This is a genomic window from SAR202 cluster bacterium (genome assembly GCA_009392515.1).
Lineage (GTDB): Bacteria > Chloroflexota > Dehalococcoidia > Lucifugimonadales > UBA6952 > UBA6952.
In genome coordinates this window covers 1-57,351 of the sequence record VFGE01000025.1, presented here as the reverse complement: position 1 = coordinate 57,351, position 57,351 = coordinate 1, and the positions used below count along the sequence as shown (strand labels likewise).

The following is a 57,351-nucleotide window of genomic DNA, read 5'->3' as shown; positions in this document are numbered from 1 at the left end:
GCAGTGGACTGAAAATCCTCGTGTCGGTGGTTCAAATCCGCCCCTCGGCATAATTAACACCTTAATTGCGGAAGTGGCTCAGTGGTAGAGCATCTCCTTGCCAAGGAGAGGGTCGCGGGTTCGAATCCCGTCTTCCGCTCCATTAATTTAAACCTAAAAAAGACGTGCCAATAATACTGTTAGTGCTATAAAAATAAAAACATATATAAGTATTTGATTATTACTTCTTTTCATACTTTAACCATTTTCTATATCCGTCGTTGATTCTTAGGTTTCCAGGGACCTTGATAGCTCTCATCAAGAGGTTTACAAACCTTACAAGCTCTGTATCCAGATGTTTCTGCATCTTCAGCGCTATAAAACATTACTCTGTTTTCTGGTTTTGTACGCCTTCCTGGAGGGCAATTTACGCGGCAATATATTTTAGTTGTCTTACATGCATTCAACATGTCGAAATTTTAACACGAGCTACATTGTTTTCAAATTTGATTAAAAACCAAATGAATTAGCATAAATATCATTTATACCTAGTGTGCTATAATCCTTCGCAAAGCCTTATGAGAACTAAGTTAATTTAATTATGAAAAATCCAGAATATATATTATCAATTGATCAGGGAACTACAGGAACAAGAGCAGGAATTGTAAATCAGGATGGTAAATTGCTTGCTTCAAGATACCAAGAGATAAAACAATTTTATCCTAAGCCTGGTTGGGTAGAACAAGATCCAATAGAAATTTTTGAAAGTGTCTCAAACACAGTAAGTAAATTATTAGATGAATGTAACATACAATTTTCTTCGATTATATCTGTTGGTATTACCAATCAGAGAGAAACAATTATTGTGTGGGATAAAACTACTGGTAAACCTATCTATAACGCAATAGTTTGGCAATGTAGGAGAACTACTGATTACTGTAATACACTTATAGATAAAGGATTATCCCAAAGTATAAAAAATACTACCGGGTTAACAATAGATCCATATTTTTCCGCAACTAAGATTTGTTGGATTTTGGATAATGTAGCTGGAGCTCGTAAATTAGCTGAGAATGACTCTTTGGCTTTCGGTACTGTAGATTCATGGTTAGTTTGGAACTTCTCAAATGGATCAAGTCACATTATTGATATAACTAATGCAAGTCGAACAATGCTTTTTGATATTAATAAATTAGAATGGTCAGATGAGCTTCTCAATATCATGAATATTCCTAAATCAATGCTACCTGAGGTTGTACCATCAAGTGGTGAATTATCTCATGTATCCTTTGGATTAAATAACCCTTCTATAACTTTATCTGGAATAGCTGGTGATCAACAAAGTGCTTTGTTTGGGCAAGGTTGTTTTGAACCAGGAATGGTTAAAGTCACCTATGGAACAGGGGCCTTTTTATTAATTAATACAGGTACTGAATTGATTTCTACAGGAAAAGAACTTTTAACCACAATCGCATGGAGCTTAAATGGGCAGGTTTCTTATGCTCTTGAAGGTGCAGTATTTTCGGCAGGTTCCACAATACAATGGTTGAGAGATCAAATGAAGATTATTAATAATTCTTCAGACGTTGAGGATTTAGCTTTAAGTGTGGAAGATAATGGTGGAGTATTTTTTGTACCTGCATTTTCTGGATTAGGGAGCCCCTACTGGGATCCTGAAGCCCGAGCCACTATACAAGGTATTACAGGGGGTAGTAACCGAGGACATATTGCTAGAGCTGCGATAGAGTCTATTGCTTACCAATGCGATGATGTAATTAATTTGATGATTGATCAATCAAATATTTCACTTAAGGAATTTAAAGCTGATGGAGGAGCTTCAGTTAACGATACTCTAATGCAATTTCAATCTGATATATCTAACTTTAATATCCAACGTTCTGCCACGTCTGAATCTACACTATTAGGAGCCGCTTATTTATCAGGTATTGGCAGTGGTTTCTGGTCTAATATGAAAGAGCTTTCAGATAAATGGGAAAATGGAGGCTCTTTTTCTCCTACAATGCCAGCTAAAAAAAGAGAGCTATTAAAATCAGGTTGGAGTAAAGCAGTTGAGAGATCTCTAAGATGGAACTCATCCGAAGAATAAAAGATTAGTCAGGTACAAAATCAAGTCCTTCCAAGACTCTGTATAACTTAAAGAAGGACTAATTGATTATAACAAACCTTCAACACCAACACTAAAATACAGAGATGCTCATGTGGAAATTATTGGTTTGTTGCAATTAGTATAGCAAATATTCTAATTTCTAGACTTAAACAGTATTAGCATTTTTCATTTGTTTAATTAATTCAGCTATCAATTTATTTGCTGGTAATACACGTATCTTTTTATATTCTTGCCCCGCCCAAAGACTTTGATATTCTATATCATTGTTAGTTTCAGCAAATGATCTTAATGAACCTGTAATTAAATTTTGAAAAGGAAATGGTAAAACAAATTGTTTATCCATTAATTTAATGAATTCATTCTTAATACCTTGTGCCCATCTACCTGAAAATCCATTTGTATATGCTGTATCTCTTTCTTTTTGGGCGCGGATAGCATCTCTATATAAAGAACTTTTACCGGCCTCATCGCAGCATAGAAATGCTGTACCCATTTGAACAGCCAGTGCACCATTATTTAGAGCATTATTAATATCTTTTCCTTCCATTATCCCGCCGGCAGAAATAATCGGTATTCTACAATGAGAAGTCAAAGATTTTAGTAAATCTATGGTACTCAATTTTGTATCATTTTCACCAGTTGCATCAAAAGTACCTCTATGCCCTCCAGCTTCAATTCCTTGTGCTACTATAAAATCGACACCAGAATTTTCAATTGCTTGTGCTTCATCTAAACAAGTAGCTGTTACTCCAACCTGCATACCTAGTAAATGCGCTTTCTTAATTACATGTTTTGGTGGTATACCAAAATGGAATGTTAATAACTCAGGTTTATATTCCCATATAGGTTCAAGTTGTTCCTCTAATTCAGGAAAAAATGGAGGCGAAGGTATAGAGTATTCAATAGAATTAGTTATAGGTAAGCTCTGTAAGATTTCTATAGCTTGTTTGTAATCGCTTTCAGTTGGAGTTTGTAATTCTTTAAAAATAAAAAAATTAGTATTGATTGGTTGTTTTGTAAGGTTTCTTACTTCCTTTAAATCTGAATAAATCTTTTCTACAGTACTATATGCAAATCCAAAACTACCCATAGCACCAGAATTTGAAACTGCAGCTACTAATTTAGGATTAGTAACACCAGCCATTGGTGCTTGAATTATAGGTGTGATGCTTTTAAATAAATCAACAATACTTTTATTCAAATTTTTCCTTAAAAACTCATGATAGAAAATTAAAGGTTCTTTATTTACGATTACGATAGGTGTTGTATGTTTTAAGCATTAATCGAACTATAATTTAGTTTCCAACTTTTACTTAACAGCAGTGATTTTACCACTCAGTTTATAAATTTCATACCAATTTATCTATTTCTAATCCATCAATAGCAATAAGCTTAATTGCTAAAATAATAAGAACTATCCTGAATAATATTAAAAAGTACTTTTCATTAAGTTTACTTAAACCTATACGTCCTATATAAGTCCCTAATATCCCTGAAGGAATTACGCAAATTATTGCTAATGAATATTTCATAAAACTGAAACCAACTATTGTAAATCCAATAATTTTTAGTAGATTCCCTATAAAGCCAAAAAATCCTAAGGTTCCAACAATAGATTCTTTAGATAATTCTTTTCTAATCACTAACACGCCTAAAATAGGAGCAATTACACCTACTAACATATTTAAAGCTCCTGTAATTAATCCCAATGGATAAAATCCCCAAAGAGGAAAGTCTTTATTTCTATTTTTAGCTAACTGTTGTATCGCAAGAGAAAATAAAATAAAAGATCCGATGAGTATTTGAATAATTTCTACTGGTAATCCTTGAAAAACTTTCAACCCCATCCAAACTCCTATAGGCATTAATAGTGAGAATCGAAGAATAATAGGCCATGACATCTGTTTCCAAAATAATATAACCCTAGTTGTATTCGAACTTAGTTGCTGGATTCCATGAATTGGGATAGCAACGGATGGATGCATAATCTGTAGCATAATCGCGATCAATGCAGTTCCTCCCCCTGCGCCCACTACTGCAGTTAATGCAGAGGTGACAAATGATGATACAGATAGTATTCCTATGTCTAAATAAGTTATAACTAACTCCTTAAGTCAATGGAGAAGAATGATGAACTTTAATTTTCAAACTTTCATTAATCTTATCCAGAATAAATGTAAATGCTATTTTAGTTTGATTATTAGAATTTAATGACTTCAAGTATAGTACTCCATGAACTGCACATAAACCATCTTCAATTAAAAAACTAATGTTTGAAACATTGATATCTTCCCAGGGTTTTATGGCAAAACCAGAATCTTCAGAAATATTGCCAGCAATAAAGTATGATAAAGCAGATTCAAGATTATTTCTGAAAACGACTTCAGTTGTATAGGTTGGTTTGAATAAAACATCGCCATCTTCAAAAGCATAATGTGTCTGGATAAAAGATTTGGCTACCTCTTTATAATTTTTGTCTTCTCGATAAGCTCTCGCAATCCCAAGCACACCATCTTTCCATGATCTAAGGAAATCTTCTACTTCATTTTGATCGATTAATTTCTCCATATTGGTCCTTATAAATTATTTTCAAATTGATTGAGTTAAATTGGTATCTTTTTTAAATCTGTTCCTACAATTATTGATCCTTCAAAGTTTTCACCTACACCAGCTAACCAAATTTCTTCTTTGTCCAATACTGGCGACCCTGTCGGCACAAAATGATTGAGAACCAAAGTTTTTACCTCTGCTTTCCTTGCAACCTCACCTACTTCTGCCATCGAGGTATGTCCCTCAATTATATGATTCCTAAATGCTTCATTACCAGGGTAGGTATTTTTGACAATTGCATCTACACCTTGGAGATTTATGACTTCATGTACAAGTATGTCCGCTTGTGAAGAAAAATTTATTAGTTCTTCGCTTTTTGAGGTGTCTCCTGAAAAGACTATTACCTTATTGTCAATTTCAAAACGATATGCGAAAGAAGGATCAGCCTCTCCATGAGGCACTTTTAAACAATCCACCTTTACATTTGAGTCTTGATAAACTGTAGTATTGTCTCTAATTTCAGACACATTCAGCATAGATCTGAAATCAGGTCTACCTTCATGTTGAATTCTCAGATTAATATCCCAATCCATATAGTCTATGTATGCATTAGTCATTTTTTTGAGTGGCGGAGGTCCAAAACAATTTATAGGTCCTTTATGGCCACTCTGCCAGGTTCGTAAGAGTAGAGTCCCATAATCAGCAACATGATCTGAATGATTATGTGTTATGAATACTGATTTTATTGCATTGGTGTCTATTCCAGCTTTTGCCAGCTGAACAGTTACACCATTTCCTGCATCAACAATATAGACAATACCGTCTACAATTATCGCACTAGCAGGCTGAGAACGGGCTGCCCATATTCTAGGACCACCTCCTGTACCAAGTAAGACCAATTCAGCGTATTTTGCCTGTGACATCTACATCTCCCTTAATTCATAATACTTTGGGATTATAGCATAAGCTTATTCTCAGGCTATACTACTTCGAAAGGGAACAATAATTATAATTTTAATGAGTATTTTACAGTGTTTCCTATGTCACTAGTTGTTGGAATAATTTCTACGCCTGCAGAAGAAAGAGCCTTAACTTTTTCTGATGCTCTAGCAGATTTTCCCGTTATTATTGCACCAGCATGCCCCATACGTTTACCTCTAGGAGCACTAGCTCCTACAATTAAACCAAAAATGGGTTTGTGAAAATTAGTTTTAATATATTCAGCTGCTTCTTGTTCTTTTGTTCCACCTATTTCCCCAATTAAAACTACAGCATCAGTATCATCATCTTTTTCAAACATTTCTAACATATCAATAAATGATGTTCCAGTAATTGAATCACCACCAATTCCTACACATGTCGATTGACCAATTCCCAAATTACTTAATTGCCCTACTGCTTCATAGGTTAAAGTTCCACTTCTTGATACAACACCTATTCTTCCAGGCAAATGAATACTTCCAGGCATAATTCCAACTTTACAATGGTCATTAGGAGAAATCATTCCAGGACAATTAGGACCAACCAAAATAGATGGTGAGTTTTGTAAATAATTATAAATTTTTAAGGAATCTAAAGCTGGTACACCTTCTGTAATGCAAGCAATTACCTCAATTCCTGAATCTATAGACTCCGATATTGCTTCAATTGCAAATGGTGGAGGCACAAATATCAAAGAAGTATTTGCCCCAGTCATACGAACTGCTTCTTCCACAGTATCAAAAATTGGTACGGTCTCGTCAAACTTATTACCACCTTGACCTGGAGTTACTCCTGCTACTAAGTTTGTTCCATAGTTTTTACACCTTAAGGCGTGGAAACTACCTTCCCTACCAGTAATTCCCTGTACAACCAATTTAGTTTTATTATTTACTAAAATACTCATGATTTTAAAAACTCTTTCCTAGCATCATGTAAATCATGAATTAATTTAACCTCTAATGATGAATCTAATAATATTTGTGCCCCTTCATCAGCATTTGTCCCCAGCATTCTTACAATAATTGGTGGTATTGTTGTTTCTTTACTAGCTTGAACAATTCCTCGGGCTGCTACATCACACCGCAGGATACCTCCAAAAAGATTTACGAATATTTTATCAACATCAGTATCTGAACAAATTATTTTCATAGCTTCAGCAACTTTATCTTCATCTGATCCGCCACCTATATCTAAAAAGTTAGCGGGTTGTGAACCAGATTCTGAAATTACATCCATTGTGGCCATTGCAAGCCCTGCTCCATTAACTAAGCAGCCAACATTACCATCTAATTTCACATAATTAATATTGCTTTTATCCGCGCGAGTTTCTCTCTCGTCCTCTTGATTAATATCTCTTAAGTGTACTAATTCTGGATGTCTAAATAATGCATCATCATCAATATTTACTTTCGCATCCAAAGCAAGAAGTAATCTGTCATTTGTTATTACCAAAGGATTTATCTCAACCATAGAACAATCATTCTCAACAAAAAGGTTGTAAGCACTCGTGGCTAACCCGGAAAAAGACCGAATAAGGTCACTAGTAATATTTAATTTTTTAGCCAATAGTCTTAATTTATATGGTTGCAATCCTAATATTGGGTCTGCAACAACTGTAAATATTTTATCTGGATTGCTCTCCGCAACTTCTTCAATATTGACCCCACCAAATTCACTAGCAACACAAATTATCGATTTTGTCACAGCATCAATAATTATTGCTAGATAAATCTCACGATGAATATCATAAATCTTTTCTACTAATAGTTTATTGACTGGAACCCCTGATTTACCAGTTTGGGCAGTAATTAAATTAGATCCTAATAAATTAGCTGAAAAGGATTCAATTTCTTTTGAATCAGAAAATAATTTTACGCCGCCAGCCTTACCTCTTCCACCTGCATGAATTTGTGCTTTAACAACGACTTTATTATTATAGATACCCGAAATTTCAATTGCTTCTTGAGGAGTTGTAGCGACAGAACCTTCTGGAACAGGTATAGAGTAATCTGCAAAGAGTTTTTTTGCTTGAAATTCATGGATATTCATAATTCAACCAATCCTTAATTATTTGGCCACCCAAACATCCACAATTATTTTAAATATTTCTCTATATAATGATATAGATTTTATCTATTTAATGCAATGATTTTATCAATAACCAAGATTGTTATAGAAAAAGAAGAATTGTTTAATGTGGTATATTATGATTAGAAATTTAGACTAGACTTCTAAACTAATTTTCAAGTAAGGAATGATGAATCAAAATTCTATCTTCCTCTGAACTTTTTATTGCTATGAAACGATTATCATAATGTACAAAATACAACTAGCTTCTATTGACGATATAACACAACTATCACAATTTGCAGGTAAAACATTTAGTGATACTTTCAGACATTACAAACAAGAAGATCTACAAAACCATCTTGAGAAAACCTGTTCAGAAAAATACTTCACGAACCAAATAAACAACTCCAACAATAAAACTATAATTATAAAAGAAGATAATATAATTATTGCATATGCTAAGTACGGGAAACTAGAATTACCAGTTAATAATCCTGTATATCCAGGTAATGAATTGCATAGACTATATGTTGATCCTAATAAAAAACATTCTGGTATTGGAAGCCAACTAATTAAATACGTTTTTGATAAATCGATTGAAGAAAAAAATAAATCGATTTATCTAGGAGTTTATAACGATAATAAAATTGCAATCCAATTTTATCAAAAACATGGCTTTCAAAAAATAGGAGAGTATAATTATTTTGTAGGACCACATATTGATCGAGAACACATCATGCAAAAAATACTATAGGCTCTAATATGCAAAATCCACAATATAGTTACTACCGATGGGTAATTCAGTCCATTTTATTCCTAATACAAATTGGACTTGGTTTAAATTTTATGGCACCTTCCCCCTTATTTCTTTCAATTATGGAAAATTATGACATTAATAAAGGAATAGTTGGTTTATTAATATCTTCTGTGACTTTTGTAATGGCTTTATTTCTATTACCAGGGGGTTTTTTAATTTCCAAAATAAGTTCCAAAAATGCAATGATCTTAAGTGGAAGTTTAATGTCTTCAGGTCTGTTACTTCCATTTGTAGACTCCTTCATAATAATAATCTTATTAAGAATTTTATTTGGTATTGGGGCTGCTATTTCTATACCAACTACTAGTGCAATTACTATGGAATGGTTCAAACCCAAAGAATTATCAATTATGAATGGAATCAATGAATCAGGTCGAGCTTTGGGTGTTTCATTGGGGGTATTATTAGCGATACCTATCGCTAATGGTGTAGGATGGAATACGACCTTGTTTTTTTATAGCATGATACCTGCTTTTGCTACTCTTTGTTGGACAATCGGTGGTCGTACTTCAAAAAACAAAGTAAATAAAACTCATTTTTCTATGCGTGAAAATTTACCGTTCATTTTTAACCGTAATGTATTATTACTTGCATTAGGAACTATTGGGCCCCTTACACTTTTTGTTGGATATAGTGCATGGTTACCAACGTACTATAATGAATTTAAAGATATGACTTTAGCTGAAGCAGGGTCAATAGTATCAATCATCCCTTTAATCAATGCAATATCAAATCCAATAAGTGGAGTGATTTTATCTAAATTTTATAGTCGTAAATTACTATTGATATCATCAGGAACAGTTTTACCTTTATTTGCTTTTGGATCAGTATTTGGTGCAAGTGAAATACTTCTAATAATAAGTGTTGCAGGTATTGGAATGTTTATGTCGATATTTATCGTAAGTATCATTACGATACCTATGGAACTTCCATATGTCGATGCCTCAAAAGTTGGAATAGTTACAGCGGCAATACTCACAACAGGTAATTTTGCCTCAGTGGTATCTCCAATTTTTATAGGAACTTTCACCGATTATACTGGATCATATATTCCTGCTCTGATAATAATAGCTTTAATGCCACTAACCTTAGTAATACCTGGATGTTTTTTAAAAATATCTAAATCTCAATAATTTACTATCAACTAGATTTAAAAAATTGACTTATGTGACAATTTCTGTAGTATTGATTCATCTTATTTAGATAATATGTAGCATTTATTAAATTAAATTACTGATTACTTAATAGGTCTTTAAATTAAATACGAATAGAGCAATTTAGGCTATGAAAAAATCTTTAACAGTATTAGAAGATCTCCAAACTGGAAAAAAAATATTTTTTAATCTAGAGGAATTGCATAACTTTTTTATTTCACTTGGATTTAAAATCGGGAAACCTCAAAATAACCCTACCGAGCTTACTTTAGGCTTGCAAAAAGATTTTTTGTTTGGATATGTTATATTTTTTGGATTTGGTCAACAATCTATTGATATTTGGAATGATTGTAGCTATAGAATACCTCCTTTAGAGAAAAAAGACGCAAAAGAAATGGTAGCTCAACCAATTGCATCAAAAATATTGTTAGATCAATACAAAAATCTTACTCCTCCAAATGTTGAAACACTTTATAAGGCTATAGATGTTTTATCAAAATTATCCACCCAACAAGAGTGTATTGAAAAGTTGTTATTAGAAGAAATTTATACTGATAACAATGATTTGTATATAAATAATGGAAGTCTAGAATTAGTTTCAAAAGGAAGTTCAAATGGATAGTTTAGATAGAGTACTAGAACCACAAAGTATTGCAGTTGTTGGTTCAAAATCAGTTGACAACCATATGTGGCTTAGAACAATACAGCCATTTGAAGGTAAAAAATACCATGTAAATGTAGATCGAAATGAATGGGCAAGCGCAAAAGAGTTAGGTTTTGATAGTTTCCCATCAATATTAGATGTCCCAGAAAGTATAGATTTGGTAATAGTATCAGTACCAGCTCAAATTGTACCTAGGATATTGAAAGATTGTGCAACAAAAAAAGTTATAGGCGTTCATTTATACACCGCGGGATTCAGTGAAACAGGCACACCTGAAGGTATTGAGCTTGAAAAAGAAATCGAACGTATCGCAATAGAAGGAAATTTGAAAATTGTTGGACCAAATTGTATGGGAATATTTAATCCGAAATTAGGTATTGGAGTTAACCTAGGTAGATACCATGGAGAATATGGAAATTTGGCATTTATATCACAAAGTGGCTCACAATCCGTAGCATTTGCACAAGGTAGTGCATTTCATGACCTCAAAGTAAGTAAATTAGTTAGTATGGGGAATGGCATCATTTTAGATAGTCACGACTATCTAAAATATTTAGCAAATGATGATGACACCAAAGTCATCGGAATGTATCTCGAAGGAATAAGAAGTGGAAAAGATTTTTTCAAACAATTAAAAGAAATTTCAAAAATAAAACCAACAATGATCTGGAAAGTAGGAGAAACTGATGACGCTGAACGTGCCGTTGCTTCCCACTCCACTTCAAAAACATCTAACCCTAAAATCTGGGATGATATGTTGATTCAATGTAATGCTATAAAAATAGACAATATGGATGAAATGTTTGAAACAGCAAAACTCTTAGCTAAATTAGATCCTCCCAAGCAATCTGGTTATAACCTTGGGGTTTTAGCCCTTTCTGGGGGACATGCAACTGAAATGGCAAATGTTTTTTCTAAAGCAGGTTTCTCTATTCCTCGGTTAAGTGAAAAATCATATAATCAAATATTAACTAAGTTTAATTTAGTCGGCAGTACTTATACAAATCCTATTGAGGGAAGAACACTAGCTAATGAAGATCATTTAAACAATGTACTAGATGTCCTCAATGAGGATTCTAATGTAGATATAATTGTCCATGAAATTCATATATCTAATCGTAACGATAAATTAAGTGTTTATAGGGGGCATACACCAGAAATATTTTGCGAATTTAAAAAACGCGCAAAAAAACCCTATGTAGTTCTTATATCAACAACATATCCTCATCCATCTCCTGAGGATAGATCCATGGTGTATAAACAATTAACAGATGCTGGGATCCCTGCAGTATTTGGAATGGAAAATACAGCTAATTCTTTAAGAAAATATGTGGAATATTATCAAAGAAAATAATATTTAGCACCCCATTATTCAGATGGAGGAATGGTATTACATTTCGGGATAAAATATCGGCTTTCGAAAACTCAAACTTTAGGCTTCTTTGGGCAGGTAGAGTAACATCAAATATGGCCCGACAAATGCGCGTGTTTCTAAGGGCTTGGATTGTTTGGGAAATCAGTAAATCTCCATTTTTATTAGGATTTGTCACATCGTCTTTAGCCTGGCCTATGTTATTTATGCCATTTGTTGGTGGATTTCTAGCAGATAAAGTCGATAGAAAAAAGCTATTAAAGTATACGGAAGTTTCTTTAACAATACTATGGGCAATTGTTGCATCATTAGTTTATTTTGAAATTATTGAGTGGTGGCACTTTGTAGTCTCTTCTGTAATGAGCGGAATTATTCAATCAATTGGAAGACCAGGACACCAAGCAATACTTGGAAGTATCGTAACAAAAAAACAATTACCAAATGCAGTTGCACTGGATAACATAGCTGAGACATGGCCAAGGGTAGCAGGTCCTGCTTTAGGAGGACTTCTTATTGCGATTATAGGTACAGGTTGGTTGTTTATACTTACATCTATAGGCCAACTCTTTACTGCAATCACAATATTTTTGCTTAAATGGGACCCAGAAGAACAAAAACTAAAGCAAGATTCAAAAAAAACAAAATATCCTTTCTTCGAAGGATTCAAACATGTTTGGCGTGAAAAAGTATTATTAGGATTGATTGCTATTGGATTTGCCTTCGCCATGGTTGGTAGTGCTGCTATGTTTTTATTACCTATCTTTGCAGACGCAATTTTAGGAGTTGGAGCTTCTGGACTTGGATATATCATGACTGCATCAACTATAGGTACATCTATAGGGGCTCTTATAGTTGTTATGTTAAGTGAATTTAAATACAGAGGATATTTGCTATTTTTTGTTGCAATGGCAAATACAATAGTCATACTAGCTTTTTCACGTTCTGAGATATTTATGCTCTCTCTAATACTCGTATTTTTCATGGGAATGTCACAAATGATGTTTAGGAGTATGAGGATGATTGCAATGCAGATATTAACACCAAATGAATTAAGAGGACGTGTGCTGAGTTTTGAAACTACAGTTCAAGGTACGACATGGATCGGGACATTAATTATGGGTTCCATAGCAGAATATCTAACACATAATAAAATTTATGTAGGTACTATAACCTTAGGTGGGAATGCAATGAATGGAGCAGCAGATGCTGTACTAATCGGAGGTGTTTTATACGGCGCTATTAGTATAATCTTCTTTGGTATTTTTGGATCTATGAGACGATTCCGGTAGCTTATTATTTTAAAAACACAATGAACCGTTTATTTCTTTTTGGGAGCATTAGTAAATAATATTAGTATACCTGATATTATATAAAGCATAATAAAGACTGAAAAAATCATATCATATGAACCAAGTTCATCATAAAAATAACCAGCTAATACAGGTCCAGTTGACAATGATATGATATTAAACGGTGTTGTAAGCCCTCTAATTGCTCCCAGATGTGTTCTCCCATAATAATCAGCCCAGATAATTATTGACATCAAAACAATAGCTCCTCGAAATATTCCGTAAATAATTGCAAAGCAATATAACAATTCTAAAGAATTTCCAATAAGCAAAAAATAAGTGCCTAATGCACTACCGATCATCACAATAAATGATAAATATCTTACAGAAATCTTTTCTAAAATAAATCCAAATAGAACTCTTGCGAAACCAGCAAAAATAGCCCATAAAGATATAATTAAAGCAGCTTGTGTGGAAGAGAAACCTTTATGGACAATATGATTGATTTGATGAGATAGAATTGCCATAACAGAAATATTACTTAATCCAAAGGCCAGAATAATAATCCAGAACTGATATGTTTTAATTGCCTCTTTCGCAGTCCATACCTCTTTATTGGAATTTATATCACTATTATTTAAGCCATTTTCAACATTGGCTTCATTATCAGGTAATAATCCATAATCTTCTGGCTGTCTTTTCATTAAAAACGATACTGGTGTCATAATAATTAAATGTAACACTCCTAAAAATACCCAAGCCATTTCCCAAGAATGGCTTGTGATAATAATATTTATAACCGGTATTAATATTATGACTCCAACTGAACTTCCTAGATCAGAGAAACCTAATGCTCTTCCTCGTGATTTTACAAACCATTTTGATATTACGGTCCCAGTAACTAAATTACTTATTCCAGTAATTGCAATTGCACCAATTACACCGTAAAGCATATAAAAGATCCATACGTTTGTTATGAATCCTAATACGATGGTTGAAAAACCTGTGATAATGGTTGATAGAAAAAAAAGATTTCTAGGTTCAGTTTTATCAACTCTAGGACCAATAATTGGTCCAATAATTGTTCCAGCAATTTGCCTTAAAGCAATGCCTAGAGAGATACTAGCAACAGACCAACCTAATGAAGAAGACATTGGTTCTATAAATAATCCTATTGCTACAAGCCCTGTCACTGAATACATTGCATTGGATAAAAAAGATCCAAAAACAACCCACCATCCAAGAAATATAGATTTATTCCCAAATAATAACTTTTTCATTAGAAACTATTGATCTATATAATACGGAAAATTTAAATCGCTAGGTAATTCAATTTCAACAACTACAGGAGCATCCATGTCTAATGCTGCTTCTATAGCTTTAGAACTTTCATCTAATGAATTAACTTTTATTCCTTTTACCCCAAAACTTTCAGCTAATTGAACAAAATCTGGATTATGCAATTCAGTACCTACTGTTCTTCCTTTAAAACGAAGATTTTGATCTTTATTTGATGCTCCATATCGATGATTATTAAAAACAACAGTAACTACATTAATCCCGTATTGTACTGCTGTAGCTAATTCACCAATACCGTACATAAATCCTCCATCACCACATAATGAAATTACTGGTTTAGAAGGATTGCCTACTTTAACACCCAATGATGTAGGAAATGCGTATCCTAAGGTACCCATATAAGAAGAAGTAATAAAAGTTCGAGGTTCAAACATATCAAGTGCAATACTACTCCATGAGCCCATATTGGTTACTCCACTGACTACAAATGTTTCTTTAGGTAATACATTTCTAATACTTTGAAGTAATTCAACTTGTCTTGGTGCTATATCCAAAAGATGAGATCGATAACCTTTTTTTGTTTCTGCTAAATATGACGAATCCCAATTTGAGTTATAATTTTTTGATTTCAATATATCTAAAATTGCCTGGATGCCAGTTTTAGCATCACTGACTATTCCTACATCAGCATTATACGTTTTACCTATTTCAGTAGGATCTATATTTATATTAATCAATTTCATATTCTCATGAGGTACAGATCCAGTCTCAGGACGATAACTACCTAATCGACTACCTATAACTATCAATACGTCAGATTCTGGGATAATGTTTTTGCTAGGGCCAAATCCATATGACGAAGTTCCCATGTTTAATGCATGCGATTCAGGTATTGCTCCTTTACCTTCAGGAGTAGTAATAACAGGTGCATTCAGAGATTCCGCCAATTCAACTAACACTCCCGAAGAGTCCGATAAATTTGCACCTCCACCAACCCAAATTACTGGTTTCTTTGATTTCATAATAATATCAATAGCATTAACAATTTCATTTATATCTGGTTCTAATGGCGTAAAAATTTCTTTTTCCACAAATTCAATATTTTGTTCATTTGCTAATAAATCAGGTGGGATTTCTATTTCTACAGGTCTTGGTCTACCAGTAGAAACTTCTTGTATTGCTCTATGGATTATTTCAGGTATTGCTTCCGTTTTGTTAACCATGTCGTTCCATTTTACTACTGGCGCCATAAACCCTAATTGGTTTTCAATTTCGTGTAACGCCCCAAAATCTTTTCCTATTGCATTAGAATCGATTTGCCCAGAAATTAAAATTACTGGAGATGATGTTGCATACGCCGTAGACATAGCTGCCCCCGCATTATACGCTCCTGGGCCAGGAACAACTAAGGCTACGCCAATTTTACCGGTTGAACGTGCATATCCATCAGCCATATAAACTGTAGTTTGTTCATGGCGACAACTAATTACTTCTATATCTGATTGATTAAAAAAACCATCGTAAATATGCATTATTTGAACACCAGGAACACCAAATACTACATCAATCCCTTCATTCATTAAAGCTTTAACGACAGCTTGTCCTCCACTCATAATAGCCATGTTATACTCCTTTGCTGTAAGTAATTATGGAAATTTATCGCACTTAAATAAATCTCTAACCCACTATTTGTTTTCAAAAAATCTCCTCACATTATCTTCATTTAATGCATTAACATCTTTTTCCGAAACACCCAGTTCTAGAAGTCTTGGAAGAACCTTATGTTTTATAAAAAGATATCCATCAGGATTTCTTTCCCAACGTGCAATTTGGTCATTTAAATTGGCATTATGCTTACCTAAATTAAAATCATGTGAAAGCATAATCTTTTCTCCATATCCCAAATCTATGAGTTCTTTAATAATCAGAGTTCTAGTATCCCAATCAGGATTTGTACCAGGAAAATGATCTAATCCTAGCCATGCGCCTTTATCCATTAAGCCCTTGAGATAGTCAATATTTGTTGTATCGTTGCTGTGACCTACACATACTCTATTTAAATCAACTCCCTCTTCTTCCAAAATTCTTACCTGCTCGTTACCTACGAATGCTGGAGAATATGTATGTGTTAAAACAGGCACCCCAGTTAACAAATGAGCCCTTGCTACTGCACGACTTACAGAATCAAATCGTTGAGTAATACCTTCTCGATCTGTGGATATTTTAATAACCCCGGCTTTAATTCCAGTGCCTTGAATACCTTCAGTTATTTCACGAACGTATAAAGGAGCAATAAGATCAGGATCAGTTCCAACAAATTCCCTTGGAGGCGCAATCCAACTACCAGTTGTTGTAATAATATTGATGTTCGTTTTCTTTGAAATTTCCTCGAGAAGTAAAACGTCTCTTCCTAAATCAAAAGGTGCCATATCTATTACTGTAGTGATTCCTTCATTTTTGCATTTTTCTAAATGACTTGTTGCTGTGTTTATTGTAGTTTCTTTATCAATAAATTCTGGATACACTTCTTTTATGCCTGCAGAAGTACTCAAAATATGTTCGTGAACTAATGTATATCCTAATTCTGAACTATCGATTGTCCCGGTTACTGTGTTTATTGTGGTCATTTCTGCCTCACTTAATCATTTATGCTTGATAAAGTATAAGAGGGATATATATTCTGGCCTGTTAAAGTATCGTTTTTTGTCAGACCAGAATGTACTAATACTGAATCTATTCCAAAATTATTTGCACCTACTATATCGGTTTGTAATTGATCCCCTACCATTACCATATTCATGGTTTTAGTTCTACGAAAAGCCTCTTGGTAAATTTCTTTAAATGGCTTTCCTAATCTTGTAATTTGTAATTTTGACTGACCTGGATACCGAACTTCGACGAATGATTCCAACCACAGAAGTATACTACCTGCACCAATACCGTAATAGTCTGTAGATTTTGGATATAATAAATCAGGATTAAGTAATACCACTGAAACTTTTTCTTTTACATCAAGCATCCTAAATAAATTGTTAACAAGATCTTCAATAGAACTAAAAGTATAATTATCTGGAGATGCACCAATAATTAATACATCAAAATCATCATCACTAACTATTCCTCCAGCATCTGCAACATATAAAAAACAATCATCAGTTCCAATAACTCTACATTTTGAACCTTTTAGATTATTCTCTTGAAAGTATGGATATATCAAAGAACCTGCTGTAATTATTTTTTCTTCAGGAATTTCCAGACCAAAGCTTTTATAAAAATTAGAAGAAGTTGGCACAGAACGTGATGCATCATTTGTCAAAATAAAATAAGGTTTATTAGTGTTGTTTAATTTATCGATTAAGTTTATGGCACCAGGTAAAACACCAAATTCATTTAGAAGAACACCGTAAGCATCAAATAATAGAGCTTCATAATTTTCAATTAAATAAATAATATTTGTATTTGGTATATTAGATACTTTCATTAATAGCCTTATATCATTCTTGGCCTTGAATAAAAGCAGAGTGGAAAGAATCAACTCCCCCTCTTACAGTCCCATCTTCATCTTTCGTTATAACTACTGGACTTGCAAAACTAGGAAAACCACTGTCTAATGAGTGGTCTCCAATACTTTGAAATCTATGTCCTCTTGGTTCTAATTTTGATAATACTTCAGCCGGGATTCTAGGATCTGTACTTATTATTTTGGCACTACAGTCTATTCGAGGTGAATCAATAGCCTCTTGAGGACTCATACCATAATCTATACATTTAATAATCAATTGAGTTACACAATTAGTTATTCGACGACCACCTGAGGCTCCAACTGACATTTCGACCCCATTATCTCCTAGCACTAATGCTGGAGTCATATTATTTAAGGGAAATTTACCAGGTTTAATAGAATTCACCCTATCAGGAATAGGATCAAACCACATCATTCCATTATTCATTATTACTCCAGTGTTTTTAGGAACAACTCCTGATCCAAATCCAGACATCAACGTATTAGTCAATGAAACTGCATTACCAAACTTATCTATAACACCTAAATGGGTTGTACCTTTATCTTCAGAAGGAACGCTTGCTGGAAGAACCTCTTTAGGTTTCCTTTTTTCTTCAATCCATGGATTTCCAGGTCGATAGTTGATTTCTTTACCATCTGAATATTGTGATATACCGCTCATCTCTTGAAAACGTGTTTTTATGTAGCCATCTGAAACCAGCCCTTCCCAAGGAACATCAACAAAATTTGGATCGGCCAAATACTCAAACCTATCAACATAAGCCATTCGAGCACTTAGTATATAAGCGTTTAACATCTCAATAGAATTGTGTTCAATTTTACTTAAATTGAAGTTATTTAATAATTTTAAAGTCATAGCACTCGTCGTACCTGCACATGCATAAGGAGGCACTCGGACAGTTTTACCTCTGTATGCAAATTCTAATCCTTGATCCCAAACAAAAGGAGTATATTGTGCAAAATCTTCCGTTGTCAGAATTCCTCCATTATCTTGTATGCCTTTTACTAAAGCCTCAGCAACATCACCTTCATAAAATCCTTTCGCGCCATACTTGCTAATTTGTTCTAATACATCAGCTAAGTGTGGTTGTTTGAATTTATTCATATCATTTATGTCACTTGTGGGCATAACTCCTGAAGGCATTAAAACACGTCGCAATTCATCATATTGAAAAATTAACCCCATAAGTTTTCCAACATCAAATAAAAGATGCCAATGTGGTGTAATTCCTTCTCTCGCTAATTTTATCGAAGGTTCTACTAATTCAGACCAAGGCATAGATCCATACAATTCATGAGCTTTATATAAGCCAGCAACTGCTCCTGGTATAGCTATAGATTTGTATCCATGAATATTTTCATCATTTTTAACACTAGCCCATCCAAAACTACCGACTCCTTGCTGACTGATGATTGAATACATGTCAGAGTTTGCACTCAAAGATGCTTGCATTGGAAATCCAATAACACCACCTTTATCACCAACTTGAAAATTAAGATAGCCACCTCCACCTATCCCACTGGATGTTGGTTCTACAACGCCAATAGCAAGACATGAAGCTACAGCAGCATCAATAGCGTTTCCTCCATTATCCAGAACTGCTTTTCCTATTTCCGTTGCATATCGATCTTTTGTCCCAATCATACCTGTAGTTGATATGGCTTCAGATTTTAATAAACTCACATTATTTAGCTTAGTCATATTTCCATCCCTTTTTACTTACACCTTCTAATTTATTAATGTATATAAAGTATCAATAAAATAATCAATATCATTTTTTGTTAGTCCGTAATGTGGAACCAGCCTCCATCTTTTATCACTATGATATGGTCCAGCATTTATTCTTTTTTGTTTTAATTTTTCAGAAATCTTAAAAGGGTCATCAACATCTAATTCTAGGTAAACTAAATTGGTTTCAACAGGTTCAACTCGTACTTTTTCTAGCTCTAATAACCTTTTTTCGAGATATTTTGCTAATTGGTGATCATTTCTAATACTAGTTTCATAATTCTTAAGTGCAACTATTCCAGCTGCAGCAATTACACCGGCTTGCTTCATAGATCCACTTAATATTTTTTTCCATTCCTTAACTTCACTGATAAAATCTCGAGAACCAACAACTAACGATCCAACAGGTGCTCCCAAGCCTTTTGAAAGACAAAATAGAACTGAATCAGTTTTTTCGGTTAATTTCTCAGGAGAAATATCCAATGCTATAGATGCATTAAATATTCTTGCCCCATCCAAATGTATGGGAATATTACTTTTTGTCACAACGTTGTGCAAAGTATCCATATCATTAATATTAAGAACTTTACCTCCAGCAAGGTTGTGAGTGTTTTCTACAATCATTACTCTTGGTTTACGATCTGATATTACATGGGTTATAAAACCATTAATTTCTTCAATATCTAACATCCCTCTTCTATCTGTTTTTACTGCTTGGGGTTGTATACCAAGAATTTGTGGTAAGCTTTGTTTTTGTGATTGATCTCTATTAAATTCACGATTGTATGTATGAGAATTGTTTCCAATAATGGCACTATCACTTTCTTTACAATAAGCCAATAATGATATTAAGTTCCCCATAGAGCCACTAGAAACAAATGTTGCTGATTCTTTTTGAAAAATCTCTGCACTCATTTCTTCTAATTGATTTACTGAAGGATCTTCCCCAAAGCCGTCATTACCCACTTCGGCTCTGTACATAGCATCTCTCATTTCTGGTGATGGCAGACTAAAGCCATCTGCTCGTAATTCAATATATTTTTGGGACTCAAACGAAAATTCTTGCGAGACTGTCATAGCTACCTCTCAAGTAAAGAGATTAAATTTGATGGGTATAATAACAGAGATACATTCAGATTTACATAGATAAATACCATGAAAACATAGCTAAACATATTTGGATTATCAAACAATTCCTATAATGGTGAAATTATGCATATGATGAAACCTTTCTCCATATAAATGAGATTGAGAATCATTCTCATTTATGATATCATGGTTTTCCATGGAGGTATTATGGAAAACTATGTATTCAAACAAGAACTAGAAATTTATGATGTTGTTATTGTAGGCGCAGGTGCTTCAGGAATAGGAATTGCTGCTATGCTCAAAGACTTTGGGGTAGAAAAAATGGTTGTTCTTGAAAGAAATGAAGTTGGAGCTACTTTCGATAAATGGCCAAATGAAATGCGATTTATAACTCCTTCATTTACAACTAACTTTTGGGGTCACATTGACCTCAATTCTGTTGCCTCTGGTACTTCTCCAGCATATTCCCTAGAAACTGAACATCCCACTGGTAAAGAATATGCAAAATATTTAAAGTTAATAGCAGAATATTTTGAACTACCAATTAAAGAACATACAAATGTTGAAAAAGTAACCTATTCACAAGATCGTTTTACTATTCAGGTTAATGGAGAACAAATAATTGAGTCTCGTTTTGTGATTTGGGCAGCTGGAGAATTTCAATACCCAAATACAAATTCATTTCCAGGATCTGAATTATGTATACATAACAGCAAAGTAGAAACTTGGGAACAAATTGACGGTGATGAAATTTATATTATCGGCGGAAATGAGAGTGGAATTGATGCAGCGATACATCTAAGTAGACTAGGTAAAAAAGTAGCTGTTTTAGAAGAAAATCCAGATTGGAGTACCAAGAGGACAACTGATCCTAGTGAAAACTTATCTCCATACACCGTAGATAGAATACGTGAAGAAATACCAAATGAAAGAATTAGACTTGTAGGTAAATCCAAAGTCAAAGACATCAAGTTTGAAAATAACAAATACTTGATATATGTAAAGGGTAAAAAATCGTATAAATACCAAACTGATACCCCACCTATATTGGCAACAGGATTTGAAAGTAGTTTAACTATGGTGAAAGACTTGTTTGAATGGGACGAAAATAATTCTTACGTATTATTAAATGAACATGATGAATCAAGAAAAACTCCTGGTTTATTTCTTGTAGGGCCTCAAGTTCGTCATGAAAATCTTATATTATGTTTTATTTACAAGTATAGACAAAGATTTGGCGTTGTCGCTAATGCAATTGGTGAACGATTAGACATGGATACGTCACTTTTAGAAGAATATCGCAAAGAAGGTCTCTATTTAGATGACCTAGGAGCTTGTGGAGAGGAGTGCCCATGTTAATTAGAAATAATAGACAATTGAAATCTAATTTAAGTCTGTTATGGGTATGTCAACTAATCGCTAGTACTTCTTGGATGGCTTCAGTTTTCGTTTATGGATCATTTGCCCCTGGTGATATTTTACAATTGGTAGCTGCATCTTCATGGACACTTTCAAATATAATTAGCTTGTTTAAAATTTAATCACAGGGTAAATAGCTGAGCTTACATGGTATAGCAAAAAATGTTACCATTAATAAGTGTTAGAATTACAAACTACTTAGAATATGAAATTACCTTTAGCCCTTCAAAATCCCAGTTTTCGTGCTTTTTGGGGAGGAACCTTGATCTCAGTTACAGGGTTCCAGATGTTAAGATTTACGCAATTTTGGCTCATTTTTGATATTACTGATTCTTCTCTTTATATTGGATATCTAGCATTAGCGAGTGGAATTCCAACTATTGTGTTCAATATAATCGGTGGCGTGTATGCGGATCGTTTAAATCAAAAAATGTTAGTATTCACTACTCAATTTTTATTAGCACTATTTATATTTATATTATGTTTTTTGACATTTATTGGAATTGTTAATGAATGGCATATTTTACTTCTGGCCCTATTATCAGGATCAGTTGAAGCTTTTGATCAGCCAGCCAGAAGAGCTCTCTATCCAAGCCTTATTGATAGAGAAGCTATTCCAAGTGGAGTGGCTTTATTATCTGGAATATGGCCTGGTACAAGAATTATTTCTCCCGCTATAGCTGGTTTTCTTATAGTTTGGACATCAGTAGCATTTGCCATACTGATATCAGCTTTAGGATTTTTAATAATGGCAATTATCGCATTAACCCTTAAAGTAAATTTTTCTCCCCAACAAAAAAACACATCTCCATTAGAGGATTTACTTGAAGGTTTTAGTTATATAAATAGTCATTCTATATTTAAATTCATCATTAGCATTACATTTTTTCAAAGCTTCTTTGCCTTAGCATATATTCCGATGATGCCAGTAATCGCAAAAGAAGTTTTAACTTTGGGACCAGAAGCACAAGGTATACTTCTAGGAGCAAGTGGATTAGGAGCCCTATCAACAACAATAGTAATTGCCATAAAACCAAATCTTGGTTCTAAATTTTTCCACGTAGTAATTGGAAGCTTTTTAAGTGGGATATCTGTTATTATTTTTGCTCTTTCATCAGTATTAAGCGGGTCGTATTATTTGGCTATAATTTGTATGTTTATTGTTGGGATATTTGGAACTCTACCTGCTATTTCAGCACAAAGTTCTTTACAACTTTCTGTTCCGAATAATTTAAGAGGAAGAATTATGGGATTATATGGATTAACATTTAGCCTGAGGCCACTAAGTGGTTTTCAAGCTGGATTAATATCAGGATTTACTAATCCTACATTTGCTATAGCATTTGGTGGAGCAGCTCTAAGTATATTCACAGTTACAAGCTTTATCACAAATAAAAATGTACGAAAATTTAATCAAATTATTGATAAGCAATAATTCCATTTCTTTTTCAATATAAAAATGATACTATTATATAGGTGTTTTTTACGAAATATATAAACCTTATTTATCTAAATGAAGACTATTTTAGTAACATCATTAAACCCAAAAGATGGTAAAACTTCTTGTGCGCTAGGCCTCACAGAATCCCTAAATAATAAGGGATACAACTCAACGTGCATAGAATTATTTAGTTCAAATAAAGAATCCCTAGAAACAAACTTTATAAAAGAATTACATCCAAATGAAATTGGATTATTCCCCTATCCTTTAAACCCTTTAAAAAACAAAAAAGAAATTGTTGAAAATATACGTAAATTTGACGATTTAACTGATTATTTAATGATCGACACCCCAAGCTTAAATAATATTCCTGAAGAGGCACTTAAATTTTTATTAGAAATTCCAGAAACTAGTATGGTTTTAATTCTAAAATTAGAAACAAACGATAGTCTTACTACCATTCAAGAAAAAATAAATAATGCCAAAGCATTAACAGATAATAGTATTAGTGGAATAATTTTTAATTCTGTCCCAAAATATTCAAAGCATAAACTAGAATCAAATATAGAAAAAATCTCTGAAGATTCCTCTATTCCGATTTTAGGAATTATACCCCAAACCAGAACAATGAGGGGCATTACCAGCAGTAATATTTTGAATATTACTGAAGGGACATTAACTGCAGAGCATCCTATAGAGTATTACGAATCCAAAATCATAGAAAGAATTATGATTGGGGGTATGGTATTAGGTTCTGGTAAAGATTATTTTAACCGATTTAATAATAAGGCTGTATTAGTAAGAGGCAATAGACCAGATATTCAAATGGCAGCAATAAACAATAATACAAGCTGCTTAATATTAACTGGGGAACACACTATTACAGACTACATAAAATATCATGCGAATGAAGAAGAAATTCCTATAATTTCTGTAAATACTTCAACGCATGAAACATTGAATCTTATTTCCACGCAATTTATTGAACTTGATGTACTTCATCAATCCAAGGTAAATCATCTTTCAAAAATCATCGATCAACAGTTGTTTCTTGACAGCTTATATTAAGGATCAAAATTGAAAGTACTAGGAAAGCATTTATTAATAGAAGCTAACAAATGCAATGCTAAACTAATTGATGATATGGATTTTATAAAATCCGTTATGATTACTGCCGCAAAGATATCTGGTGCTTCAATTATTGGTGAAAAGTTTCATAAATTCTCACCATTTGGGGTAACTGGAATTCTATCAATCGCCGAATCCCATATAACTATTCATACTTGGCCTGAATATTATTATGCTGCTATAGATATCTTCACCTGTAGCGCCCTGTTTGAACCTAACAAAGCAGCAAATTTTTTAATAAAAAGCCTAGAATCAAAAAACTTTGATATACAAGAAATAGAGCGCGGTACACGTAATGACATCATTATAGAGCCTAATACTAATAATATTCACCATGAACAAAAAATCTAACAATTGGTACACAGAACATAATAGTAAAGATTTTTCATATTCTTTGAGACTAAAAAATGCTATATATTCTGGACAATCTAATTACCAAAAAATCGATATAATTGAAACACATTCATTTGGTCGAACTCTTATTTTAGATGATAAAACCCAATCTTCAGAGGCAGATGAATATATTTATCATGAATTACTTGTACAACCTGCTCTACATTCTTTAAATAATGTCAAAAATGTGTTTATAGCAGGTGGAGGAGAAGGAGCAACAGCTCGAGAAGTTTTATATCACAATGATATTGAATCAGTAACAATGGTAGATTTAGATGAAGAAGTAATTAGGTTATGTAAAAAATATTTACCAAATCATCATAAAGGAAGTTTTGACGATAAACGAATGACTCTAATTTATGAAGATGCATTCCAATATTTGGAATCTACCAAAGCCATATATGATCTAATAATTATTGATATATCAGATCCTTTAGAATCTGGGCCTGCATACAAACTATTCACTCAAGAATTTTATCAACTAATATTAAATCACCTGGGAAATGAAGGTATAATGGCTATACAAGCTGGTCCCTGTGGACCCCTAGATCATCGGGACGTATTTACTGCCATCTATAATACAATTCAACGGATTTTCCCTATAACACAAGGATATAATGGATTCATTCCTAGTTACAATTCTGTATGGGGATTTATCATTGGGTCTAAAACAATAAATCCTACAGAAATATCCGAAGAGGAAATTGATAACAAAATACAGTCGGGATTAAACACTATCTTAAAATATTATGATGGTAAATTACACAAGAAACTATTTGATCTATCAAAAGAAATTCGTTTATCAATCAAAAACGAAAATAGAATAATTACGCTTAATAATCCAATTTATATTGCCTAATTAAACTTCAGGAATAGTTACCTGAGCTGAAGCAATTAATTGTCCTAACTGATTTGTTCCTATAAGTTCAACTTCGAGTTCAATCTTACCTGTCTCTTCGTTTACATATTTATTATTAACTTTGCCGGAATATGTTACTTTATCACCAGGTCTAAATGGCTCTAAGGCCCGCATGCTGAATTTACTGCGTGATAAATTTTCATACGGGAAAGATAACTCCAATGCTTCCATCATATGTCCACAAGTTGCTACGCCCATGTTAACTGTTCCTGCAAAAATTCCTGTTTTAGCATATTCAGGATCCGTGTGTAGATTCTTACGAACCTCATCTGTTTCTGTAGGCGTTGCTCTATTATTAACTTTAGCGTACATATCAATAGTTTCTTGAGTTTCAGTTTTGTTTAACTCAATCAATTCATCTCCTATAGATATATCATTGAAATTTGTTTGACTGGTATTAATAGACATAATATGTCCTCCTTATGACAATTATGAACGAGATTTTTGTCCTGCAGATCTTTCCCAAATAATATTGTAAAGATATTCTGCTACTAATTCGTTTCTTTGGTTTTTAGCTTGTATTTTAAAGCTAACAAATTTATTTCCACTTTTGGTTTCCCACCTATTTGATATCTCTGTGGTACTAGTAATAATATCTCCCGCAACCACAGGGATGCCGAAAAATTTGGTCTCTGTTCCTGCAAATGGTGTACTTCGAGGAGCTTTAGAATATTTCTCAGGACCTACGTATCCATAATTTTCAAAAATATCATGCCTTCTCATAGGAGCAAAACTATATATCATTGATAATGGAGCTACAAGTTGCTGAAACCCTTGCGACTGAGCTACTGAAGGGTCATGATGTTGTTGATTAGTATTTTGAATCGAATTTGAGTATGAAGAAATATAATCTTCTGTAATTTCTATAGTTAATGGAGGTGCTGTATGCCCAATTTCCATAACATCCCAAGTGTATACTATTTCGTCTTCTGTATTGCTCATAATTGTCCCCTTTTATCAGTTTCTTGGATTGTAGATTGCTGTTAAAACTGAGTCAAGTATAAAACCAACAGTTACATTTAAAAATTAATATGTGATATTATTTGACCATCCGAAGATTAAGATAATCAAACAGGAGGAATAGGAAATGCAATTTGGAGTATTTTTACTTTTACAATCCCCTGATGTCCAACCCTCACCTACTGTATATGATAATGCTATAGAACAAGCAGAATTAGCAGATAAATTGGGATTTAATACTGTATGGTTGGCTGAACACCATTTTTCAAGCTATGGTTATTTACCTTACCCGCTTATGATGGCTATAAAAATCGCAGAACGAACAAAAAATATAAGAGTTGGGACTGCAGTATTGGTTTTACCTTTACATCATCCTGTAAAATTAGCCGAGGAAATTGCTATGGCCGATCAATTAACCAATGGTCGAATTGAAATTGGTTTTGGCCGAGGGTATCAAGAGTATGAGTTTGATAGATTAGGTGTGGATATTAATGAAAACCGAGAAATGTTTGATGAAAGTCTAGAAATTATATCCAAAGCATTACAAGAAGATACCATAACATACGATGGGAAGTATTATAAAATCCCAGAGACTGCAATTTTCCCAAGAACAATACAAAATCCACACCCTCCTTTTTGGATAGCAGCGCAAAGCCCAGAGAGTATTAAAAAAGTAGTCCAAAAAGGCTACAAATGTATAACTGGCGGTTCAAGTGCTCCTTCAGGAGCTGTAAAAGAAAATTGGGAAGTTTTTCAAAATGCTGTAGAAGAAAGTGGTGCTGGATGGCCTCAAGAATTTGCTATTCAAAAACAAATTTTTGTCGCCGAGACAGAAGAAGAAGCTCGCAAGGAACTGAATAATGCAATGTGGCATTATAGATTGGTGACCTCTTTAAGGGCTAATACCCAGGTTGTAGAAAAAGGGAAAGCTATAGAAACCATTTTAGACAACGAGCCTGACCTAGACACAGTTTACGATGAATGGTTGATCTTTGGAGATCCAGAAACATGTACTAAGAAAATACAAAAACTGATCGATACCACTGGTATTACATCTTTAAACTGTGTATTCAAAATCGGAAGAATGGATAATGAAAAAGTGATGAAATCCATGAATCTTTTTGCCAAAGAAGTTATGCCACAATTCAAAAATGTAATAGGTTCTGGTCAAAAGTCTACAGTTAAGCAGTAAATAGTACATTATGAAAGAAAATAGAATTCAAAAAACGCCCAACAATAAACAAAGAATAATCTATACTTTAGGACTTCTTTCTATTATTAGTGTTATGTTTTCTGCTTGCTTTATTGAATCAAAAGAGCAAATTTTATTCACGCAAGGCGATACTATATATATTGTTGATTCAGATGGTAATAATTTAAAAAACATAATGTCGCCAAATTCAAATAGTTCTCCATCCTGGTCGCCCAATTATGATCAAATATTGTTTATATTGGATACCAATACCGTAGCCAGTGTTCATCGTGATAAACTTGATGAACTAATAATTTATGAGGGGCTTAATCAAGAATTACCAATAAAAAATTTACAATGGTCTCCAAATGCTCAATACATATCTTTTAATGCTGGAAATGTAATAAGAATTTATGACATTAGTACTATGGAAGAAATATTAAAACTTGAAGGATATAACTACCATGACTGGTCTAGAGATTCAGAATGGATAGCAATCTCTTCAAATGATAATGAAGGAATTATTCAAAGAAATCCACTAGGTGTAAATGAATTAAAAAGAACAACTGACTCTACACATTTCGATCCACAATGGTCTCCGAAAAATGAAAAATTAGCTTTTCTAAAACCAGCAAATAATGTAAACCATTTGTACGTTATGGATCTTGGTAACAAAAGCGAGTCAAATGAACCAATATTACTTAATAAAAACTTAAGTCCAAATACTAGTTATTCATGGTCTCCAAGCGGAAAACAAATCGCTTTTACATCAGCAAATAATCCGGAAAAGAATGACGAAATATATGTTATTAATATTGAAAGCATAGAAACAACAAGGCTCACTATTAACTCAAATAAATCAGATAGAAATCCAGTTTGGTCAGCTGATGGAACTAGAATAGCTTTTATTTCGAGTCAAGAGGGTGGTAATGAAATGAGTACATTTGCTGCTTATATTATGAATGATGATGGAACTAAACAAGAAAAAATTACAGAATATGCATTGTCTAATCAAACTCTTGGTTGGTATGCCCACAACTAAGTATATAAAACCCTCTATGAATTATGCTTGATCTTCATAAACTTTATTTGGGTCTAATCTAGCAGTAGTAATATGATCTGGAGATATAATTCCTCCAGAGAGTACAAACTGACCGGCTTCTGCTACTTTGAGATCAGTATCGTAAACTTCATCCAAATTAACTAATACTACAAACCCAGAATTAGGAAGTGGCGCTGTGGGGACATACACAACGGCTTTTCTTTCGAAATCTGAAGGTTGTGTAATACCAGTTAAAAAACCTACAGACCAAAATCCTTCACGTGGAAATTGAATTAGAACTACTCGTTTAAAACCTGTTTCTTTACTTCCTGAAAAAGATTCTACGAGTTTTCTTGAAGCCAAATAAATTGGTCCAATAACAGGAATATTTAACATTGTTTTTTGAATAAGACGTACTGCACTTCTTCCTGCTGCTGTATAAAAAGAAAACCCAACAATATAAATAATCAAAAGCGCGGAAATGACACCAATACCTGGGAAGATATTAAATGGAAGTACATTCTCTAATTCATAACGGTCATATAGTAAATTTATTGCAGGGTTTAGTATCCCATCAACAAATTGAAACAAAAAATCAACTATCACATATGTCAACGCAAAAGGTATTGCTAACAGAGATCCTGTTAGCAAGGTATTGCCAAAATGTTTCAGTATTTTACTTTTTAACCATTGCATATATTTAACTCAATTCTTCTAATGAACCTCAATAGTGTACCAGAAATAAAACACCTCTGCTAAGAATTTAGAAAGATTACAAATCATTACAGTACATAAAGGTTAATTTATATTATTTTTTTTAATATGTTCTATTGACTTAGTGCAGTGTGAATGGTAAATTTCGTTCCGGTATAAAATTTTCATGTACTTATGAAAATATGATATTTACGAACTAAGGAGCATTTTTTATGAGCTTATTACCGTTATTAGTATTAGGTGCAGGCGCTTTAGCTTTATTGTTTGCCGCTTATCTTGCATTCAAAGTCAATTCTGAGGATGCAGGAAATGAAAGAGTCCAAGAAATTGGAGCAGCAATACATGAAGGTGCAATGGCCTTTTTAAATAGAGAATACAAACTTCTCGCAGTTTTCGTCATAATTATAACCGGTATACTTGCTGTTTTTATCGACTACGATGTTTTAAGCAAGATTGATGGAGATAACTCAGGTTTACCTTCAACAGCTATATCATATATAGCCGGAGCAATCGGTTCTGCCTTAGCCGGTTTTATTGGAATGGTTATTGCAGTAAAATCAAATATGCGTACAGCAACTGCTGCGACAAAAGGATTAAATCCAGGTTTGCGAGTTGCTTTTAACAGTGGTTCTGTTATGGGAATGACTGTAGTTGGTATAGGTATTACAGGCGTGACATTACTCTATATGATTTTTAAAGATGCTCAAATTATTTCTGGTTTTGGTTTTGGTGCATCAACAATTGCACTTTTTGCAAGAGTTGGTGGTGGTATTTATACCAAAGCTGCTGACGTAGGTGCTGACCTTGTTGGTAAAGTAGAACAAGGGATACCAGAAGATGATCCTAGAAATCCAGCAGTTATAGCAGATAATGTTGGAGATAATGTTGGAGATGTTGCTGGTATGGGTGCTGATTTGTTCGAATCATATGTTGGTTCAATAATTGCAGCTATAGCCCTAGCAACAACTTCTGCTATATTTGCAACTCAAACATCAGAATATGATGGCCCAAAATTTATTTTACCTCTATTAATAGCAAGTATAGGAATAGTAGCATCAATAATAGGAACCTTCCTCGTGCGAACTGGAGAAAATGCCTCAATGAATAAACTATTATGGGCTCTTCGTACTGGAATATTTACTGCTGGAGGTTTAGTAATTCTTGGTACGGTTGCTGCAGTTAGCTACTTAGATTTTGAATTAACTGCAGATCAATCAAAATGGAATTTTGTTTGGGTTGTTGTAGTAGGAATAATAGTAGGCCAAATAATTGGTACTGCAACTGAATATTATACAGCTTACGAATATAGTCCAACAAAAAAATTATCCGAACAAGCAGTTACAGGACCTGCAACAGTTATTATTGGTGGAATGGGATTAGGAATGATAAGTACCGCGATACCTACAATCTCAATTGTTGCTGGAATACTTATTTCATATGAATTAGCTAGCATTTATGGTATAGCACTTGCAGCTGTGGGTATGTTATCAACTCTTGGAATTACTTTAGCAACTGATGCCTATGGGCCTGTTGCTGATAACGCTGGAGGTATAGCTGAACAAGCTCATTTACCAGAAGAAACAAGGGAGCGTACAGATGCACTAGATGCTCTAGGAAACACAACTGCAGCTACAGGTAAAGGTTTTGCTATCGGTTCTGCGGTATTAACTTCCTTAGCTTTAATGGTAGCTTATGCTCAATTGGTTAAATTATCTACATTAGATTTACTTGAACCTATCGTATTAGTTGGTCTTTTGATAGGTTCTGTATTACCTTATGTTTTTTCCTCTATGACAATGCAAGCAGTTGGTAGAGCGGCAAACAGTATGATCCAAGAAGTAAGGCGACAATTTAGAGAAATCCCAGGAATAATGGAAGGAACAGGTAAGCCTGATTATGCAAAAGCTGTAGACATAAGTACAAGCGGATCACTAAGAGAAATGGTTTTACCTGGGTTGTTGGCCGTAATTGCACCTATTCTTGTTGGATCATTAATGGGTAAGGCTGCTTTAGGAGGAATGCTACTTGGATCTATTTCTTCTGGATTCTTACTTGCAGTTACGATGGCAAATGCAGGTGGGGCTTGGGACAATGCAAAAAAATATGTTGAACTTGGTAACCACGGAGGAAAAGGTTCTGAAGCTCACGAAGCCGCCGTTGTAGGAGATACAGTTGGCGATCCTTTCAAAGATACAAGTGGACCTTCACTCAATATTCTTATAAAACTTATGGCTATGGTTTCATTAGTATTTGGTCAATTATTTATTTAATAATTAATAGAAGGAATAACAAAAGAGCTTCTCAATTATTGAGAAGCTCTTTTAATTTTGCAAGAAGGGATTATAAAGTTTTTCATGAGAAATTGTTGTTTCACTTCCATGACCTGGCAGAACAGTCATATTTTCTGGTAAAACCATTAATTTTGTTCGTATACTTTCCAGCAATACAACTCCATCTCCACCAGGTAAATCATAGCGACCTATGCTTTCGTTAAAAAGAGTGTCTCCACTAAATATCACATCATCAACTAAGAAACAAACTCCTCCTGGAGTGTGTCCAGGAGTATGAATAATTTTTATGGTTAAATCACCTAATTGTATCAACTGATCTTGAGTTAAATAAAAATCAGGAAATGGTGCGGGTAAATAATTAGGAATAACTTGTTCTAACCATTCACTACCATTATTAAGAATTCCTAAATCAGCTTCATGCAAAGCAAATTCTGCTTTTGTGGTATCAACTAATTTTGCAACTGCAGCTGTATGATCTCCATGACCGTGTGTATTAAGTATATAACGAATTTTTTTGTCTAATTTATTTACTTCAAACGATATACGATCTGCCTCTGCTCCAGGGTCAATCACTATACATTCTTCAGATGTATCCGTAGAAAGTATATAAACGTTTTCTGGAAAAGGAGGCACAACAATTCGTTTTATTTCAACACCTTTTGAATTGGAAAACACTTTTACCTCTCGTCATATATTAATCTAAAAACTATGATAGAAATAAATTATTCTAATGGCATGCCTTCCATATTAGCCCATTCACCCATAGAACCATCGTAATTTGAAACTTTTTCAAATCCCATTAACTTTAATGTAAACAGTACGTGCGCCGCACGTATACCTCCCTGTCAGTAAGTAAATACCTGTTTTTCTCTAGAAACTCCAAGTGATTCAAATATTTTTTCCAAATCCGAAGGCGATTTAAAACATGACATATTATTAGAATCTATTAAATCTATCCATTCCGTATATACACAAGAGGGTACATGCCCAGTATTTTTATTACCTCTGGAATTTTGCCCATTATATTCTTCAATAGTCCGTGCGTCCCAAATGATATCACTATCACTATTTATTGCTGCTAAAACACGGTTATGATCCGCAATTAATGAATCATCTTTTTCTGCGACAAATTTAGTTTTATCAACTTTAGTAGGAACTATAGAAACGGGTTTACTTTCACTAATCCATTTAATCCACCCGCCATTTAACACTTTTGCATTTGTATGCCCATAATAATTAAGTACCCACCAAAATCTTGTGGCTGTTAGTGAGTTTCTACCATCATAACAAATGACTGTAGTATCACTACTAATTCCTAAATTACTCATAAATTCTTCTATCTCTTCAGCATCCATAACATGAAGGGAAGAATTGGCACTTTTAACAAAAGTATTGCTACCAATGTTAACACTATTTGGTATATGCGCTCTAAAAAATGAATCTGGAGGATCACAATCGACAATTCTGATATTCGGCTTGTCCAAATTTTCTAATAACCAATCAGTATCAGCCAACATTTCAGGTTTATAATAATTTTCACTCATAACAAAGCTCCCCGCTTTTTGCTCGTCATGTTAACATATATAGACGATATTACTAAAAGAATAACAATACTATATTAAATATGTAAATAATACTTTGCAGACATTATGATAAATTATGAAAGGAAAAGCGAATAATGACTGAAATGGATACCATAGTATCACTTGCTAAAAGAAGAGGATTTGTTTTTCAATCTAGTGAAATTTATGGTGGACTTGCCTCAACATATGATTATGGCCCCTTAGGCATAGAATTAAAAAGAAATATTCGCGAAAGTTGGTGGAATCATTACATTAGCCAAAGAGAAGATGTTGTTGGATTAGATTCTGCTATATTAATGGCTCCTTCTGTTTGGGAAGCTTCAGGTCATGTGCAAGGCTTTTCCGACCCTCTTGTAGAATGTGTTAAATGCAACCAAAGATTTCGTTTAGATCATCTTGAAAATCAAGATACTTGCCCAAATACAGCATGTGACAATCAACCTCTGTCAGCTCCAAGACAGTTTAATTTGATGTTTAAAACCTTTTTGGGACCTGTTGAAGATGATGCAGCTCAAACATATCTACGACCTGAGACTGCTCAAGGAATATTTGTTAATTTCCAAAATGTACAAACTACCACTAGAAAAAAAATACCTTTTGGTATTGGCCAAATTGGAAAATCTTTTAGGAATGAAATAACCGTAGGTAATTTTCTTTTTAGAACCAGAGAATTTGAACAAATGGAAATGGAGTTTTTTGTAAAACCAGGAACTGATGAAGAATGGCACGAAAAATGGATAAACTACAGTTTAGAATGGTACGATAAATTAGGTATATCTAGAGATAAAATTCAAGTAAGAGCACATGAACACGATGAATTATCTCATTATTCAAAAGCAACTTCAGATATTGAATATTTATTTCCATGGGGATGGGGTGAATTACAAGGAATAGCTAATCGAACTGATTTTGATTTAAAAGCACATACGGATCATAGCGGTGTAAGATTAGACTATTTTGACCAAGAAAATAATGAGCATTACACCCCTTACGTTATTGAACCTGCAGTAGGTGTAGATAGAATATTTCTTACTCTTTTAATTGATGCATACAGAGAAGAAGAAATAAATGACGGAAAAGAAAAACGTACAGTTTTAAAACTGTCGCCACAAATTGCACCTATCCAAATTGCTATACTCCCCTTATCTAGAAATGAAAAATTAGTACCAAAAGCAAAAGAAATCTTCACCCTGCTCAACCAAAACTATAGTTGTGAGTATGATGATGCTCAAAGTATTGGTAGACGATACCGAAGACAAGATGAAATTGGTACCCCTTTATGTATAACGGTTGACTTCGATACAATTGAAAAGGATAACCAAGTTACAATCAGAGATCGAGATACAATGAAACAAATTCGAATCCCAATTGAAAACTTACAAGAGCATATACAAAAAACTTTATTTTAAATATGAAAATATTACACTTTGCAGATCTACATATTGGTGTTGAAAATCATGGCTTCCCAGATCCTCAAACTGGAGTTTCTACTAGATTATTAGACTTTTTACAAACCTATGATGAAATGATTGACTATGCAATTAATCAGAATGTAGATCTTGTGGTTTTTGCTGGAGATGCGTATAAAATAAGAGATCCTTCACAAACACACCAAAAAGAATTTACTAATAGAATCATAAAATTAGCAGAAAATAATATACCAACATATCTAGTTGCAGGTAATCATGACTTACCTGCAATACAAGGTAAGGCCAATGCGTTAGAAGTATTCCCTATATTTAATCAAAATATGGTTCATGTTTCAGATCGTTTAGATACAACTAATATTCAAACTAAATCAGGCCCAATCCAAGTAATTGGTCTACCATGGATTAAACGAAGCCAATTTCTCTCTCGCAGCGATACTCAAAGTTTAACAATAGACAAAATAACAGAACTCCTTGAAGAAAGAATAACACGAAGCATAATGTGGGAAATTGAAAAACTTGACCCCTCCATTCCAGCAATTCTGGTTGGCCATGTAACAGTTGCAGGAGCAACTGTTGGTACAGAACGAAGTATGATGCTCGGACGCGATCACACTATCTTAACTTCAACTTTAGCAAGCCCTTTACTTGACTATATTGCCTTAGGGCATATTCATAAACATCAAATTCTAGCGAGAAATCCACATGTTGTATATTCCGGCAGTTTGCAAAGAGTAGACTTTTCTGAGGAAAAAGAAGATAAAGGGTTTTGTGAAATTGAGTTGGATAATACTAAAGACCCCGGATCAAGAATGGTAAATTTTAATTTCAAGCCTGTTGCGGCTAGAGAATTTATCACTATCGATATTGATATTACTAATGAATCTGACCCCAATAAACAAATTGCTGAATTACTAAAAAATAAAAAGGTTGATAATGCTGTGGTCAGAGTAAGAGTAAATGTATCTGAGACCCTTTCTTCCTTGATTGAAGAATCCACCATTAGAGAAAACTTACATCAAGCTCACTATATTACTTCAATAACAAAAAATATCCAACGTGCCAGTCGATCAAGAATAACTGCTGAAGCAAGTAGAGGTCTTTCATATAGAGATGCTTTAGATGTTTATATGAATTCAATAAATCTTGACACTAAGAAAAAAAATGAATTAATGGAGTCACTAGATAAACTAATTCAAGCAAATGAAAATGATAGCTAAAAACTAACAAAAGATTGGAGAAGCATTATGCCAGAATATAAGCAACATGTACTAGTTTGTGATGTCGTAAGAGACGATGGTCGAAGATGTGGAAACAAAGGCGGAGGTAATGTCAAAAAAAAATTTGCAGAAGTATTGGCTGCAAATGATTTGAGTTCTGAGGTTTATGTTTCTAGTGTTGGTTGTACAAGTCAACACGGACTGTGTGAAATGGAGCAAGCCAGTATACTTATTTATGGAAAAAATAATCAGGGAACCTGGTATATTGCTGATGATAACGATGTTGAACAAATTGTGGAAGAACATATCATTAATGGTAATATAGTTGAATCTCTTCTTAATGAAAATATGAAAGTACGATTAGATAATTAATGGACGAAGAAAATACTCTTCCTAAAATATCCCATTACAAATCTGAAATAATACTATTTTTATTGGTTATTATTACAGTAGTTTCGATTGTATTTATCATGCAAGAACGTACAAAAAGAGCACCAGATTTTCAAGCAAAAATTTTTCCTAGTATGGACGAAACTTTTGAGTTAAAAGCAAATATTGGCACACCAATATTAATAAACTTTTGGGCATCATGGTGTGTTCCATGTGAAGTAGAATTTCCTCATATACAAAAAATGAGAGAAAAATATGCAAAGGATGAATTGATAATATTTGGAATAAACTCTTTTGATCTTCCAGAAGATGCAATTAACTTCATAAATAGACTTAATATATCTTTTGAAACTGGACCAGACCCTAATGGTGAGATCAACGACCTTTATGAAATTACAGGATTACCTGTGACAATATTTATTGATAAAAAAGGGATAATTCAAGAAAAAAAAATTGGATACATTAATGAGGAAACTCTCCAAGAATGGATTTCAAAGGAGATTGAGACATAATGGATAACATTACAGGATTTGGATTTTTCTTTTTATTAATAAAATTAATCCATATAACAGCTTCTACCATATGGGTAGGCGGAAGTTTATTTTTTTTACTTGTAGTCAATCAATCACTAAAAAATGAAAATAAATTCATAAAAGGGATCCTAGGTTCAAATTTTAAACAAATTGTTGATTTATGTATATGGATATTATTACTTAGTGGTGTGATATTAACAGTAAATAAACTAACCTCTAATGATGCAACAGTAATTTACGGATCGTTACTAGGATTCAAACTAGCCTTAGTAGCCTGGGTGACTTTTTTAATATGGTTTAAAAAAAGTTCAAAAAATTACTTTACAGAAGAATCTATGACAAAAAATCAAATGTTAAAAGATTTTTTTTCTCGTGATAGACTATTAGTAATACTAGGAATAGGTATTATTTATGTTTCCGAAACTTTAGCGAATTTACAAAATATATAGGAGTGTTAATTGAAAAAATATCTTACTGATATGCTAGTATGCCCAACTTGTAAAAGTGATTTATCTTTAGAAGTAGTATTAGAAAAAGATGATGATGTCATATCTGGTAAATTGCATTGTGAAAACGGAAAGTGTAAAGAAATATATACAATTGAAGACTCAATTCCTAATCTTCTCCCTAATGAATTAAAATGATCTGAAACTATTCCAATTTTCCTATGTTCAATATCTGACCTTGATTTGTATTAGATTCAATTAATTTATCAATCATTATTTCTAATTCTGGGTGTTCCCAATGTGGATTAATTTCTGAAAGAGGTATTAATACAAATAATCGTGAATGCATTCTTGGGTGAGGAATTACTAGTTCTTCTTTTGCAAGAATACGCTGACCGTAGGAAATAATATCTATATCAACAGTTCTTGGTCCATTTATAAAATTGGGTTTTCTACCGCAATGGATTTCAATTTCTTGACAAAAGCGAAGTAATTTATGCGCATTTATTTTACTTATTGAACTACAAACCAAATTATAAAAATTAAACTGATCTATGAAACCTTGTGGAGTTGTTTCATATACAGATGAAATCAGATCTATTTCTAATTTAGAATTCAAATGCATTAAGGCATGCTGTAGATTATATTTTCGATCACCAAGATTAGATCCTAAGGAAAAATAAATACGGTCTTGGTTCATTAATGACTCCCACGAATAACTGCATCTGTCATTTTAACAATTTTGGATATCTGCTCTACATCGTGTACCCGTACCATATCAGCACCTTTAGTTATTGATATGGATACTGTTGCAGCAGTTCCTTCTACTCTCCTATTTATTGGTGCATTTATAACAGCTCCAATAAATGATTTTCTTGATGTTCCAACCAACAATGGGTAATCTAATTCTAAAAAGCTATCAAGATTATTTAATAAACAAAGGTTTTGTTCTATATTTTTTCCAAAACCAAAACCTGGATCTAGAATAATGTTTTTTTTCTTTATTCCAGATTTTATGGCAATTTCAGTACTTCTAATTAAACTCTGTTTAATTTCAGAGATCATATTCTTATAATCGTTATTATCCTGATTATGCATAATTATCAATTTACCCTTATAGTCTGCAATTATCTCGGCTAATTTTGGATCAGCATTCAATCCGGAAATATCATTGATTATAGATGCTCCATTTAAAAAGGATGCATATGCTACATCAGAACGATATGTATCTACACTTACGAGAACATCAAAATTTTTGTTAATTGAATCCAAAACAGGCAATAAGATATCAATTTCTTTTTGAGAATTAATTTTATTAGGGTTACCCCCCCACTTTTCACCAAATGTTTGTGATTCATAAGTTGCAGTTAATAATGGACGTGAAGATTGAGCTCCTATATCTATTATATCAACTTCATGTTTTATAAAAGATTCACACTTTCTGTTTATAATATCTAGTTCTTGGGTACCGTCTTTAGAAAAGGAATCTAATGACAAATTAATAACACCCATAATTAGAGTCCGTTGTCTGGTTTCGAGTACTGTATCTAATTGTTTTAATAATTTTATATTAACCATTAATTTTCTACCTAATTAGGTGGATCTATTTCAAAAAAAAACTCGTTTATTTATTATACATATTCAAGATAAACTATTTAAACAGGTTTACTAGTTGAATATATTATGTTTTCATTTTACGATTAATTTCGCTAAACAGATAAATCAATTATTGAAACAAATGTATATTAGAAGAGGTGATTTGAAATGAGCAACAGTATTGCCGATAAAGCTAAATCAAATTTTACAACGGATTTAGGTACAATCAATTACTATAGCTTAGAAAAAATTTGTAAAAAATACAAAATCAATCTACAAGATCTTCCGTTTACTATCCGTATAATCTTAGAAAATATAGTCAGAAACATGGATGGTGAAGTCGTAACTGAAAACGACCTTAATACTGTCTTAAGTTGGTCGCCATCCAAATTGCCAGAACAAGAAATTCCTTATATGCCTTCAAGAGTATTAAGCCAAGATTTCACGGGGGTACCTGCTGTTGTTGATTTAGCCAGTATGAGATCTGCTGTAGAACGTATGGGAGGAAACCCTAAAATTGTGAACCCCATTGTTCCATTAGATTTAGTTATTGATCACTCGGTACAAATCGACTTTTTTGGAACTAATACATCTTTTGCACTGAATGCTGAAAAAGAATTTGAGAGAAATCATGAAAGATACTCTCTTCTAAAATGGGCACAAAATGCTTTTGAAAACACCCGGGTAATACCTCCTGGAGTTGGAATATGTCATCAAGTTAATTTAGAATTTTTATCAAATGTAGTATCAACAAAAACTGTTGATGGGGAAATTATTGCCTTCCCTGACACTGCAGTTGGTATGGATTCCCATACTACTATGGTAGATGGACTTGGTGTTCTAGCTTGGGGTGTTGGAGGCATTGAAGCAGAGGTTGTATTGGTTGGGCAACCATATTACATGCTAATGCAAGAAGTTATTGGTGTTAAACTTACCGGTGAACTTCAAACAGGAGTAACTGCAACCGACTTGGTATTAACAATTACAGAAATGCTACGTAAAGAAGGAGTAGTAGGGAAATTTGTTGAATTTTATGGAGAAGGTATTGATAAATTACCTTTAGCTGATAAAGCAACAATATCAAACATGTGTCCAGAATATGGTGCAACAGCTGCATTATTCCCTGTAAACAACGAAACCATTAAATATCTAGAATTAACAGGACGGTCCAAAGAACAAATTGAACTAGTGACTAAATATACCAAAAAGCAAAGTCTTTTTTATTCTCCTGGGGATCCTGATCCCAAATACACAAAATCATTATTATTAGATCTATCTACTGTTGAACCAAGCCTAGCGGGTCCGCGTAGGCCACAGGACAAAGTTACTGTAAATGGATTAAAAGAAAGATTCCATACATCCATGAAAGAATTATATGGGAAAGAAACTACTGACCCCAAAACTGACTTCGGTGTAAAAAGTAGTGTAGAGGGTGTAAAAATAGATATTGATGGAGAAAGCTCTTATATTGATCATGGTTCAATTGCCATAGCAGCTATTACAAGTTGTACGAATACTTCTAATCCTTCAGTCATGATTGGTGCAGGGTTGATTGCAAAAAAAGCTATTGAACTCGGGCTAACTAAAAAACCATGGGTAAAATCAAGTTTAGCGCCAGGCTCACAAGTAGTTGACGATTACTTAGAAGCTGCTGGACTCCAAACATATCTGGATGATTTGGGTTTTAACATTGTTGGCCATGGATGTACAACATGCATTGGAAATAGTGGACCTCTAATTGAGTCAGTTGGAAATGCAGTTGATGAAGAAGATCTTGTGGTTTCAGCAGTTCTTAGCGGAAATAGAAACTTTGAAGGTAGAGTACACCAGCAGGTTAAAGCTAGCTTCTTAGCTTCACCTATGCTAGTTGTTTCATACGCTTTAGCAGGTACCGTTAACATAGATCTGGAAAATGAACCCGTAGGATACAATAGCAAAGAACAACCAATTTATCTAAAAGATATTTGGCCATCACATGAAGAAGTTCGCGACACTATGAATAAAGCACTGAATGCTGACATGTTTATCAAACGATATAGCTCAGCCTTTGAAGGTGATACTAGATGGCAAAATCTTCCGGTGCCTACAGGTAATTTATACAATTGGGACCCCACATCAACATACATTCAAGAATTTCCAATTTTTGAAGATATATCTTTGGAACCTGATGATATAACTGATATTAGTAACGCAAGAGTATTTGCTGTCCTTGGTGACTCAATTACAACAGACCATATATCTCCTGCAGGTGGAATCTCCATTTCCAGTCCTGCTGCTGAATACTTACAAGATAAAGAAGTATCACAAAAAGACTTTAATAGTTATGGTTCAAGACGTGGGAATTATGCGGTTATGGTTCCAGGCACTTTTGCAAATATACGACTAAGGAACGGTTTAGCACCTGATAAAGAAGGCGGGTACACAACCCATTTCCCTACAGGAGAGGTTGTTTCTTTATTCGAAGCTGCTCAACGTTATAAATCTGAAAATACTCCTTTGGTCGTGCTCGCAGGAAAAGAATACGGTTCTGGGAGTTCTAGAGACTGGGCTGCAAAAGGGCCCTTTTTGCTAGGTGTAAGAGCTGTGATAGCCGAAACATATGAAAGAATTCATCGAAGTAATCTAATAGGAATGGGTGTAATACCTCTGCAATATTTGGACGGAGAGAATAAAGAATCTCTAAATTTAGAAGGTAATGAAATTATAGATATACATGGACTAGCAGATAACTTAACTCCAGGTAAAATAATTGATGTTACTGCAACAAAAACAGATGGCTCAAAAACTCAATTTAAAGTAAAAGTAAGAATTGATGCGAATATCGAAGTTGACTATTATCACCATGGAGGAGTCCTCCAATATGTTCTTCGTAAAATGGTTAAAGAAAACTAATAATGTTTGTTCAAGTTTCTCATATAGAAATTTTCCCAGACAAACTCAAACAAATCAAATCTATTTTTAGGGAATCTGTTTTACCTATAATCGAAAGCCAGGATGGCTTTGTAAAGTTTCATTTATATACAAATGAAAAAAATAACACGATCGTAGTTAATAGCTTTTGGGATTCTGAAGAATCTATAGAGAGAGTTTTTAATAGTGGAATTTATCAAGATCAAGTTACAAAATTCGAGAAACTCTTTGCTAGCTCTCCTATCCGAAATGTTTATGAAGTTAGTATTTAAACTACCAAAGAATTGTTAGAACATACTCGGTTGGAAATTCTGAATCTTCGATAGGATCAATAGGTTCTATACCAAATTCTCTTAATACAAAATACAATTGCCTCAGGTGTTGAACTGTATGCCCAGCAACCAAATCAAGCCTTTCAGATACACTTCTATCATCTTCCCCACGTGGGCCAATTTGAGCTAATTTGTCCAAGTCTAATTCTGAAACTTTTGATTTAAATCCTTCGAGCACCCCTTTACCATAGTCGGCTATATCATTAAATGAATTATATGATCTACCCGTAAGATCTGAACGAGGTGGATAATTCCCAGAATCTAATCCAATCATAGTGATTTCAGTAAACATAAACATATGATATCCAAATTCACGCATTGGTCTATCACGATCTGGGGCTGTCCAGTCTAATTTATCATCTGGCATTAATCGAAGATTTTTTTCAACTGAGGCTAAAGTTTTTTCAAGAATTGCCAAAGTTTCTTTTGGAGTTCTTGCTTCAATATCGACATTAATAGTCAATGCTTCTGATAATTGCCTTGGATTAAATCCGTTTATTACAGTTTCTCCAACTACAGTAACGGGAACGGCCCTAAAACCTAAATCTCGCAACTCTTGTAGAGCTCCCTGGTCATTTTGTATATCTCGCTCTATATATGCAAATCCATTTTTTGAAAGAAACTCTTTCGTTCGGGCACAAGTCGCTCAGCCTTTTCTTGCATAGACTTTAATATCCAAAGCCATATCATTACTCCTCTCAATTTATGAAAATTATACTGAAATTATCTTTAAAAAAAATACAAAACAATCAATTTTAATGATTTAAATCATATAATTTTGAATTTAAAATTGTTGCGGACATAAAATAATGGGTATATATTAATTAAATATATTGAATATAATGCGGAGCTCTTTTATGCCCATAGAATTATACATAATTGCATACTTACTGGGAGCAATTCCTTTTGGCTGGATGATCGGAAAAGCTAAAAATGTAGATGTTTTTTCCGAAGGAGATGGTCTACCTGGTGCTGCAAACATCTTGCGTCTATTTGGGCCAATTGAAGCATTGGTTGTATATGGGCTGGATACAACTAAAGGTTTATTAGCTATTTATATAGCTACACTTCAAGGTATAACAGACCTGCAATTATTAATAGTTGCAAGTATAGCAATATTAGGTCATTGGAACTCAATTTTTACTAAATTTCGAGGTGGCGATGGTGTCACTGTTTTGATTGGAATTACCATCGGACTTTTACCAACGCTAGGATTTATAAGTGTGTCAATTGGAGTAACTGTAGCTGCAATAGCTAGAAAAACTGGACACCATGCTTCACTCTGGGGTGGGATTGCCTGCTACGGATTCCTTCTTTTGGGAAGTTATTTATTAAACACTAACACAACTTTCGTGTATGGAATTTTATCTTTAGCAACTTTGGTATTATTTCATAGTTTATATGGTCATATGAAAAGACGAAATAAAATGGTTTACTAATCTAGGGGATCAAGAAAGCATTAATTTCTGACATAGATTGCCTAGACTCAAGATTATAGACAAAATTATAAACTGCTTCTGATTTTTCCTCACCTAAAATAGGTTGGGCCAATCCTATAAACTTCTGACGAGTATCTGTCCACCCTAAAGGATTTTCTGGTTCTCCTTTGGGATATTCAACATTTTGCTCATATCTCTGACCGTTTACTGTCGTAAGTGAAATATTTGACTCCATTTCATGATTAAACGTTTTTTGAGTAACAGTTACTTTACTCATCATTTCTTCAAGAGTTTTATCGCCAATTAATTTGTACGAATCCCATAAATATTCACCCTGCATAGCTGCTACTGCAGCTGCAAAATACGCACTGAATTGTGCTTCAACAGTGTTTTTAGGATAATCAGAAGAATATCCCACCATATCATAACCTGTTTTACCCATAGTAATATCTATGTTCGTAATATCTTGATAATTGATACTATTTGACTGTGTTATATCTAATACAGCGTCTATAGTTGCATGACTAAACCTACAACAAGGATATGGTTTAACTGCTGTATTCATAACTTCAAAATCTGTTCCATAAGAATCAAATATCGAAAAGTTTGTAATTTCACCTTCCGAATACAGGTTAAAATATCCAAATTTACCTTCTATAGGCTCTGTTGCACCCAAGTATCCATGTTGTGCCATAACAAGACTTAATATTGAGTTGTGGGGAGTAAGACCAGTATGAAATCTTTTATTCCATGATCCATTTTCTAAAAATTGTTGTGAACCTGCAATCTGACTAATATTTAACCCCATTGCATTTTGTATTATATCTGTACTCAGGTTTAATAATTTACCACCAGCAGCTGTACATCCAAAAATATTAGTAGTAGCTGTAGCATGGAATCCTTTTCTATGTATCAATGGTCCATGGGTTCTACCAATTTTAAGTGTTATATCATATCCAATAATTGACGCTAGTAAAAAATCCATTCCAGATTTTCCATACTCTTGTGCTAAAGCTAAATTAGAAGAAAAAATCGGTGTTCCAGGATGAATTATGGATTCTTGATGAGTATCATCAAAATCCATACTATGAGCTAGGGTCGCATTAGCCAATGCAGCATAATGAGCAGGATATTTATATGGGAAACCAATTACTTGCGAAGGTCCTGAAGCTCCACTAACCAATTTTTTTATACCATTCATAATTGGTTGAGAAGATTCGGCGAGATAAGCTCCTCCTAAAGTAACACCAAGGAAATCTAATAATAATTGTTTACATCTATCCACAACCTCCGGTGGTATGTCTTCAAATTTCATAGATGATAAGTAATCTAAAGAAAGTTGAGTGATGTTATTATTACTCATAGTACAAACCTTAATATTATTGGTCGGGGTGGTGGGATTTGAACCCACGACCTCCTGTTCCCAAAACAGGCGCGCTTCCCCTGCGCCACACCCCGAATTATAAAATGAAAAGTCTATGATATCAATTTTTCAGTGAGAAAAATAGAACTTTGATTTCTAATAAGAAACTTATACATTCTAATCTACAAATTTAATGAAATCAAACCCTATTATCGTTCTTGACAAACGATATCGTGAATCTCATTATTAAACAATATTAAACAATCCAAATATAATTTAGAATTTGTTGCGAAACTGGAGGAGTTATTTTATGAATGAGCTTAAAGATCTTTTAAAATCAGGTAAGGCAGTAATAGGAACAACTGCAACACCTGCTGTGGACGTTCCTACACTAGCCAATTCAGGGTTTGATTTTTTACTATTTGACACCCAACATTCACCATATGATGTCAAACAACTAATTCCATCTGTACAGGTAATGAAAGGTGCAAAAGCCACCCCTATTATTCGTGTAGGTCAGAATCGCGAGGATTTAATTCTTAATGCCTTAGATGCTGGTGCTCGTGGAATTATTGCACCAATGGTTAATACTAAAGAAGAAGCTGAATATTTAGTTCGATCATGTAGATATTATCCACTGGGTACACGAAGCAACGCTGGTGTAAGAGGAGAATGGGGAGAATTTAGTGCTTCTACTCCAAGAGACAGTATGACAAGTAAAGATTATCGAGATTATCTCGATATGGCTAATGAACAACTAGTAATTATTCCTATGATTGAAACAAATGTAGCTATGAATAATATTGATGAAATTCTTAGTGTGGATGGAATAGACGTACTACTTGTAGGCCCATCTGACCTTTCAATAGAATTGGAGGTCGCAATAGATTATTCAAGTGATACTTATCAAAAAGGATTAGATAAAATAGTTGCAGCCTGTAATAATCACGGAGTTGTTCCTGGAATGTATTTTATTCCCCCTGGAATGGATCCAAATTTCTATGTAGAAAAAGGTTTTAAATTTTTCACAATGCCTTGGGCTGGTTGGGCTACACAAGGTATACAGAATGGTCTATCAGGGATAAAAAGGTAACATCTTAATTCCTTATAGATTAAGTATAGTAGCCACAGATACATAAAACCCAATTTGAATTTATTTTTTGTGATAAAATTTCAACATTATGTCTGATTCATATATTAATAAATTACTAATAGGCCTAATAATACTAATAATTATGTGGTATTTATTAGGACAAAATTCCTTAATTGGAATTTTATTTACTATGGTTCCGCTTATCATTCTCTATGCAATGAATATATGGCTACCAGCACGAATATCTCGCAAGGAAAAAGAAAAAGCTAACAATCCTTATAATAAAGATGGAGATTTGAGCGATAAATAAAAAGAGCAAGTTCTACCTAGCTCGTATAATTCATACCAGGGAGATTCAATTTAACTGTAGATAATGGGTAATAGGAATTTATTACCCATTATTGATTTTAGACAATAATTCACGTAATTCTTTTAACCAAGTATCTAATGCAATTGTTTCAGGAACAGTGATATTAACTATTTCTTGAAATGAACTCAAACTTCCTCCCTGAACAATTTCAACAACTCCTGGATCTTCTTTTGTTAACTCAACACGAATTTGTTCTCTGTTAAACCCTAATTCATCCGCTACATCTAAAACTTTACTTATTTCATCCATACCTATGATGCCGTCCATTAATAAATCTCCTAATGTTTTTTTCTTGCCATGAAGTTTAGCATGTTACCTATAAACATATTTTCTACAATTTCATTATCAAAACCTGCCAATTTAAGTTTTTGAATTAAAATAGCAGTTATTTCATATACGTCGTTATATTTTACACCTTCATCTAATATAAATCCCCCCAAGCCACTAGCTAAGTGTATATTATCTAAACCTATAATTTTATTGATGTGAGAAATATGGTTTATTAAATCATCAAATGAAATATCTAAAGACTTAATATCATTTATTTGTTTATTTAATTTTTGGTAAATTTGTTGTTTTTTTAACTTAAGCTCTGGAGAATCAAAACTATATTCAACTTCTAAATATTTAATCTCCCATTCAGCAATTTGTTGTAATTTTGTAACCTCTTCAAAATAGTGCTTAGATATATAAAAATCATCAAGACTCAAAGAAACTATATTCCCTCTTTCCTTTACTTTGATAAGATCACTATCTGGTATATTACCCGGATTAGGGCATATCGAATAACTCCCAATATTTGATATTATAAGTTTGGAATCTATTAATAAATCAAAAAGACTCTTATCAAATCCATTGCAATTTATAATCATACTTAATAGATTTGCTTCTTGAATCAAATCTTGATTTATAACATCAGGATTATACTCGTCTGAGTCTGGATTATTTTTTAGGGTTATAGCACGAAAACCTAAACGATACATTTGTCTAAGTATTTCTGGGCGACTAGAAAGTAAAGCTGGGTTGCTATAAGCCAGGATTATAGCGTTACTATTATCTTCAAATTGAGCTAAACAATCTGGTTTATAAACCAAAGAAAACTTATTTTTTTCTTTTTCTATGTATGAGATCACAGCATCAGCAATCATCATATAGTCGTATAAAAAAGAAGACGAGTGTGTATCATCTTGGTAAAAAACATCTAAAGTAAGTATAGAATTACATATATTACCTTTAAAGATCCTATCCAAATACCTATTAATAACGTTAGACTTTTCAGAAAGATCTAGGTTCGAAAAATCGAGATTATTATCTATAGTAAAATTATTCTGCATCATACAAATGATAATACAACAACTATTAAGTAATACAAATACTACTCAAGGAGAAAATGGTGGATCAAAATTTAGATAATTTGTTTAACCTATCAGGTAAGGTTGCATTAATTACTGGAGGAAATAAAGGAATTGGTAAAGGTATTGCAAAAGGTTTAGGGGTACATGGGGCCAAAATAATTATTGCTTCTCGGGATAAAATAGCTAACACTAAAACATGTGAAGAATTATCTTCTTTAAATATTGAAAGCATGTCTTTAGAAATAGATATGACTGATCAATCTCAAATTGCCCCATTAGTAAATAAAATTATAGATACATACAATCAAATTGACGTACTAGTTAACAACGCAGGAACAGCCTTGCGATCAAGTCCGGAAGATATAAATAACAAGGATTGGCAATATATAATGGATTTAAATTTAAATAGTGTATATTGGCTTTCAAAAGAAGTCTATCCACATATGAAATCTCAAGGATCCGGAAAAATTATAAATATAGGTTCTATGTATTCTATTTTTGGTTCTGGGGTCGTACCATCCTACTCAACAACAAAAGGAGGAATAATCCAACTAACGAAAAGTTTAGCTGTAGCATGGGCCAAAGAGAATATAAATGTAAACGCCATATTACCTGGTTGGATAACAACAAATTTAACAAGTGGTATGCCGAATAATGATCCTGAGCGATACAGAAAAGTAAGTGAGAGAATAGCCTTGGGGAAATGGGGAATTCCAGAAGATTTAGCTGGGACAGCTATATTCCTAGCTTCAAATGCATCCAATTACATAACTGGAGCCTCTATAGTTGTAGATGGTGGATATAGTGTAAATTAATTTATAGATTAAGTGATGTACAAATTAAACCACAGTAAAAATATATTTAATTTCAAGGTTCAAAATTTACTACATGCTAAAAAAATTAGAAACTAATGTTGTTAAAGTTGCCAGATACACTTGACATATAATATATAGGTGCCTATGATTGTCTAAGGATATTAACAAATCTGAGGATTTACTTTTAATAAACTGATTTAGATCGATGATAAACATCTGATCTTCTTTTATGCTCGGAGGAAGTACATATGAGCTTCAAACATAAAACTCTAAATTTCGGATTCATTGCAACTATAATGAGTGTTGCCCTATTAGCAGCCTGTGCTGGCCCTGCTGGTGAAACAGGAGCTGCTGGTGCTGCTGGTGCTCAAGGACCTGCTGGTGCTGCTGGTGCTGCTGGTGCTCAAGGACCTGCTGGTGCTGCTGGTGCTGCTGGTGCTGCTGGTGCTGATGGCGCTCAAGGTGAAAAGGGTGATACTGGACCTCAAACTGGTGCGAGTGTGATTGTTATCGCATCTGGTCTAGAACAAGGTGAAGTACCTCCAGTACTAACTGCAGGCACAAGTCAACCTAAGGTTCAAGTATATGGTTCTGGTTTCCCTGCTGGCGAATTCTTAATCATTGAAATGATCAATGAACGAGGCGGTATCGCACTAAAGAACAAAGGTGGAGATGACACAGTTGCTGCTAATGGAACATTCGCAACAAAAATGGAAAGAGAAAAGAAAAATGCTGATGCTACACCTGCTGGTTTATACAGCGTTTGTGCTACAGCATCTCCTTCACTAGTTTCTGCTTGTGCTCCTATAGTAATAGTTGAAGCAGCTGAATAAATTTACTGAAAGAAATTGCAGGAGTTAATAATGCAAATACTAAAAAATAAGCAAAGATTGGTTGCCTTATCACTTGTATCTTCATTGTTCTTGTTCATACTAGCATGCGGATCAGAGGGACCAACTGGTGCACAAGGATCAGCTGGCCCACAAGGTAGTCAAGGTGGTCCTGGACCACAAGGTGCTGCTGGACCTCAAGGACCTCAAGGAGTTGCTGGTGCTGACGGAGCAACTGGTGCTGATGGTGCTAAAGGTGAAGTTGGTGACACGTTACCAGTTTCAATTGTTGCTACAGTAGTTGACGAGAACGGTGACACATCAAATCTCCAACCAGTAATAGTAGAACCTGCACAATACCAACCAAACGTAATAATATACGGATCTGGCTTCCCTGCTGGAGAAGTATTCTTAGCTGAAGCTATTGGACCTTCTGGTTTACAATCTGCTTTAGTTCGAAGAAATGATACAGACTTTACTATTAGAGATAATGGAACTTTCAAACAAGAAGTAAGAACTGCAAACCCACTTACACTAGATGCAGGGCTATACTCAATAGTGGTGACCACACAATCTGGCATTACGGCTTCTACACCATTATTGATAGTTGAAAAGTAAGCATTTATAAAAAGAAATTAAAAAAGAGCAGTTTTGAACTGCTCTTTTTTTTTAGCAAAGATCATGCAAAGAATAACAACCACTACAATTACAAAAACTATTATAGTTTCAATATTGGGTATACTTTTCATATTCCCACAATTAATTTCAGCTAATCATTTTTCAGAAAAGGAAATTAATAATCAAATCAAAGAACTGGATTCCTATTTACAATCTGGTGAAATGGCAGAAGAAGACTACCAAACAAAGAAAAATTGGTTATATAAAATACATGAAGAACCAGATTTAAATGACTCTGAGAAAAGTAAAAGTATTATATATATATTATGGCCATTTTTGGGAATTACAATTTTAATCTCTCTTATTATTTTTGGGATAATCCATTATAGAAAACAAAAAAACACCAAATCATATAATGACTGGAGAAATTCTCAGATATTAGCTGAATTGATTACGTCATGGGGAAATAAGGCTAGCCCTATCGAAATATGGGACCAATACAAATATGAGGTTGAAAGAAAATTAGAAACAAGTTGGGTTACAAAGTCAATTGGGTTTGTTGAAATTATCGATGGACCAATAAAATGGGCAAATATTACTTTCCGAAGTGGAAGTGATAGAACTCCACCACAATGGAAACTTATACTGGGAATACCTGATAACACAGTACCGCTAGAACATGATAAAGTAGATTTACGACCTAAAAGAAAAAAAACCTTCCCATTATTTGGAAAAGTAATTGCTGTAGAGTGGAAAGGAAATGACTTCGGTCTAGGACTCTTGCAAAGATATCGTAACGACTCATTTATAAATGATACGATAGCTAAAATTGGGAAACTACAGTCGATAGAAACACATCCCAATATCTATCAAGGATGGACAATAGATTTAAGATATATAAATGAGGATCTTTGGCAACTCTCTCAAAAAATTGCCCAACATAACCTAGATTCTCATAGATAAAAAGGATATGAATTTTGGCTTATAATGTTTATTTGGCTGGACCAGATGTTTTTCTTAATAATGCTATAGAACATGGAGAAAAATTAAAAACATTATGTTTAAAGCATGGATTAATAGGCCATTTCCCACTTGATAACAAAATTAGTTTATCCCCCAATAAAAAACATAGTAACGCATTATCTATATATAATTCAAATACAAAATTAATTGATATGTGTGATGGCTTAATTGCTAACATAGAACCATTTAGAGGAGTTTCAGCAGATCCAGGTACTGCATTCGAAATAGGATACGCAGTAGCTAAAAATAAATTAGTGGCTTTATATACCTCTGATAAAAGCTTTTATAGGCATCGGGTTGAAAATAGCCGATATCAAGGAGATAAATGGAATGTTGAAGACTTCGACATGGTTGATAATCTTATGTTGTTGGCTGCAACTGATAATATCGTATACGAATCTTTTGAAAAAGCCATTAAAGAACTAGCTAAAAGATTTATTGAGTTATAAAAATCACTCTTCTTCTAGTTCTGTTTTTACAATATTCACTCTGTTGATTCTTCTTCCAACAGTAGATATAACCTTGATAGTTAAATCATCTACAAAAGCTACATCTCCTGCTCTTGCAATTTTCCCCAATGTAGATGAAACTAACCCTCCTACTGTATTAAAACCATCACCTATTAATTCTGTATTTAATTTTTGGTTAATATCTTCAAGGGTTGCTTTGCCTTCAGCGATTAATTCATTATCTGCAATTTTAATTATTGCAACAGCGTTCTGGTGAAATTCATCTTCTATTTCTCCAACTATTTCTTCCATTATATCTTCGACAGTTATCAATCCTTCTGTTCCACCATATTCATCAATAACTATAGCAATACTAATCATCTTTTCTTTTAATTCATTTAATGTTTCAGCAGCTGGTTTTGATTCAGGTATAACCAGATGAGGGCGTATCAAATCTCTTAAAGCGTCATCATTTTGTATATCACCAGTAAGAACTTGAAGTACATCTCTTGCATGAATTATTCCTACAACATTATCAATATTTTCTTTATAGATAGGTATTCTACTATGTCCTTCTTTTATCATCGTCGCTACTAAATCTTCTAAAGAGATACTATACTCAGCAGCAATCATATCTACTCTAGGTATCATTATTTCTTTAACTGCAATATCCTCGAGCTCTAAAACACCTCTAATCATTTTTTGTTCTTCAGGATTCGCATCTTTAACTTCCTCTTCTACCATAAGGGTTTCTGGATCCTTCCATTCTTCTTCCTCAGATTCAATAGCTAAAGTAAGTTGGCTATTATAATAACTTATTCGATTTTTCATTGTATCAGGAAGCCTATCTATCAAGATAAAGAGCCAGCCAAAAACCCATACAACTGATTTTACAAGTATCCAACTAGGACGAATTACCTTTGATGCAATAAAATGAATTAAAAGATAAATTAATAATTGAAATATAATTAAAGTTAATACTATTAGTGCTAGTATAATTAATTTCCATACCCACCAATAATTTGTATAACTTGTAATCAGTATAAATCCAAATGAAAAACTAAGAATTACTGAAAATTGTTTGAGGAGTGAAATTTGAAAAACCCCACGTTTATATAAAGTTGGTGAAATTGAACTCTTATTACTTTCACGATTGCCATCAGTAAAAACATGCAGTAAGGCATCGACATCTTGTATAGTAGCCTTGATGATTCCAAATAAAATAAAGAAAGTTGAAGATATTACTAAACCGGTTATATATAAGGTATTATCCATCTATAATTTCTTGCCTTTACTACTAATTATTTTAGCTGGTACACCAAATGCTTTTGCATTATCAGGTATATCTCTCGTAACAACTGTTCCAGCCCCTGTTACAACATTTTCTCCAATATTTACTGGAGCTATAAACATGGTATCACTACCTATAAACGATCCATCTTTAATCGTTGTGAGATGTTTATCTTTTCCATCATAATTGCATGTTATAGTACCAGCTCCTATATTAACATTCATCCCAATTTTACTATCTCCAATATATCCAAAATGGCCAATTTTAGTATTCTCTCCAATATTTGCATTTTTTGTTTCTACATAATTTCCTATATGAACATAATTATGTAAAATACAACCTGGCCGTATATGGCTATAAGGGCCAATGGATACATCATTTTTTATTACCGATTTTTCAATGTGTGAATTGATAATTTTACAATTATCTCCAACTTCTGTATCTATAATAATAGAGTTTGGTCCCACCGTAGAACATTCGCCAAAAACACTTTTACCATATATATGAGTATTGGGAAATACGATTGAATCTTTCCCTAATATTACATCTGAATCAATATATGTAGTATTAGGATCCTTAATCGTAATGCCTTCTTTCATAAGTTCATCTAATATTCGTTTTTGTATTACTTTTTCAGCTACAGACAATTCTAACTTATTATTTACACCCATTATAGCAATTGAAGAGGAATCCAAATAACTATCTACGTGACGACCTTGTTCATATGCAATAGAAACCAAATCAGTTAAATAAAATTCGTTAGAAATTTTCGATTTAGTCACTTTATCAAGATTATTTTTTAGCCAATTAACTCTAAAACAATAAATGCCACCATTTACTTCTTTTATTGATTCTTGCCCTGCTGATAATTCCTTTTGTTCTAAGACCCTAACTATGTCACCGGATTCATTTTTTATAATTCTTCCATAACCTTGAGGTTTATCCAAAACCTTAGCTAATAAAGTTATATCTGCATCTGTATCTATATGACGTTTCATAACTGCATTCATTAGGTTACTATCATCTAGTACATTATCTCCGTATACTACTAGAAGATTTTGAAAATCCTCTGATAAATGATCTTTAACTTGAAATAGAGCATCAGCAGTCCCTAAAGGCATATCTTGTAAAATAAAGATACAATCTCTGTGAACAATTTCCTTTATTTGTGAGATATGATCAGGTGAAACGACTACAATAATTTGACCAGAATGTAATTCATACGCATTATCTATAACGTGTCTAATAATTTCTTTGCCACATATATTGTGCAAAACTTTAGGAACAGAAGATTGCATCCTCTGACCACTTCCGGCTGCTAATATAACTGTTAGCCAATCATCCATAGTAGAAAAAACAAAACCTACCGAGCCTTAGTGAGGCTAAAAGGTAGGTTATTAATTTGTGTGTTATGTTATTCAAAATTTATATCGCTTTGCTAACTGCGTATGATAACAATAAAGTTTAAGATTCAAAGTGTCAAGGATTATCAACTCTAGACCAATGCTGTATAAGGAACTAAAATAAACACAATCAAATACGGAGAGATGGCCGAGAGGTTGAAGGCGCCGCTCTCGAAAAGCGGTATGCCCGTAAGGGTATCGAGGGTTCGAATCCCTCTCTCTCCGCCATTTAGCCTAATGTGTACTCAATAGAGAACTCTGCACAAATCTGTTTGAACCAATCCAAGACCTCAGGATGTAAAGGAATACCTTTTGCTATTCTTTCTTTTTCTTGTTCAGCTTCAATCATACCTGCATATACAACTCGATCATGGCCTGGGGCGGGTTTTGTCTCTCGAAGCCCTTGTAACATACCATCCATATCATTTTTGAATTCTTCTACTGATACAAATGCTTCAATATTATACGCCGCAACATAATGAGACCTTCTAGTTGGAGAAGCATTAGCATATCCTTCAGCTCCAGATAGTAATCCACACATAATATCTACCATTACACCTAAACCATATCCTTTGTGTGAACCGAGTTCTCGTGTAGATCCAAGTGGTAATTGCATTCTTTCTCCTCCTAAAGCACTAGATTGAAAACTTTGTGCCATAGTTGTCCCACTCATATCTGGTGAACCATCAGGATTTGCAACCCAACCAGCCATTAATTCTACACCTAGCCTATTAGCCAATCCAATTTTATTTCCAGCTATAGCTGTGTTAGCAGCATCATAACAAAATGGAGCTTCTTTATTTCCAGGAGCTGCGAACGCTATAGGATTTGTACCTAATTTAGCTTCACTACCCCAAGTAGGTATCATTGAATTCCCTCCTGAAGTATAAGCAACGCCTATCATATCTTCTTCTGCTGCTAATAATGCATGATAACCCATCATACCTGCATGACCAGAATTTTTTATCGTAACCATACCAACACCTACATTTTTTGCTTTTTGTATGGCAATTTTCATTGCTTTGGGGCAAGTGACTATTCCTAATCCCTGATCACCATCTAAAACGGCAGTTGCTGGAGTTTCTCTCACTATTGATTCTTTTGCTAATGGGTTTAATATTCCTTCATTAAACATCCTCACATAAGCTCGTAGCATATTAGAAACGCCATGCGTTTCATCCCCTTTTAAATCAGCAGATAACAAAACATCTGTGGCAAGAGTTGCATCTGAATCAGACATTCCAACTTTTAAGAATACGTCTTTTGTCATACTTCTTAGATTACCTGCATCAACTCTCACAGCTATATCTTCTGGTATACGAAAATGTTCTAACATACAACACCCCAATCGATAAATTAGTAAATTAAATTGATACTAGCGCATAATGTAATTTAATTAAATACTAAATAAATATAATTATTTCAATTCTTAACAAAGGCCTTGTGATGAAACTATTTCCAAAGTCTTATCATTAACTGTCCATGACATAGTTGAGTTATTATTATTTTTCACAAGGGTCCAAGTATTTGAGGCCTGTTCAAATTCGTGCCCCCAGATATCATTAATAGATAGATAATCACCACAAAAATTACTCAATAAATACGTTTTTATCAGATTAATTGCTTCATCAGATGTTAATGTAGCACCTTGGTATGAAACATTATCAATTGATGTGCCAAGATCTAGTTTTTGTGCATCCCTTAAGGACTGAATATCAGCAGTAATAGTCATTATAGTAGCTGGATTTGAAACCTGAGGAGATGGAGTGGGAATCAACTGATTTATTGCATCTTGGGCCTCAGTTATAGGTACTGCAATGATATCCCTAGCTTCAGTTATAGGTGCAATAACAATATCTCGTGCTTGTGATATAACCGGTTCTGCAACGGATGTATTAGCTTCATTAATAGGATCTTTGATTAGATCTCTAGCTTCATCAATAGGTTGATCAACCAAGTCTTTTGTAGTGGTTTCATCATCATTGCCACATGAAATAAAAAATACAACCATAAAAAATATGATGATAGATCGTAATTGGGTTATGTTATAAAACAAATTATGCATTCTTATTTTTAAGATCTGCTACTTTACTATCGATAATATTTCTATCAAATCCTAAACTAGAAGCTGATTCAAAGTCAGTTTCCGCATCGTCATTTAGCCCTAATAGTACTTTAGCAACCCCCCTGTTTACATAGGCGTCTGCCATTGTATTGTCTACTTGAATTGCTCGTGTACAATCTTCTAAAGTCAAATTATATTCTCCCTTATTAGAGTATGCTGTTGCACGATTATTATACGTATGAGCATTATTTGAATCTATATTAATTGCTTGAGTGAAGTCTGATATAGCTAAATCATGATCTCCCTTTTTATCTAGAGCAACTCCTCTATTATTAAGGGCTTCAACATAGTTTTCATTGAGATGCAATGCCATGTTGTAGTCTTCAATAGCTAAATCAATTTCACCTATTTTTCTTCTTGCAATACCTCTAAAATTATATCCCTGAGATAGTCCTGGGTTAATATCTAACACTTTAGTAAACAATTCAATTGCTTCAACATATCTAAACTCTCTAATAGAAGATTTACCGTCTTTTAATAAATCTGTGATCAATTGATCATTTTCAACGGGTGAAACAGTTCTGTTATTTGAAGCAGTTTGCTCTTCCTCTTCATCTAATGACACTGTCTGTATCGATGGACCAGTTTCTTCTTCCT

Annotated in this window: 59 protein-coding genes, 3 tRNA genes and 1 pseudogene; 33 read left to right on the top strand and 30 right to left on the bottom strand. The window is 33.6% G+C overall.

The annotated features are described in order from the left end of the window. Window positions 1–67 precede the first annotated feature (67 nt). Window positions 68–142: transfer RNA gene (locus FI695_03050), tRNA-Gly, on the top strand. Between the two features lie 106 nt (window positions 143–248). On the opposite strand, the gene FI695_03045 is transcribed toward FI695_03050, so the two are convergent. After that, window positions 249–449, bottom strand: a complete 201-nt coding sequence (locus tag FI695_03045; GenBank protein ID MQG50937.1) for a hypothetical protein — start codon at window positions 447–449, stop codon at window positions 249–251. Window positions 450–580: 131 nt separating this feature from the next. Here FI695_03045 and glpK point away from each other — a divergent pair, with 131 nt between their 5' ends. After that, window positions 581–2,086 carry a glycerol kinase GlpK gene (gene glpK / locus FI695_03040; protein ID MQG50936.1) on the top strand — a complete coding sequence of 502 codons (1,506 nt, stop codon included), beginning with the start codon at window positions 581–583 and terminating at the stop codon, window positions 2,084–2,086. 166 nt (window positions 2,087–2,252) lie between these two features. Here the strand turns inward: glpK and FI695_03035 are convergent, their stop codons facing one another. The 6 genes from FI695_03035 to sucC form a co-directional block, all read right to left on the bottom strand. Beyond that, complete coding sequence (locus FI695_03035; GenBank protein ID MQG50935.1) at window positions 2,253–3,308, bottom strand: nitronate monooxygenase; 1,056 nt, start codon at window positions 3,306–3,308, stop codon at window positions 2,253–2,255. Between the two features lie 148 nt (window positions 3,309–3,456). Beyond that, window positions 3,457–4,206 (bottom strand): sulfite exporter TauE/SafE family protein, encoded by a 750-nt coding sequence (locus tag FI695_03030; GenBank protein MQG50934.1) that lies wholly within the window; start codon window positions 4,204–4,206, stop codon window positions 3,457–3,459. 10 nt (window positions 4,207–4,216) lie between these two features. Then, window positions 4,217–4,675 (bottom strand): phosphoribosyl-AMP cyclohydrolase, encoded by a 459-nt coding sequence (locus tag FI695_03025; protein MQG50933.1) that lies wholly within the window; start codon window positions 4,673–4,675, stop codon window positions 4,217–4,219. Window positions 4,676–4,710: 35 nt separating this feature from the next. After that, window positions 4,711–5,580, bottom strand: a complete 870-nt coding sequence (locus tag FI695_03020) for an MBL fold metallo-hydrolase (protein MQG50932.1) — start codon at window positions 5,578–5,580, stop codon at window positions 4,711–4,713. An 83-nt stretch (window positions 5,581–5,663) separates the two neighbouring features. Continuing rightward, window positions 5,664–6,542, bottom strand: a complete 879-nt coding sequence (sucD, locus tag FI695_03015) for a succinate--CoA ligase subunit alpha (GenBank protein MQG50931.1) — start codon at window positions 6,540–6,542, stop codon at window positions 5,664–5,666. Continuing rightward, window positions 6,539–7,687: an ADP-forming succinate--CoA ligase subunit beta gene (gene sucC, locus FI695_03010; GenBank protein MQG50930.1), complete on the bottom strand. Its 1,149-nt coding sequence runs from the start codon at window positions 7,685–7,687 to the stop codon at window positions 6,539–6,541. Before sucC ends, sucD begins: the two co-directional genes overlap by 4 nt. A 265-nt stretch (window positions 7,688–7,952) precedes the next feature. Here sucC and FI695_03005 point away from each other — a divergent pair, with 265 nt between their 5' ends. From FI695_03005 to FI695_02985, 5 genes are all read left to right on the top strand, one after another. Then, on the top strand, window positions 7,953–8,462 hold the full coding sequence (locus FI695_03005) for a GNAT family N-acetyltransferase (protein ID MQG50929.1): 510 nt from the start codon (window positions 7,953–7,955) through the stop codon (window positions 8,460–8,462). Between the two features lie 8 nt (window positions 8,463–8,470). Further along, window positions 8,471–9,658: an MFS transporter gene (locus FI695_03000; protein ID MQG50928.1), complete on the top strand. Its 1,188-nt coding sequence runs from the start codon at window positions 8,471–8,473 to the stop codon at window positions 9,656–9,658. Window positions 9,659–9,809: 151 nt separating this feature from the next. Continuing rightward, window positions 9,810–10,301, top strand: coding sequence for a hypothetical protein (locus FI695_02995; GenBank protein MQG50927.1), 492 nt, complete (start codon window positions 9,810–9,812; stop codon window positions 10,299–10,301). After that, window positions 10,294–11,697, top strand: coding sequence for a hypothetical protein (locus tag FI695_02990; protein MQG50926.1), 1,404 nt, complete (start codon window positions 10,294–10,296; stop codon window positions 11,695–11,697). Before FI695_02995 ends, FI695_02990 begins: the two co-directional genes overlap by 8 nt. Beyond that, complete coding sequence (locus FI695_02985; protein ID MQG50925.1) at window positions 11,670–13,004, top strand: MFS transporter; 1,335 nt, start codon at window positions 11,670–11,672, stop codon at window positions 13,002–13,004. Before FI695_02990 ends, FI695_02985 begins: the two co-directional genes overlap by 28 nt. A gap of 29 nt (window positions 13,005–13,033) precedes the next feature. Here FI695_02985 and FI695_02980 read toward each other — a convergent pair whose 3' ends face one another. From FI695_02980 to FI695_02955, 6 genes are all read right to left on the bottom strand, one after another. After that, entirely contained in the window at window positions 13,034–14,284 is a 1,251-nt protein-coding gene (locus FI695_02980) for an MFS transporter (protein MQG50924.1), read from the bottom strand. A gap of 6 nt (window positions 14,285–14,290) precedes the next feature. Further along, window positions 14,291–15,925, bottom strand: a complete 1,635-nt coding sequence (locus FI695_02975; GenBank protein MQG50923.1) for a thiamine pyrophosphate-binding protein — start codon at window positions 15,923–15,925, stop codon at window positions 14,291–14,293. A gap of 63 nt (window positions 15,926–15,988) precedes the next feature. Then, window positions 15,989–16,930, bottom strand: a complete 942-nt coding sequence (locus tag FI695_02970; GenBank protein MQG50922.1) for a hypothetical protein — start codon at window positions 16,928–16,930, stop codon at window positions 15,989–15,991. A gap of 11 nt (window positions 16,931–16,941) precedes the next feature. Continuing rightward, on the bottom strand, window positions 16,942–17,784 hold the full coding sequence (locus FI695_02965) for a haloacid dehalogenase (GenBank protein MQG50921.1): 843 nt from the start codon (window positions 17,782–17,784) through the stop codon (window positions 16,942–16,944). A 13-nt stretch (window positions 17,785–17,797) separates the two neighbouring features. After that, entirely contained in the window at window positions 17,798–19,528 is a 1,731-nt protein-coding gene (ggt, locus tag FI695_02960; GenBank protein MQG50920.1) for a gamma-glutamyltransferase, read from the bottom strand. Between the two features lie 27 nt (window positions 19,529–19,555). After that, window positions 19,556–20,632 (bottom strand): aminotransferase class I/II-fold pyridoxal phosphate-dependent enzyme, encoded by a 1,077-nt coding sequence (locus tag FI695_02955; GenBank protein ID MQG50919.1) that lies wholly within the window; start codon window positions 20,630–20,632, stop codon window positions 19,556–19,558. Between the two features lie 219 nt (window positions 20,633–20,851). Between FI695_02955 and FI695_02950 the strand changes: the two genes are divergently transcribed. From FI695_02950 to speE, 6 genes are all read left to right on the top strand, one after another. Then, the gene (locus FI695_02950; protein ID MQG50918.1) at window positions 20,852–22,003 is read left to right on the top strand and encodes a monooxygenase; all 1,152 of its coding nucleotides are present in this window, start codon (window positions 20,852–20,854) and stop codon (window positions 22,001–22,003) included. Beyond that, complete coding sequence (locus FI695_02945) at window positions 21,997–22,185, top strand: hypothetical protein (protein MQG50917.1); 189 nt, start codon at window positions 21,997–21,999, stop codon at window positions 22,183–22,185. Before FI695_02950 ends, FI695_02945 begins: the two co-directional genes overlap by 7 nt. Before the next feature lie 83 nt (window positions 22,186–22,268). Beyond that, window positions 22,269–23,498 carry an MFS transporter gene (locus FI695_02940; GenBank protein ID MQG50916.1) on the top strand — a complete coding sequence of 410 codons (1,230 nt, stop codon included), beginning with the start codon at window positions 22,269–22,271 and terminating at the stop codon, window positions 23,496–23,498. Window positions 23,499–23,576: 78 nt separating this feature from the next. Then, a complete protein-coding gene (locus tag FI695_02935; GenBank protein MQG50915.1) occupies window positions 23,577–24,572 on the top strand; it encodes a hypothetical protein in 996 nt (331 codons plus the stop codon). Between the two features lie 9 nt (window positions 24,573–24,581). Further along, on the top strand, window positions 24,582–24,983 hold the full coding sequence (gene speD / locus FI695_02930; GenBank protein MQG50914.1) for an adenosylmethionine decarboxylase: 402 nt from the start codon (window positions 24,582–24,584) through the stop codon (window positions 24,981–24,983). After that, window positions 24,967–25,884, top strand: a complete 918-nt coding sequence (gene speE / locus FI695_02925) for a polyamine aminopropyltransferase (protein ID MQG50913.1) — start codon at window positions 24,967–24,969, stop codon at window positions 25,882–25,884. The genes speD and speE overlap by 17 nt, the downstream gene beginning before the upstream one ends. On the opposite strand, the gene FI695_02920 is transcribed toward speE, so the two are convergent. Continuing rightward, the gene (locus tag FI695_02920; GenBank protein ID MQG50912.1) at window positions 25,885–26,352 is read right to left on the bottom strand and encodes a hypothetical protein; all 468 of its coding nucleotides are present in this window, start codon (window positions 26,350–26,352) and stop codon (window positions 25,885–25,887) included. Between the two features lie 21 nt (window positions 26,353–26,373). Then, the gene (locus FI695_02915; protein MQG50911.1) at window positions 26,374–26,886 is read right to left on the bottom strand and encodes a MaoC family dehydratase; all 513 of its coding nucleotides are present in this window, start codon (window positions 26,884–26,886) and stop codon (window positions 26,374–26,376) included. 145 nt (window positions 26,887–27,031) lie between these two features. On the opposite strand from FI695_02915, the gene FI695_02910 reads away from it, so the two are divergent. Then, window positions 27,032–28,096: an LLM class flavin-dependent oxidoreductase gene (locus FI695_02910; GenBank protein ID MQG50910.1), complete on the top strand. Its 1,065-nt coding sequence runs from the start codon at window positions 27,032–27,034 to the stop codon at window positions 28,094–28,096. Window positions 28,097–28,106: 10 nt separating this feature from the next. Then, on the top strand, window positions 28,107–29,138 hold the full coding sequence (locus FI695_02905) for a hypothetical protein (GenBank protein ID MQG50909.1): 1,032 nt from the start codon (window positions 28,107–28,109) through the stop codon (window positions 29,136–29,138). Between the two features lie 21 nt (window positions 29,139–29,159). On the opposite strand, the gene FI695_02900 is transcribed toward FI695_02905, so the two are convergent. Next, window positions 29,160–29,834: a DUF502 domain-containing protein gene (locus FI695_02900; GenBank protein MQG50908.1), complete on the bottom strand. Its 675-nt coding sequence runs from the start codon at window positions 29,832–29,834 to the stop codon at window positions 29,160–29,162. Window positions 29,835–30,064: 230 nt separating this feature from the next. Between FI695_02900 and FI695_02895 the strand changes: the two genes are divergently transcribed. After that, on the top strand, window positions 30,065–32,122 hold the full coding sequence (locus FI695_02895) for a sodium-translocating pyrophosphatase (protein MQG50907.1): 2,058 nt from the start codon (window positions 30,065–30,067) through the stop codon (window positions 32,120–32,122). 51 nt (window positions 32,123–32,173) lie between these two features. Here the strand turns inward: FI695_02895 and FI695_02890 are convergent, their stop codons facing one another. Continuing rightward, window positions 32,174–32,818, bottom strand: a complete 645-nt coding sequence (locus FI695_02890) for an MBL fold metallo-hydrolase (GenBank protein ID MQG50906.1) — start codon at window positions 32,816–32,818, stop codon at window positions 32,174–32,176. 170 nt (window positions 32,819–32,988) lie between these two features. Further along, the gene (locus FI695_02885) at window positions 32,989–33,687 is read right to left on the bottom strand and encodes a sulfurtransferase (protein MQG50905.1); all 699 of its coding nucleotides are present in this window, start codon (window positions 33,685–33,687) and stop codon (window positions 32,989–32,991) included. Between the two features lie 143 nt (window positions 33,688–33,830). On the opposite strand from FI695_02885, the gene FI695_02880 reads away from it, so the two are divergent. Genes FI695_02880 through FI695_02855 form a run of 6 tightly spaced genes read left to right on the top strand, consistent with a single transcriptional unit; the run spans window position 33,831 to window position 37,940 of the window. Next, window positions 33,831–35,135: a glycine--tRNA ligase gene (locus FI695_02880; GenBank protein ID MQG50904.1), complete on the top strand. Its 1,305-nt coding sequence runs from the start codon at window positions 33,831–33,833 to the stop codon at window positions 35,133–35,135. Between the two features lie 2 nt (window positions 35,136–35,137). After that, window positions 35,138–36,373 (top strand): exonuclease subunit SbcD, encoded by a 1,236-nt coding sequence (sbcD, locus tag FI695_02875; GenBank protein ID MQG50903.1) that lies wholly within the window; start codon window positions 35,138–35,140, stop codon window positions 36,371–36,373. Between the two features lie 27 nt (window positions 36,374–36,400). After that, window positions 36,401–36,745, top strand: coding sequence for a (2Fe-2S) ferredoxin domain-containing protein (locus FI695_02870; protein ID MQG50902.1), 345 nt, complete (start codon window positions 36,401–36,403; stop codon window positions 36,743–36,745). Continuing rightward, a complete protein-coding gene (locus FI695_02865; GenBank protein MQG50901.1) occupies window positions 36,745–37,275 on the top strand; it encodes a TlpA family protein disulfide reductase in 531 nt (176 codons plus the stop codon). Before FI695_02870 ends, FI695_02865 begins: the two co-directional genes overlap by 1 nt. Next, the gene (locus tag FI695_02860) at window positions 37,275–37,745 is read left to right on the top strand and encodes a hypothetical protein (protein ID MQG50900.1); all 471 of its coding nucleotides are present in this window, start codon (window positions 37,275–37,277) and stop codon (window positions 37,743–37,745) included. The genes FI695_02865 and FI695_02860 overlap by 1 nt, the downstream gene beginning before the upstream one ends. A gap of 9 nt (window positions 37,746–37,754) precedes the next feature. Then, a complete protein-coding gene (locus tag FI695_02855; protein MQG50899.1) occupies window positions 37,755–37,940 on the top strand; it encodes a Trm112 family protein in 186 nt (61 codons plus the stop codon). A gap of 7 nt (window positions 37,941–37,947) precedes the next feature. Here the strand turns inward: FI695_02855 and folK are convergent, their stop codons facing one another. Both folK and folP read right to left on the bottom strand, forming a co-directional pair. After that, entirely contained in the window at window positions 37,948–38,442 is a 495-nt protein-coding gene (gene folK / locus FI695_02850) for a 2-amino-4-hydroxy-6-hydroxymethyldihydropteridine diphosphokinase (GenBank protein ID MQG50898.1), read from the bottom strand. Further along, complete coding sequence (gene folP, locus FI695_02845) at window positions 38,442–39,320, bottom strand: dihydropteroate synthase (protein MQG50897.1); 879 nt, start codon at window positions 39,318–39,320, stop codon at window positions 38,442–38,444. Before folP ends, folK begins: the two co-directional genes overlap by 1 nt. 186 nt (window positions 39,321–39,506) lie before the next feature. Here folP and acnA point away from each other — a divergent pair, with 186 nt between their 5' ends. Then, a complete protein-coding gene (gene acnA / locus FI695_02840) occupies window positions 39,507–42,230 on the top strand; it encodes an aconitate hydratase AcnA (GenBank protein MQG50896.1) in 2,724 nt (907 codons plus the stop codon). Between the two features lie 2 nt (window positions 42,231–42,232). Then, window positions 42,233–42,520: an antibiotic biosynthesis monooxygenase gene (locus tag FI695_02835; protein ID MQG50895.1), complete on the top strand. Its 288-nt coding sequence runs from the start codon at window positions 42,233–42,235 to the stop codon at window positions 42,518–42,520. A 1-nt stretch (window position 42,521) separates the two neighbouring features. On the opposite strand, the gene FI695_02830 is transcribed toward FI695_02835, so the two are convergent. Then, window positions 42,522–43,133: a hypothetical protein gene (locus tag FI695_02830; protein MQG50894.1), complete on the bottom strand. Its 612-nt coding sequence runs from the start codon at window positions 43,131–43,133 to the stop codon at window positions 42,522–42,524. A gap of 289 nt (window positions 43,134–43,422) precedes the next feature. Between FI695_02830 and FI695_02825 the strand changes: the two genes are divergently transcribed. Next, window positions 43,423–44,019 (top strand): glycerol-3-phosphate acyltransferase, encoded by a 597-nt coding sequence (locus FI695_02825; protein ID MQG50893.1) that lies wholly within the window; start codon window positions 43,423–43,425, stop codon window positions 44,017–44,019. A gap of 1 nt (window position 44,020) precedes the next feature. Here FI695_02825 and FI695_02820 read toward each other — a convergent pair whose 3' ends face one another. Together FI695_02820 and FI695_02815 are read right to left on the bottom strand one after the other, a co-directional pair. Then, complete coding sequence (locus FI695_02820; GenBank protein ID MQG50892.1) at window positions 44,021–45,382, bottom strand: MmgE/PrpD family protein; 1,362 nt, start codon at window positions 45,380–45,382, stop codon at window positions 44,021–44,023. Window positions 45,383–45,402: 20 nt separating this feature from the next. Beyond that, a tRNA-Pro gene (locus tag FI695_02815) sits at window positions 45,403–45,477 on the bottom strand. Between the two features lie 215 nt (window positions 45,478–45,692). Between FI695_02815 and FI695_02810 the strand changes: the two genes are divergently transcribed. Then, the gene (locus tag FI695_02810) at window positions 45,693–46,475 is read left to right on the top strand and encodes a hypothetical protein (GenBank protein MQG50891.1); all 783 of its coding nucleotides are present in this window, start codon (window positions 45,693–45,695) and stop codon (window positions 46,473–46,475) included. 88 nt (window positions 46,476–46,563) lie between these two features. Further along, on the top strand, window positions 46,564–46,785 hold the full coding sequence (locus FI695_02805) for a hypothetical protein (protein ID MQG50890.1): 222 nt from the start codon (window positions 46,564–46,566) through the stop codon (window positions 46,783–46,785). 81 nt (window positions 46,786–46,866) lie between these two features. On the opposite strand, the gene FI695_02800 is transcribed toward FI695_02805, so the two are convergent. Continuing rightward, window positions 46,867–47,112 carry a hypothetical protein gene (locus FI695_02800; protein MQG50889.1) on the bottom strand — a complete coding sequence of 82 codons (246 nt, stop codon included), beginning with the start codon at window positions 47,110–47,112 and terminating at the stop codon, window positions 46,867–46,869. Window positions 47,113–47,123: 11 nt separating this feature from the next. Continuing rightward, entirely contained in the window at window positions 47,124–48,182 is a 1,059-nt protein-coding gene (locus FI695_02795; GenBank protein ID MQG50888.1) for a hypothetical protein, read from the bottom strand. Window positions 48,183–48,235: 53 nt separating this feature from the next. On the opposite strand from FI695_02795, the gene FI695_02790 reads away from it, so the two are divergent. The 5 genes and pseudogenes from FI695_02790 (at window position 48,236) to FI695_02770 (ending at window position 51,935) form a co-directional block, all read left to right on the top strand. Continuing rightward, the gene (locus FI695_02790; protein ID MQG50887.1) at window positions 48,236–49,015 is read left to right on the top strand and encodes a glucose 1-dehydrogenase; all 780 of its coding nucleotides are present in this window, start codon (window positions 48,236–48,238) and stop codon (window positions 49,013–49,015) included. Between the two features lie 326 nt (window positions 49,016–49,341). Further along, a pseudogene (locus FI695_02785) lies at window positions 49,342–49,503 on the top strand (collagen-like protein). A 375-nt stretch (window positions 49,504–49,878) separates the two neighbouring features. Next, window positions 49,879–50,463, top strand: a complete 585-nt coding sequence (locus FI695_02780) for a hypothetical protein (GenBank protein ID MQG50886.1) — start codon at window positions 49,879–49,881, stop codon at window positions 50,461–50,463. 63 nt (window positions 50,464–50,526) lie between these two features. After that, on the top strand, window positions 50,527–51,426 hold the full coding sequence (locus FI695_02775; protein MQG50885.1) for a hypothetical protein: 900 nt from the start codon (window positions 50,527–50,529) through the stop codon (window positions 51,424–51,426). Between the two features lie 11 nt (window positions 51,427–51,437). Beyond that, on the top strand, window positions 51,438–51,935 hold the full coding sequence (locus FI695_02770) for a hypothetical protein (protein MQG50884.1): 498 nt from the start codon (window positions 51,438–51,440) through the stop codon (window positions 51,933–51,935). Window positions 51,936–51,938: 3 nt separating this feature from the next. On the opposite strand, the gene FI695_02765 is transcribed toward FI695_02770, so the two are convergent. Further along, the gene (locus tag FI695_02765) at window positions 51,939–53,210 is read right to left on the bottom strand and encodes an HlyC/CorC family transporter (protein MQG50883.1); all 1,272 of its coding nucleotides are present in this window, start codon (window positions 53,208–53,210) and stop codon (window positions 51,939–51,941) included. Further along, window positions 53,211–54,572: a UDP-N-acetylglucosamine diphosphorylase/glucosamine-1-phosphate N-acetyltransferase gene (gene glmU / locus FI695_02760; GenBank protein ID MQG50882.1), complete on the bottom strand. Its 1,362-nt coding sequence runs from the start codon at window positions 54,570–54,572 to the stop codon at window positions 53,211–53,213. Window positions 54,573–54,767: 195 nt separating this feature from the next. Between glmU and FI695_02755 the strand changes: the two genes are divergently transcribed. Continuing rightward, window positions 54,768–54,857, top strand: a tRNA-Ser gene (locus FI695_02755). A gap of 1 nt (window position 54,858) precedes the next feature. Here FI695_02755 and FI695_02750 read toward each other — a convergent pair. The 3 genes from FI695_02750 to FI695_02740 all read right to left on the bottom strand — a co-directional run. Further along, window positions 54,859–55,965: an Ldh family oxidoreductase gene (locus tag FI695_02750; GenBank protein ID MQG50881.1), complete on the bottom strand. Its 1,107-nt coding sequence runs from the start codon at window positions 55,963–55,965 to the stop codon at window positions 54,859–54,861. A gap of 93 nt (window positions 55,966–56,058) precedes the next feature. Beyond that, window positions 56,059–56,640, bottom strand: a complete 582-nt coding sequence (locus FI695_02745; GenBank protein MQG50880.1) for a hypothetical protein — start codon at window positions 56,638–56,640, stop codon at window positions 56,059–56,061. 46 nt (window positions 56,641–56,686) lie between these two features. After that, on the bottom strand, window positions 56,687–57,351 hold a 665-nt coding region (locus FI695_02740; GenBank protein MQG50879.1), incomplete at its 5' end, for a tetratricopeptide repeat protein.

Coding starts and splice junctions, on each gene's coding strand:
- FI695_03000 (MQG50928.1), top strand. CDS start 8,471: ATGCAAAATCCACAATATAGTTACTACCGATGGGTAATTCAGTCCATT.
- FI695_02955 (MQG50919.1), bottom strand. CDS start 20,632: ATGACAGTCTCGCAAGAATTTTCGTTTGAGTCCCAAAAATATATTGAA.
- FI695_02920 (MQG50912.1), bottom strand. CDS start 26,352: ATGTCTATTAATACCAGTCAAACAAATTTCAATGATATATCTATAGGA.
- FI695_02945 (MQG50917.1), top strand. CDS start 21,997: ATGTTAATTAGAAATAATAGACAATTGAAATCTAATTTAAGTCTGTTA.
- FI695_02935 (MQG50915.1), top strand. CDS start 23,577: ATGAAGACTATTTTAGTAACATCATTAAACCCAAAAGATGGTAAAACT.
- FI695_02835 (MQG50895.1), top strand. CDS start 42,233: ATGTTTGTTCAAGTTTCTCATATAGAAATTTTCCCAGACAAACTCAAA.
- FI695_02900 (MQG50908.1), bottom strand. CDS start 29,834: ATGCAATGGTTAAAAAGTAAAATACTGAAACATTTTGGCAATACCTTG.
- FI695_02915 (MQG50911.1), bottom strand. CDS start 26,886: ATGAGCAATACAGAAGACGAAATAGTATACACTTGGGATGTTATGGAA.
- FI695_02805 (MQG50890.1), top strand. CDS start 46,564: ATGTCTGATTCATATATTAATAAATTACTAATAGGCCTAATAATACTA.
- FI695_02950 (MQG50918.1), top strand. CDS start 20,852: ATGGAAAACTATGTATTCAAACAAGAACTAGAAATTTATGATGTTGTT.
- FI695_02870 (MQG50902.1), top strand. CDS start 36,401: ATGCCAGAATATAAGCAACATGTACTAGTTTGTGATGTCGTAAGAGAC.
- sucC (MQG50930.1), bottom strand. CDS start 7,687: ATGAATATCCATGAATTTCAAGCAAAAAAACTCTTTGCAGATTACTCT.
- FI695_03045 (MQG50937.1), bottom strand. CDS start 449: ATGTTGAATGCATGTAAGACAACTAAAATATATTGCCGCGTAAATTGC.
- FI695_02860 (MQG50900.1), top strand. CDS start 37,275: ATGGATAACATTACAGGATTTGGATTTTTCTTTTTATTAATAAAATTA.
- FI695_02795 (MQG50888.1), bottom strand. CDS start 48,182: ATGATGCAGAATAATTTTACTATAGATAATAATCTCGATTTTTCGAAC.
- sbcD (MQG50903.1), top strand. CDS start 35,138: ATGAAAATATTACACTTTGCAGATCTACATATTGGTGTTGAAAATCAT.
- glpK (MQG50936.1), top strand. CDS start 581: ATGAAAAATCCAGAATATATATTATCAATTGATCAGGGAACTACAGGA.
- FI695_02965 (MQG50921.1), bottom strand. CDS start 17,784: ATGAAAGTATCTAATATACCAAATACAAATATTATTTATTTAATTGAA.
- FI695_02775 (MQG50885.1), top strand. CDS start 50,527: ATGCAAAGAATAACAACCACTACAATTACAAAAACTATTATAGTTTCA.
- FI695_02865 (MQG50901.1), top strand. CDS start 36,745: ATGGACGAAGAAAATACTCTTCCTAAAATATCCCATTACAAATCTGAA.
- sucD (MQG50931.1), bottom strand. CDS start 6,542: ATGAGTATTTTAGTAAATAATAAAACTAAATTGGTTGTACAGGGAATT.
- FI695_03005 (MQG50929.1), top strand. CDS start 7,953: ATGTACAAAATACAACTAGCTTCTATTGACGATATAACACAACTATCA.
- FI695_03020 (MQG50932.1), bottom strand. CDS start 5,580: ATGTCACAGGCAAAATACGCTGAATTGGTCTTACTTGGTACAGGAGGT.
- FI695_02810 (MQG50891.1), top strand. CDS start 45,693: ATGAATGAGCTTAAAGATCTTTTAAAATCAGGTAAGGCAGTAATAGGA.
- FI695_02780 (MQG50886.1), top strand. CDS start 49,879: ATGCAAATACTAAAAAATAAGCAAAGATTGGTTGCCTTATCACTTGTA.
- FI695_02825 (MQG50893.1), top strand. CDS start 43,423: ATGCGGAGCTCTTTTATGCCCATAGAATTATACATAATTGCATACTTA.
- FI695_02765 (MQG50883.1), bottom strand. CDS start 53,210: ATGGATAATACCTTATATATAACCGGTTTAGTAATATCTTCAACTTTC.
- FI695_02800 (MQG50889.1), bottom strand. CDS start 47,112: ATGGACGGCATCATAGGTATGGATGAAATAAGTAAAGTTTTAGATGTA.
- FI695_02980 (MQG50924.1), bottom strand. CDS start 14,284: ATGAAAAAGTTATTATTTGGGAATAAATCTATATTTCTTGGATGGTGG.
- speE (MQG50913.1), top strand. CDS start 24,967: ATGAACAAAAAATCTAACAATTGGTACACAGAACATAATAGTAAAGAT.
- folP (MQG50897.1), bottom strand. CDS start 39,320: ATGGTTAATATAAAATTATTAAAACAATTAGATACAGTACTCGAAACC.
- FI695_02820 (MQG50892.1), bottom strand. CDS start 45,382: ATGAGTAATAATAACATCACTCAACTTTCTTTAGATTACTTATCATCT.
- FI695_02970 (MQG50922.1), bottom strand. CDS start 16,930: ATGACCACAATAAACACAGTAACCGGGACAATCGATAGTTCAGAATTA.
- FI695_02910 (MQG50910.1), top strand. CDS start 27,032: ATGCAATTTGGAGTATTTTTACTTTTACAATCCCCTGATGTCCAACCC.
- FI695_02880 (MQG50904.1), top strand. CDS start 33,831: ATGGATACCATAGTATCACTTGCTAAAAGAAGAGGATTTGTTTTTCAA.
- FI695_02975 (MQG50923.1), bottom strand. CDS start 15,925: ATGGCTATTATGAGTGGAGGACAAGCTGTCGTTAAAGCTTTAATGAAT.
- glmU (MQG50882.1), bottom strand. CDS start 54,572: ATGGATGATTGGCTAACAGTTATATTAGCAGCCGGAAGTGGTCAGAGG.
- ggt (MQG50920.1), bottom strand. CDS start 19,528: ATGACTAAGCTAAATAATGTGAGTTTATTAAAATCTGAAGCCATATCA.
- FI695_02995 (MQG50927.1), top strand. CDS start 9,810: ATGAAAAAATCTTTAACAGTATTAGAAGATCTCCAAACTGGAAAAAAA.
- FI695_02990 (MQG50926.1), top strand. CDS start 10,294: ATGGATAGTTTAGATAGAGTACTAGAACCACAAAGTATTGCAGTTGTT.
- FI695_02905 (MQG50909.1), top strand. CDS start 28,107: ATGAAAGAAAATAGAATTCAAAAAACGCCCAACAATAAACAAAGAATA.
- folK (MQG50898.1), bottom strand. CDS start 38,442: ATGAACCAAGACCGTATTTATTTTTCCTTAGGATCTAATCTTGGTGAT.
- FI695_03025 (MQG50933.1), bottom strand. CDS start 4,675: ATGGAGAAATTAATCGATCAAAATGAAGTAGAAGATTTCCTTAGATCA.
- FI695_02940 (MQG50916.1), top strand. CDS start 22,269: ATGAAATTACCTTTAGCCCTTCAAAATCCCAGTTTTCGTGCTTTTTGG.
- FI695_02885 (MQG50905.1), bottom strand. CDS start 33,687: ATGAGTGAAAATTATTATAAACCTGAAATGTTGGCTGATACTGATTGG.
- FI695_02790 (MQG50887.1), top strand. CDS start 48,236: ATGGTGGATCAAAATTTAGATAATTTGTTTAACCTATCAGGTAAGGTT.
- FI695_02745 (MQG50880.1), bottom strand. CDS start 56,640: ATGGTTGTATTTTTTATTTCATGTGGCAATGATGATGAAACCACTACA.
- acnA (MQG50896.1), top strand. CDS start 39,507: ATGAGCAACAGTATTGCCGATAAAGCTAAATCAAATTTTACAACGGAT.
- FI695_02895 (MQG50907.1), top strand. CDS start 30,065: ATGAGCTTATTACCGTTATTAGTATTAGGTGCAGGCGCTTTAGCTTTA.
- FI695_02750 (MQG50881.1), bottom strand. CDS start 55,965: ATGTTAGAACATTTTCGTATACCAGAAGATATAGCTGTGAGAGTTGAT.